Source organism: Caballeronia sp. AZ1_KS37, assembly GCF_023631165.1.
Classification (GTDB): domain Bacteria; phylum Pseudomonadota; class Gammaproteobacteria; order Burkholderiales; family Burkholderiaceae; genus Caballeronia; species Caballeronia zhejiangensis.
Genome location: NZ_JALQDP010000028.1, coordinates 113406 through 169572 on the forward strand (window position 1 = coordinate 113406; position 56167 = coordinate 169572).

General features: G+C 63.3%; 57 protein-coding genes (2 of these 57 only partly in view). 30 read left to right on the plus strand and 27 right to left on the minus strand.

The window, feature by feature from the left end; all coding sequences use genetic code 11:
- The 12 genes from NCS00_RS15120 to NCS00_RS15175 form a co-directional block, all read right to left on the minus strand.
- Window positions 1-125 carry the 5' end (the start) of an acyl CoA:acetate/3-ketoacid CoA transferase gene (locus tag NCS00_RS15120; RefSeq protein WP_250435504.1) on the minus strand. The gene continues 1399 nt to the left of window position 1, outside the view, so only the first 125 of its 1524 coding nucleotides appear in the window; it begins with the start codon at window positions 123-125; its stop codon lies off the left edge, out of view.
- 1 nt (window position 126) lies between these two features.
- Window positions 127-591, minus strand: a complete 465-nt coding sequence (locus tag NCS00_RS15125) for a MaoC family dehydratase (protein ID WP_175982492.1) — start codon at window positions 589-591, stop codon at window positions 127-129.
- 11 nt (window positions 592-602) lie between these two features.
- A complete protein-coding gene (locus tag NCS00_RS15130) occupies window positions 603-1421 on the minus strand; it encodes an aldo/keto reductase (RefSeq protein WP_250440416.1) in 819 nt (272 codons plus the stop codon).
- Between the two features lie 12 nt (window positions 1422-1433).
- On the minus strand, window positions 1434-2192 hold the full coding sequence (locus NCS00_RS15135; protein ID WP_250435508.1) for an enoyl-CoA hydratase/isomerase family protein: 759 nt from the start codon (window positions 2190-2192) through the stop codon (window positions 1434-1436).
- Window positions 2193-2215: 23 nt separating this feature from the next.
- Window positions 2216-3010 carry a 3-ketoacyl-ACP reductase gene (locus NCS00_RS15140; protein ID WP_250440417.1) on the minus strand — a complete coding sequence of 265 codons (795 nt, stop codon included), beginning with the start codon at window positions 3008-3010 and terminating at the stop codon, window positions 2216-2218.
- Window positions 2986-4251, minus strand: a complete 1266-nt coding sequence (locus NCS00_RS15145; protein WP_250440418.1) for a TRAP transporter large permease — start codon at window positions 4249-4251, stop codon at window positions 2986-2988. The genes NCS00_RS15140 and NCS00_RS15145 overlap by 25 nt, the downstream gene beginning before the upstream one ends.
- Window positions 4248-4805 (minus strand): TRAP transporter small permease, encoded by a 558-nt coding sequence (locus NCS00_RS15150; RefSeq protein ID WP_008353934.1) that lies wholly within the window; start codon window positions 4803-4805, stop codon window positions 4248-4250. Before NCS00_RS15150 ends, NCS00_RS15145 begins: the two co-directional genes overlap by 4 nt.
- A gap of 18 nt (window positions 4806-4823) precedes the next feature.
- Window positions 4824-5810: a TRAP transporter substrate-binding protein gene (locus NCS00_RS15155; RefSeq protein WP_008353932.1), complete on the minus strand. Its 987-nt coding sequence runs from the start codon at window positions 5808-5810 to the stop codon at window positions 4824-4826.
- A 185-nt stretch (window positions 5811-5995) separates the two neighbouring features.
- Window positions 5996-7024, minus strand: coding sequence for a LacI family DNA-binding transcriptional regulator (locus NCS00_RS15160; RefSeq protein WP_008353929.1), 1029 nt, complete (start codon window positions 7022-7024; stop codon window positions 5996-5998).
- A 64-nt stretch (window positions 7025-7088) separates the two neighbouring features.
- A complete protein-coding gene (locus NCS00_RS15165) occupies window positions 7089-7904 on the minus strand; it encodes a shikimate dehydrogenase family protein (protein WP_250440419.1) in 816 nt (271 codons plus the stop codon).
- Window positions 7901-8947 (minus strand): Gfo/Idh/MocA family protein, encoded by a 1047-nt coding sequence (locus tag NCS00_RS15170; protein ID WP_175983090.1) that lies wholly within the window; start codon window positions 8945-8947, stop codon window positions 7901-7903. Before NCS00_RS15170 ends, NCS00_RS15165 begins: the two co-directional genes overlap by 4 nt.
- Window positions 8948-9024: 77 nt before the next feature.
- The gene (locus NCS00_RS15175; RefSeq protein ID WP_033536083.1) at window positions 9025-9618 is read right to left on the minus strand and encodes a TetR/AcrR family transcriptional regulator; all 594 of its coding nucleotides are present in this window, start codon (window positions 9616-9618) and stop codon (window positions 9025-9027) included.
- A 345-nt stretch (window positions 9619-9963) separates the two neighbouring features.
- On the opposite strand from NCS00_RS15175, the gene NCS00_RS15180 reads away from it, so the two are divergent.
- From NCS00_RS15180 to tssJ (NCS00_RS15250), 15 genes are all read left to right on the plus strand, one after another.
- Window positions 9964-10722, plus strand: coding sequence for an enoyl-CoA hydratase/isomerase family protein (locus NCS00_RS15180; protein ID WP_008353925.1), 759 nt, complete (start codon window positions 9964-9966; stop codon window positions 10720-10722).
- A 61-nt stretch (window positions 10723-10783) separates the two neighbouring features.
- Window positions 10784-12127: an MFS transporter gene (locus NCS00_RS15185; RefSeq protein ID WP_008353924.1), complete on the plus strand. Its 1344-nt coding sequence runs from the start codon at window positions 10784-10786 to the stop codon at window positions 12125-12127.
- 49 nt (window positions 12128-12176) lie between these two features.
- A complete protein-coding gene (locus NCS00_RS15190) occupies window positions 12177-13781 on the plus strand; it encodes an acyl CoA:acetate/3-ketoacid CoA transferase (protein ID WP_175983089.1) in 1605 nt (534 codons plus the stop codon).
- Window positions 13782-13789: 8 nt separating this feature from the next.
- Window positions 13790-14641 (plus strand): shikimate dehydrogenase family protein, encoded by an 852-nt coding sequence (locus NCS00_RS15195; protein WP_250440420.1) that lies wholly within the window; start codon window positions 13790-13792, stop codon window positions 14639-14641.
- Between the two features lie 5 nt (window positions 14642-14646).
- Complete coding sequence (locus NCS00_RS15200) at window positions 14647-15804, plus strand: dihydrodipicolinate synthase family protein (protein ID WP_175983087.1); 1158 nt, start codon at window positions 14647-14649, stop codon at window positions 15802-15804.
- Window positions 15805-15848: 44 nt separating this feature from the next.
- A complete protein-coding gene (locus NCS00_RS15205) occupies window positions 15849-16343 on the plus strand; it encodes a MaoC/PaaZ C-terminal domain-containing protein (RefSeq protein WP_235366203.1) in 495 nt (164 codons plus the stop codon).
- A gap of 458 nt (window positions 16344-16801) precedes the next feature.
- Window positions 16802-17614, plus strand: a complete 813-nt coding sequence (locus NCS00_RS15210) for a DUF2345 domain-containing protein (protein WP_250440421.1) — start codon at window positions 16802-16804, stop codon at window positions 17612-17614.
- Window positions 17615-17616: 2 nt separating this feature from the next.
- On the plus strand, window positions 17617-17868 hold the full coding sequence (locus NCS00_RS15215; protein ID WP_250440423.1) for a hypothetical protein: 252 nt from the start codon (window positions 17617-17619) through the stop codon (window positions 17866-17868).
- Window positions 17869-17939: 71 nt separating this feature from the next.
- Window positions 17940-18650: a hypothetical protein gene (locus NCS00_RS15220; protein ID WP_502801581.1), complete on the plus strand. Its 711-nt coding sequence runs from the start codon at window positions 17940-17942 to the stop codon at window positions 18648-18650.
- Window positions 18647-22144 carry an ImcF-related family protein gene (locus tag NCS00_RS15225; protein ID WP_250440427.1) on the plus strand — a complete coding sequence of 1166 codons (3498 nt, stop codon included), beginning with the start codon at window positions 18647-18649 and terminating at the stop codon, window positions 22142-22144. Before NCS00_RS15220 ends, NCS00_RS15225 begins: the two co-directional genes overlap by 4 nt.
- Window positions 22141-23724, plus strand: a complete 1584-nt coding sequence (tssA, locus tag NCS00_RS15230; protein WP_250440428.1) for a type VI secretion system protein TssA — start codon at window positions 22141-22143, stop codon at window positions 23722-23724. The genes NCS00_RS15225 and tssA overlap by 4 nt, the downstream gene beginning before the upstream one ends.
- A gap of 7 nt (window positions 23725-23731) precedes the next feature.
- On the plus strand, window positions 23732-25591 hold the full coding sequence (tssF, locus tag NCS00_RS15235) for a type VI secretion system baseplate subunit TssF (RefSeq protein WP_250435518.1): 1860 nt from the start codon (window positions 23732-23734) through the stop codon (window positions 25589-25591).
- Entirely contained in the window at window positions 25555-26685 is a 1131-nt protein-coding gene (gene tssG, locus NCS00_RS15240) for a type VI secretion system baseplate subunit TssG (protein ID WP_175983085.1), read from the plus strand. The genes tssF and tssG overlap by 37 nt, the downstream gene beginning before the upstream one ends.
- Before the next feature lie 8 nt (window positions 26686-26693).
- Entirely contained in the window at window positions 26694-27227 is a 534-nt protein-coding gene (gene tssJ / locus NCS00_RS15245; protein ID WP_250440429.1) for a type VI secretion system lipoprotein TssJ, read from the plus strand.
- 118 nt (window positions 27228-27345) lie between these two features.
- On the plus strand, window positions 27346-28101 hold the full coding sequence (gene tssJ, locus NCS00_RS15250; RefSeq protein ID WP_502801580.1) for a type VI secretion system lipoprotein TssJ: 756 nt from the start codon (window positions 27346-27348) through the stop codon (window positions 28099-28101).
- 44 nt (window positions 28102-28145) lie between these two features.
- Here tssJ (NCS00_RS15250) and NCS00_RS15255 read toward each other — a convergent pair whose 3' ends face one another.
- Window positions 28146-29078 (minus strand): M23 family metallopeptidase, encoded by a 933-nt coding sequence (locus tag NCS00_RS15255; RefSeq protein ID WP_008353907.1) that lies wholly within the window; start codon window positions 29076-29078, stop codon window positions 28146-28148.
- A 221-nt stretch (window positions 29079-29299) separates the two neighbouring features.
- Between NCS00_RS15255 and NCS00_RS15260 the strand changes: the two genes are divergently transcribed.
- Window positions 29300-30751 carry an aldehyde dehydrogenase family protein gene (locus NCS00_RS15260; protein WP_008353906.1) on the plus strand — a complete coding sequence of 484 codons (1452 nt, stop codon included), beginning with the start codon at window positions 29300-29302 and terminating at the stop codon, window positions 30749-30751.
- An 85-nt stretch (window positions 30752-30836) separates the two neighbouring features.
- Here NCS00_RS15260 and NCS00_RS15265 read toward each other — a convergent pair whose 3' ends face one another.
- From NCS00_RS15265 to NCS00_RS15275, 3 genes are all read right to left on the minus strand, one after another.
- Window positions 30837-31175 (minus strand): hypothetical protein, encoded by a 339-nt coding sequence (locus tag NCS00_RS15265; protein WP_250440431.1) that lies wholly within the window; start codon window positions 31173-31175, stop codon window positions 30837-30839.
- A 97-nt stretch (window positions 31176-31272) separates the two neighbouring features.
- Window positions 31273-32217 carry a LysR family transcriptional regulator gene (locus NCS00_RS15270; RefSeq protein WP_033536098.1) on the minus strand — a complete coding sequence of 315 codons (945 nt, stop codon included), beginning with the start codon at window positions 32215-32217 and terminating at the stop codon, window positions 31273-31275.
- 51 nt (window positions 32218-32268) lie between these two features.
- On the minus strand, window positions 32269-32598 hold the full coding sequence (locus tag NCS00_RS15275) for a hypothetical protein (RefSeq protein ID WP_250440432.1): 330 nt from the start codon (window positions 32596-32598) through the stop codon (window positions 32269-32271).
- 96 nt (window positions 32599-32694) lie between these two features.
- Here NCS00_RS15275 and oxlT point away from each other — a divergent pair, with 96 nt between their 5' ends.
- From oxlT to NCS00_RS15300, 5 genes are all read left to right on the plus strand, one after another.
- Entirely contained in the window at window positions 32695-34026 is a 1332-nt protein-coding gene (gene oxlT / locus NCS00_RS15280; protein WP_008353903.1) for an oxalate/formate MFS antiporter, read from the plus strand.
- Window positions 34023-34958 (plus strand): LysR family transcriptional regulator, encoded by a 936-nt coding sequence (locus NCS00_RS15285; protein WP_008353902.1) that lies wholly within the window; start codon window positions 34023-34025, stop codon window positions 34956-34958. Before oxlT ends, NCS00_RS15285 begins: the two co-directional genes overlap by 4 nt.
- 157 nt (window positions 34959-35115) lie before the next feature.
- Complete coding sequence (locus NCS00_RS15290) at window positions 35116-36129, plus strand: 2-dehydropantoate 2-reductase (protein WP_250440433.1); 1014 nt, start codon at window positions 35116-35118, stop codon at window positions 36127-36129.
- Between the two features lie 113 nt (window positions 36130-36242).
- The gene (locus NCS00_RS15295) at window positions 36243-36464 is read left to right on the plus strand and encodes a hypothetical protein (RefSeq protein ID WP_051079075.1); all 222 of its coding nucleotides are present in this window, start codon (window positions 36243-36245) and stop codon (window positions 36462-36464) included.
- A complete protein-coding gene (locus NCS00_RS15300) occupies window positions 36454-37197 on the plus strand; it encodes a GntR family transcriptional regulator (RefSeq protein ID WP_008353900.1) in 744 nt (247 codons plus the stop codon). The genes NCS00_RS15295 and NCS00_RS15300 overlap by 11 nt, the downstream gene beginning before the upstream one ends.
- 342 nt (window positions 37198-37539) lie before the next feature.
- On the opposite strand, the gene sucD is transcribed toward NCS00_RS15300, so the two are convergent.
- Together sucD and sucC are read right to left on the minus strand one after the other, a co-directional pair.
- Window positions 37540-38412 (minus strand): succinate--CoA ligase subunit alpha, encoded by an 873-nt coding sequence (gene sucD, locus NCS00_RS15305; protein ID WP_250440434.1) that lies wholly within the window; start codon window positions 38410-38412, stop codon window positions 37540-37542.
- A complete protein-coding gene (gene sucC, locus NCS00_RS15310; RefSeq protein ID WP_175983078.1) occupies window positions 38409-39611 on the minus strand; it encodes an ADP-forming succinate--CoA ligase subunit beta in 1203 nt (400 codons plus the stop codon). Before sucC ends, sucD begins: the two co-directional genes overlap by 4 nt.
- A 411-nt stretch (window positions 39612-40022) precedes the next feature.
- Here sucC and frc point away from each other — a divergent pair, with 411 nt between their 5' ends.
- The 4 genes from frc (at window position 40023) to NCS00_RS15330 (ending at window position 45086) form a co-directional block, all read left to right on the plus strand.
- A complete protein-coding gene (frc, locus tag NCS00_RS15315) occupies window positions 40023-41285 on the plus strand; it encodes a formyl-CoA transferase (RefSeq protein WP_008353895.1) in 1263 nt (420 codons plus the stop codon).
- Between the two features lie 81 nt (window positions 41286-41366).
- A complete protein-coding gene (locus NCS00_RS15320) occupies window positions 41367-43574 on the plus strand; it encodes an acetate--CoA ligase family protein (protein WP_250440435.1) in 2208 nt (735 codons plus the stop codon).
- 64 nt (window positions 43575-43638) lie between these two features.
- Window positions 43639-44427, plus strand: coding sequence for a fumarylacetoacetate hydrolase family protein (locus NCS00_RS15325; RefSeq protein WP_250435532.1), 789 nt, complete (start codon window positions 43639-43641; stop codon window positions 44425-44427).
- Window positions 44424-45086 (plus strand): hypothetical protein, encoded by a 663-nt coding sequence (locus tag NCS00_RS15330; protein ID WP_250440436.1) that lies wholly within the window; start codon window positions 44424-44426, stop codon window positions 45084-45086. Before NCS00_RS15325 ends, NCS00_RS15330 begins: the two co-directional genes overlap by 4 nt.
- 57 nt (window positions 45087-45143) lie before the next feature.
- Here the strand turns inward: NCS00_RS15330 and NCS00_RS15335 are convergent, their stop codons facing one another.
- The 4 genes from NCS00_RS15335 to NCS00_RS15350 all read right to left on the minus strand — a co-directional run bounded on the left by NCS00_RS15335 (window position 45144) and on the right by NCS00_RS15350 (window position 48027).
- A complete protein-coding gene (locus NCS00_RS15335) occupies window positions 45144-45398 on the minus strand; it encodes a CsbD family protein (RefSeq protein ID WP_008353889.1) in 255 nt (84 codons plus the stop codon).
- An 85-nt stretch (window positions 45399-45483) separates the two neighbouring features.
- The gene (locus NCS00_RS15340; protein WP_008353888.1) at window positions 45484-45840 is read right to left on the minus strand and encodes a response regulator; all 357 of its coding nucleotides are present in this window, start codon (window positions 45838-45840) and stop codon (window positions 45484-45486) included.
- Window positions 45837-47351, minus strand: coding sequence for an ATPase domain-containing protein (locus tag NCS00_RS15345; RefSeq protein WP_008353887.1), 1515 nt, complete (start codon window positions 47349-47351; stop codon window positions 45837-45839). The genes NCS00_RS15340 and NCS00_RS15345 overlap by 4 nt, the downstream gene beginning before the upstream one ends.
- Window positions 47352-47736: 385 nt before the next feature.
- Window positions 47737-48027: a hypothetical protein gene (locus NCS00_RS15350; protein ID WP_250440437.1), complete on the minus strand. Its 291-nt coding sequence runs from the start codon at window positions 48025-48027 to the stop codon at window positions 47737-47739.
- 116 nt (window positions 48028-48143) lie between these two features.
- On the opposite strand from NCS00_RS15350, the gene NCS00_RS15355 reads away from it, so the two are divergent.
- On the plus strand, window positions 48144-48764 hold the full coding sequence (locus tag NCS00_RS15355; RefSeq protein WP_250440438.1) for a DUF2968 domain-containing protein: 621 nt from the start codon (window positions 48144-48146) through the stop codon (window positions 48762-48764).
- A 390-nt stretch (window positions 48765-49154) separates the two neighbouring features.
- Window positions 49155-49670: an OmpA family protein gene (locus NCS00_RS15360; RefSeq protein WP_160297400.1), complete on the plus strand. Its 516-nt coding sequence runs from the start codon at window positions 49155-49157 to the stop codon at window positions 49668-49670.
- 84 nt (window positions 49671-49754) lie between these two features.
- Here NCS00_RS15360 and NCS00_RS15365 read toward each other — a convergent pair whose 3' ends face one another.
- Genes NCS00_RS15365 through NCS00_RS15375 form a run of 3 tightly spaced genes read right to left on the minus strand, consistent with a single transcriptional unit; the run spans window position 49755 to window position 51320 of the window.
- Entirely contained in the window at window positions 49755-50270 is a 516-nt protein-coding gene (locus tag NCS00_RS15365; RefSeq protein WP_008353883.1) for a methylated-DNA--[protein]-cysteine S-methyltransferase, read from the minus strand.
- Window positions 50271-50308: 38 nt separating this feature from the next.
- On the minus strand, window positions 50309-50569 hold the full coding sequence (locus NCS00_RS15370) for a hypothetical protein (RefSeq protein WP_033536088.1): 261 nt from the start codon (window positions 50567-50569) through the stop codon (window positions 50309-50311).
- On the minus strand, window positions 50562-51320 hold the full coding sequence (locus NCS00_RS15375) for a DNA/RNA non-specific endonuclease (protein ID WP_008353873.1): 759 nt from the start codon (window positions 51318-51320) through the stop codon (window positions 50562-50564). The genes NCS00_RS15370 and NCS00_RS15375 overlap by 8 nt, the downstream gene beginning before the upstream one ends.
- 179 nt (window positions 51321-51499) lie before the next feature.
- On the opposite strand from NCS00_RS15375, the gene NCS00_RS15380 reads away from it, so the two are divergent.
- Window positions 51500-52492: an alpha/beta fold hydrolase gene (locus NCS00_RS15380; protein ID WP_250440439.1), complete on the plus strand. Its 993-nt coding sequence runs from the start codon at window positions 51500-51502 to the stop codon at window positions 52490-52492.
- A 215-nt stretch (window positions 52493-52707) separates the two neighbouring features.
- On the opposite strand, the gene NCS00_RS15385 is transcribed toward NCS00_RS15380, so the two are convergent.
- A complete protein-coding gene (locus NCS00_RS15385) occupies window positions 52708-54003 on the minus strand; it encodes an MATE family efflux transporter (RefSeq protein WP_250440450.1) in 1296 nt (431 codons plus the stop codon).
- Between the two features lie 147 nt (window positions 54004-54150).
- On the opposite strand from NCS00_RS15385, the gene NCS00_RS15390 reads away from it, so the two are divergent.
- A complete protein-coding gene (locus NCS00_RS15390) occupies window positions 54151-54471 on the plus strand; it encodes a YnfA family protein (protein WP_008353867.1) in 321 nt (106 codons plus the stop codon).
- A gap of 6 nt (window positions 54472-54477) precedes the next feature.
- Here the strand turns inward: NCS00_RS15390 and NCS00_RS15395 are convergent, their stop codons facing one another.
- Entirely contained in the window at window positions 54478-55500 is a 1023-nt protein-coding gene (locus NCS00_RS15395) for a DUF2891 domain-containing protein (protein ID WP_250440440.1), read from the minus strand.
- Window positions 55501-55880: 380 nt separating this feature from the next.
- On the opposite strand from NCS00_RS15395, the gene NCS00_RS15400 reads away from it, so the two are divergent.
- Window positions 55881-56167 carry the 5' portion of an MFS family transporter gene (locus tag NCS00_RS15400; protein WP_008353864.1) on the plus strand. The gene runs 1009 nt beyond the window's last position, so only the first 287 of its 1296 coding nucleotides appear in the window; its start codon is at window positions 55881-55883; its stop codon lies beyond the right edge, outside the window.

Here is a 56167-nt window from a genome sequence, read left to right on the forward strand (position 1 = left end):
TCGATGGCTTCCGTGATGTGATCGGGTTCGACGAGTCCGCCGCCCGAGCCGCTCAATACGACGACCGCGCCGTCGAAGATCGCCGCCGCCATGAAATCCGCATCGGTCAGGTGTGCACGCTTCATTTCATCGGTTCTCGTTGTCCGTCCGTGCGCCCGCGCGGACCATCAGCACGTTGATTCCGTCCTGGATCAGCACGCCGTCCTGGTTGTGTACTTCGACCTGCAAACGCACGATGCCGCGATCGGAGCGGCGCGTCGGACGCTTGTCCAGCACGCGGATGCGCCCCTGGACGCGGTCGCCGATCAGCACCGGCTTGTGAAAGCGATACGTCCACTCGAGCGTCGCGACGGCGGCGAAGCGCGTCGCCGCGCGGTTCTTGAGGCCGTCGAGCATGGCGAGGCACAGCAGACCGTGCGCGACGCGGCCGGGAAAGCCGACATCGCGGGCGAATTCGTCGTCCATGTGGACATCGAAGAAATCGCCCGAGATGCCCGCGAACTGCACGACATGGCTTTCGGTGACCACGATGCCCGACGTCGTGAAGCCGAGGCCGGGCTCGATCTCGTCGAAGAGCAGGGGATGGCTCATGCGGTTCCTTATCAGTCGAACTCGGGCGCATACGGCACCCGTTCGCGATTGACGATGCGGTAATTGGTGTCGTTCAGCGCGTCGATGCGATGCATGTCGATGCTCGACAGCGTGAAGTCCATCACGTCGAAGTTGGCCTCGATGTTCCTGCGCTGCGTCGACATCGTGTTGATCGGGACGCCTTTCTGGAGAATCCAGCGCAGCGCCACCTGCGCACCCGACTTGCCGTAGCGCGCACCGATTTCGTCGAAAAGCGGATAGTTGAAGATTTCGCCGCGCGCGACCGAGCAGTACGACGAAAGCGGAATGCCGGTCTCGATGGCGGTATCCATCAGCACACGCTGGTTCAAGAGCGGATGGAACTCGACCTGATTGGTGATGAGCGGCAGCGCGGTCGCGGCTTTCGCGGCGCGCATCATCGCGGCGTTGAAGTTGCTGACGCCGATATGACGCGTCAAGCCCGCGCGCGCCGCTTCTTCGAGGCGCCGCACGGAAGGCGCGACGTTGCCGTCCGCGGGCGGCCAGTGCAGCAGCAGGACGTCGGCCTGCTCGATCTTCAGCTTCTCGAGGCTTTCGCGCAGCGACGGCATGAAACGTTCGTCGGAATCGTTGGCGGGCGCGATCTTGGTCGTGATGCACAACTCGTCGCGCGGGATGCCGATCGCCCGCAGCGACGAGCCGACGCCGAGTTCGTTGTCGTAGAGCTGCGCGGTATCGATCGCGCGATAGCCGGTTTCGATCGCGTCCGTCAGCGCGTCGCGCAGTTGCTGTCCGTTGAGCGGCCAGGTGCCGAAAGATCGTTGATGCGTGCGTTGGAAAAGTATGTTCATGGCGTCGTGACATCAGAAGACGGCGGCCGTCTTCGCGAAAAAGGCGCGGATGCCGAGCTCCGCGTCGGGACTGGAGCGGACCGCGAGCGCGGCCGATGTATAGGCTGCGTGCGGATCGTCGTGGTCATCGACGATCAGCGCCTTGGCGAGCGCGGCGGCGCGCGGCGATACGCGGCACAGGCGCGCGGTCCATTCCTGCAACTGCGCTTCGACTTCCTGCGGCGCGCAGACCGCATTGACGATGCCCCACTGCAGCGCGGTCGATGCATCGATCTCCTGCGACAGCAGCACCGCTTCGAGCGCGCGCCCACGGCCCGCGATGCGCTGCAAGCGGTCGCCGCCCTCCCAGCCGGGAATGGCGCCGATGGAAACTTCCGGAAAGCGCAGGCGCGCGCCGGTGCCAGCGAGCCGCAGATCGCAGCACAGCGCGAGTTCCAGGCCGCCGCCGAAGCACAGTCCTTCGATGACGGCCACGGTCGGGCAGCGCAGCCGTTCGAAGCGCCGGAACACCGCGTTGCCTTCGCCGACCCATTGCGTCGCGAATGTCTCCGGACTCAGCGCCGACCATTCGCGGATGTCGGCGCCGGACGAAAACACGCCGCCCGGCGTGCCGCGCAGCACGACGGCGCGAATGCCGTCGTCCCGATTGATTTGCGCGATCTGCTCGTCGAGCGCGGCCAGCATCGCGAAGTCGAGCGCGTTGGCCTTGCCCGAATTGCTGAGTTCCAGCACGAGCACGGCATCTTCGCGACGCGAGAGAATGTGTCCCATCGATGGTTCCTCGGTCGTCGTGGTCACAGGCGCGGAACGGAGAGCGCGCCGTCGACGTTGAGCACGCTGCCCGTCGCGAACGCCATCTGTCCGCAGACGAGCGCCGCGACGGCCGACGCGACGTCCTGCGGCGCGCCCCAGCGCTTCATCGGGACGATGCCGCCGGCGATGCGTTCGTCGTAGCGCGCGGCGACGCCTTCCGTCATCGGCGTGCGGATGATGCCGGGGCGCACTTCGAATACGCCGATTGCGAGCGGCGCGAGGCGCAGCGCGAACAGCTTGGTGAGCATGCCCAGCCCGGCCTTCGACATGCAGTATTCGCCGCGCTCCGTCGACGCGAGTTCGGCGCTGACCGACGACACCGAGACGATGCTGCGCGAATCTTCGCTGCCGATCGCGGCCATGTGGCGCGCCACGGCCTGCGTGAGAAAGAACGTGCCGCGCATGTTGATATCGACGACGCGGTCATAGGACTGCTCGTCTACCTCCAGCAGATCGCCGCGCTGCCCGGCCGAGACGCCCGCGTTGTTGACGAGACAGGTGATCGGCCCGCAGTCCGAAACGATGCGCTCGACGAGCGCGCGATGGGCGGCGCTATCGGCGAGATCGTGCCGGTAAAAGCGTGCGCGCGCGCCGTGCGCTTCGACGGCGGCCATCGTTTCGTTCGCGTTGTCGTCATCGATGTCGATCAGCGCGAGATCGAACCCGCGCGTCGCCAGCTCGATCGCGATGCTCGCGCCGATGCCGCGGCGCGCGCCGGTGACGAGCGCGAGCGGCGCGGCGCCGCGCGGCGTCAGTACAGGAGATGAGGTAGCCATTCGGAGAACGCCGGCACGAAAGCCAGCAGCAGGATGGTCACGAACATGATGGCCATGAATGGCAGCATGGGCCGCACAAGATTCACCATTCGGATGTTGGCGACGCCGGTGACGATGAAGCAGGCCGTGCCGATCGGCGGCGTCACGAGCGAGATGCCGACGATGGCGATGGCGAGAATCGCGAAATGGATGTCGCTGAAGCCGGCGTCCTGCGCGATCGGCAGGAATAGCGGAATCAGCAGGATGAGCGCGGGAATGCCGTCGAGCAACGCGCCCAGCAGCCAGAACACGACCACGATGAACACCGTGAAGACGAACTTGTTGCCGGTCAGTTGCGTAGCGAATTCGGCGACCTGCTCGCCGACCGAGTTGTACGCCAGCATGTATCCGAGAATCTGCGCGACGCCGACGAGCGACAGCACGATTGCGCTGGTGCGGCCCGCCTTGATCAGAATGCCGAGCCATGCGCGGTTCGGAATGGATCGCTGCACGAGCGTGATGATCGTCACGTAGGCCACCGCCGCCGCAGCGGACTCGGTCGCCGTGAAGAAGCCCATGAAGATCCCGCCCAGGATGATGATCGGCGCACCGAGCGCGGGGATCGCGAGCATGAACGCGCGGCCGAGCTCGCGCACGCTGAAGTGGACCGGCGCGACGGGCGGCTCGGAGCGCGCGCGATACATGATGATGAGCATCTTCGTGATGCCGACCAGCAGGGCAGGCAGCGTCGCCGCGAGAAAGAGCTTCGTGACCGACATGTTCGCGACCGTCGCCAGCACGATGATCGTGATCGACGGCGGAATCAAAATGCCCGTGCCGGCCGCCGCCGCGATAATCGCGGACGACCATTCCTTGCGATAGCCGGCTTTTTCCATCGACGGCAGCATCGCCGAACTGATCGCGGCGGCATCCGCGTTGACGGAGCCGCTCAAGCCGGAGAAGACCATCGTCGAGGCGACGGCGGAAACGCCGAGCCCGCCGGGCACGCGGCCCACCAGCAGATTCATGAAGTTGACGAGGCGCCCGGCCGAGCCCGAGTGAAAGAGAATTTCTCCGGCGAGGATGAACAGCGGCACGGCGAGCAGCGTGAACGAATCGACGCCGTGATACATCGCCTGCGCGATGTTGGTCAGCGGCAGGCCTTGCATCAGGCCGTCGATGGTGCCGACCGCGCCCAGCGAAGCGATGATCGGCGCGCCGGCGACGACGAATAGCGCGAGCAGTCCGATGGTCAGAATCATTGCGTCCTCGTCTCGGTATGGCCGTGGCCGTGTTGCGCGCTTTCGAGGTTAGCGTGGGCGGCCAGGTCCCATGCGTGCGCCGCGAGATGCAGCAGACCCAGCGCGCTGCCGGCGGGAATCGCGGCGAACGATATCCATTGCGGGATGCCGCTCGGCGTCATCTGGTTGAGCCCGAGCTGCATGAACTGCCAGCCGCCCCAAGTGAGCGCCACGAGCAGGAAGCCCATCAACAGCATCTGCGCGAATGACGCCAGCGCGAGCCATCGGCCGCTCAGCTTGTCTTCGAAGAGTTCGAAAGCGACGTGCACCTTGTCGCGCACGCCGACCGCGATGCCGATGAAGGTCATCCAGATCATCAACGTGACGCTGACCTCGATGTTCCACGAGAGCGAGACGTGGAAGACGAAGCGGGACAGGATGCCCGCAAGAACGACGCAGAAGATCGCGAAAACCAGGACCGCTATCAGCAGGTCTTCGACGCTCGCGAGCACGCGCAACGCCGCAACCTTGTTGATGCTGTCCCGTGGCTCGCGCGAACGCGGATCGGGTTTCATGTCGGGAACCTCCGGCGGTTATCCGAGGGCGGGCAGGTAGGTGCCCAGTTCGGCGAAGTTGGCGCGGTACTTCGTATAGATCGGCTTGACCGCTGCCTGGAACGCGGGAAGATTCGCGTCGTTGAACGCCACGCCCGCCTTCTTCGCTTCGGCCAGATACTTCGCATCGGAAGCCAGCCACAGATCGCGTTCGTGCTGCTGAGCCTGCGCGGCGGCTTCCTTCACGGCGTCCTGTTTCTTGGGGTCGAGCGAGTCGAACCACTTCTTGCTGGCGAGCATCGGATCGATCGAGAAGAAGTGATTCGTGTACGAGTAGTGCTTCGCCACCTCGCTGTGATGCTGCTGAACGAAGAACGTCACCGAGTTCTCCGCACCATCGACGACGCCCTGCTGCAACGCGGAATAGATCTGCGTCGTGTCGAGCGGCGTCGCCTGTGCGCCGAGCTGGTTGAACGTCGCGATCATGATCTGATTGCCTTGCGTACGGATCTTCAGGCCCTTCAGATCGCCGGGTTCGTTGATCGGACGCGTGCGGTTGTAGACGCTGCGCAAGCCCGAGTCGAACCAGCCCAGCAGCACGAAGCCGAGATTGTCGAGGATGCCCGCATAGGCCTTGCCGAGCGCACCGTCCTGAGCCGCGAAGAGCGACTTCCGGTCGGGAAACGCGAAGGGCATCGCGAAGAGTCCGAGACGCTTGTCGTAGCCTTCCAGGTCCGCCACGTTGGTCACCGTGACCTCGAGCGTGCCGTTGCGCAGTTGCTCGTTCATGCGCGTGTGGGAGCCGAGCACGCCGTCCGGAAATACGCGCGCGTCGAAGCCGGTCGTTTCCTTCAGACGCTTGGCCATCAGATTCTCGGTGATGACCTCGGGATTGTGGCGGTCGACGACATCGCCGATGCGGATCGTCGGGGTGTCGGCGCTCGCCAGGCGCGGCAGGCAACCCGCGGCCGCCGACGCAGCCGTGAGCATCAAAATCTTGCGGCGAGAAAGCAGATAGTCATGCATGTCTCGGACTCCTATGGGTCTGATGTCCATATTGCATTGCGACGAAAAAGGCGCGAAGAGACGCTGCCGATGCGACTGCGAAAATCTGTTAGATCGATCTACTACAGGGTAAAAGCTGCGCGGATACGGTGCAAGGAGATTTTTATAAGGGAAACCCGAACGGAGCACGTCCGGGTATGAAGCGCTTATTTGCGCGCGCCGCAGGTTCCGCGGATGACCAGAACCGGCTCCGAGACGATGCGCGTGGGCGTGCGCGAAGGCTCCGTCATGCGCTTGAGCAGCAGATCGGCGGCGGCGCGGCCGATGTCGTCCTGCAAGACCTGGACCGTGGTCAGCGGCGGCTCCCAGAGTTCGGCTTCCGGCACGTCGTCGAAGCCTACGACGCCGAAGTCTGCGCCAGGCTCGATGCCGTGGGCGCGCAGTCCGAGCATCACGCCGAACGCGACGATGTCGTTGCCGCATACGACGGCCGTCGGCGGATTCTTCAGCGCAAGCAGTTCGGTGATGATGCGCTTTCCGTCGTGACGCGTCAGCGGCGACGGCACGAGCAGCCGTTCGTCGAGTTTGATCTTCGCGTCGCGCAGCGCGTCGCGATAGCCCTCGGCGCGGTCGCTGCCGGTCGACGCGCGCATCACGCCGCCGATCATCGCGATGCGTTTGTGCCCGAGCGAAATCAGATGCGAGGTCGCGAGCGCCATGCCGCGACGATTGTCCACGCCGACGTAATCGGCCTTGAGGCCCGGCACGTAACGCGAAGCGAAGACGCACGGAATGCCCCACGCGAGCACCTGACGCATCTGCGCGGCCGTCGTCGATTCGGTCGGACAGACGATGAGACCGTCGATATTGTGCTGCCGCACGGTATCGAGAAAGCGGCCTTGGCGTTCGAGCGATTCGTCGGTGTTGCCCAGCAGCGTGATGAACCCTTGCGTGCTCAGGCTCGCCTCGATGGAGCGGACGAGCATCGTGAAATACGGATTGGCGAGGTCGTTGACGACGACGCCGACGGTGTTCGTCTGATTGCTGCGCATGCCCGCCGCATGGCGGTTGTAGACGTAGCCTTTGCGCTTGAACGCTTCCAGCACGCGCTCGCGCGTGGCTTCGGAGATGCGCGGGCTGTTGCGCAGCACGAGCGAGACCGTGGCGCGGGACAGGCCGAGATCGTTTGCAATATCCAGCAGCGTGACGGGAGAACCTGGTTTGCCTCGGGTCATTGGAACGGTCGATGAGTCGTATGCCCGGAGTGTATCCGAATCGGCCGCGAGATCCGTCTTCCGGTCAGCCATGCGCGATGCCGAAGAACTCGGCGACGATCTCCGCCTGATTCTCCAGCAGATGACGCCCGAGATGGATGCGGTGGCCGCGTTCTTCGGCCTGACAGAGCAGTTGTGTGCGTTCAGGCTTCATGATGATGTCCGCCACCAGCACGCGGCGGTCGAGCCGCGCGATGTCGAACGGCAACGGATCTCCGGCCGCCATGCCGCACGGCGTCGCGTTGACGACCATATCGACATCCGCGGGACTGGCGCTTCCGGCCGAGACGTTCACATCGGGATAAGCGTGCGCAAGCTCCGCGATCAGCGCGTCCTGCTTCGCGCGATCCACATCGATCAATTGCAGCGCTTTCACGCCCGCGCGGGACAGCGCATGCGCGAGCGCTTTTCCGGCTCCGCCCGCACCCGCCTGAAACACCGACATGCCGCGCGGCTCGTGGCCCTGTTTTCGCAGTCCGCGCGTGAAGCCTTCGCCGTCGTACATCTCGCCGACCCATTCGCCCGATTCGACGCGGCGCATGCAATTGATCGCGCCCACTTTCCGCGCAATCGGCAGGAGCCGGTCGACGAGGCCGGTCATCGATATCTTGTGCGGCACCGTGACGACGATGCCATCGAGATTGCCGATCGTCTTCAGTCCGGCGATGGCGGTCGCGAGCGACGCGGCGGGAATCTGCATCGGCACGAGCACCGCGTTCACGCCCATGCGCTGGAATATCTCGTTGAAGACGAGCGGCGAGCGCGCTTGCGCAATCGGATCGCCGACGATGGCGAAGAGGCGCGTGTCTCCGGAAACTGCGGCGTTCAGTGCGAAAGTCATGATGACGAGTCCGGGTTGACGATCATGAGTCGATGCTCATCCGACGAGGCGATCAGCGCGTCGATCAGCAGATGCGCATTCAAGGCGCTGCGCAATGACGCGACCGGCTCGATTCCGTGCGTGGCGGCGTCGATGAAATTGGCGATCACGGCCTGATGGGCGTGATGAGAGAAGGCCATCGGGTTCGCGCCTGAACCGAGCGAAGCGGTTTCGCCTTCGTCGAGCGTGGTGCCGTCCATGTACTGCACGACGAGCCTGCCGCCGCCGAGCGTCGCGCTGCCGTTGCTGCCGCTCAATTCGATGCGTTCGGGAAAGCCGGGAAAGATGGCCGTGCTGGCGTGCAGCGACGCGACGCAGCCGCTTCGGTATCGCATGACGCCCGCGACGGTGTCCTCGCATTCCATGCGGTGCGCGCGGCTCGTGATCGCGTAGGCGAACACTTCGTCGGGAAGGCCGACCAGCCACAAGAAAAGATCGAGCGTATGGATGGCCTGCGTCATCAGCACGCCGCCGCCGTCGCGCTCGCGCGTGCCGCGTCCGGGTTCGTCGTAATAGGACTGCGGACGCCACCACGGAACGGCGATGCTCGCGCTGTGGATGTCGCCGAGCGCGCCCGCGTCGAGCAATTGACGGAGCTTGCGCGCTGCGTCGCGCGTGCGATGTTGCAGCACCGCAGCCGCGACGATGCCGCGTTGCTCGCATAGCGCGACCAGCTCGCGCGCGCGAGACGTGGTGACGTCGATGGGCTTCTCGACCAGCAGATGTTTGCCCGCCGCCGCGATCATCGCGCCGAGTTCGAGATGCGTGTTCGGCGGCGTCAGCAGCAGCACGCCGTCGACGTTGTCATCGGCGAGCGCGGTGTCGAGATCGAGCGTGACGCGCGCATGCGGCAATTGTCGGGCGAAAGCGCTTGCGCGTTCCCGCGACCTCGCAACGACATACCGAACGGTCGCGCGGTCCTGCAAGGCCAGCAGACTCGCCAGATGCGGCGCGGATGCCATGCCCGCGCCGACGACTGCGAGCTTGAAACCGGTCTCGTTCATGTCTATTGTCTCCGTTGAAAGACAATAAGGTAGATCGATCTAATTGTCCAGCCGCCGATGACATCGACGGGAAAGATTCACTTGGTGTATTTCGCGAGCACCACGACGGAGAAAGAGTTCATGAACTGTTCGACGCGCTCGAAGCCGCCCGCGTCCTGTGCGAATACCGACAGGCTGTCGACGAGGTGCGTGAGCAGGAAGATCAGGTCTTCCTTCGGCGTGTCGCGCTTCAGCTCGCCGGTGCGGCTCGCATGCTCGACGGCGACTTCGACGGCCGCGTGGATCTCGGTCGTGAAGCCCGCGAGCGCCGCGCGCGCCTCGTCGGTCAGGACGTCGCTTTCCAGGCGCAGCCGGCCAATCAGACTCCACGGCCTGCGCGTCTTGCCGCCGGGATTGTATTTGCGGAACAGATTGCGGTTGTAGGCGACTTCCGCCTGCAGCTTCTCTCGCAGCGACAGCGTTTCGTCGAGCCAGATTTTCTTCTGTCCCGCGGTGGCGCCGGCCACGTATTCCTTCACCACTTCCTCGACGAGACTGTTCTTGTTGCCGAAGTGATAGTGGATGTTGGTGGTCGTGATGCCGAGCTCCTTCGCGATCACGCCAAACGTTGTCTTGTGATAGCCGTGCGCGATCAGGAGCTTCTTCGCCAGATCCTTGATGCTGTCGTACATCGGAGATTTTTTGGGCGCGGCGCTTGTTTTGTCGGTCTTGTCGTTCTGACTCAACGGTTCATCTCGGTGGGGATCGGACTGCCGGCTCGGCCTCGAACGAGGCGAAGCAACGGACGGGGATGCTGCGGAAATTGCGGTTGATTTTACACGACCCCCATTTGTCGATCTCTTCGCCGCCTTCTCCGCAAACGACTGCGCGCGTTCCATTTTTCGCCTCCCGAAAATCTCGTTGCGTAGTGCCCGGAAATGATGTTAATGTCCTCTCAACGTACTTACTAGTAAGTAAGTATAAGGGAATACTCGAATGGGACATCACTGCTTCGGCAGTGAAAAAAAGGAGGCGCGATGCAGGAACACATGGTGGTGCGCAAACACGGCGCGGTCGCGGAGATCGTCATCAATCGACCGGAGAAGATGAACGCGATCACGCCCGAGATGACGCAGACGCTCGCCGGCATCCGGCAGGACATCGAGCGTGACGAAGCGATCCGCGCGGTGCTGCTGCGCGGCGAAGGCGAGCGCGCATTCAGCGCGGGAAGCGATCTCCATTCGCTCAAGACGTATCGCACGACGTGGGAGTTTCGCGCCCGCACCGATTACGCGATGGTCGTGCGCGAATTCACCAAGCCCGTCGTCGCGGCATTGAAAGGCTGGGTGTTGGGCGGCGGCCTGGAAATGATGCTTGGCGCCGATGTCCGCGTCGCGGGACAAAGCGCGAAGTTCGGCGCGCCTGAAGTGGTGCGCGGTTGGGTCGGCGGCGGCGGTGCGTCGCAAATGCTGCCGCGCCTCATCGGCTACGGGCAGGCCATGCGCCTTCTGCTGACCGGCGACACCATCGATGCGAACGAGGCGCTCCGCATCGGCCTTGTCGAGATGGTGGTCGAGGATGCGGCCGTCGTCGAAACCGCGATGGCGCTGTGCCGCAAGATGGCCGAGTTCAGTCCGATCGCGACGCAGTCGGTCAAGGCGGCCGTGCGCGCATCGCTTTCGATGAGCGTCGAACAGGGCATTCGCTACGAGAACGAGCTGACGTCGCTGTGCTTCGCCTCGGGCAACTACGAGGAGGGCGCCAACGCATTCGGCAATCGCGCAAGCCGGAACTGATTCGCGGACAAGTACGTCACGTCGAACATAACCAGACCAAAGAGAAGCAGGAGACAGCGCCATGCAAGTCGCACATGCGCAGAACGCAGACCGCAGGAACATCCGACGCGCCGTGTTCGCGTCGACGCTCGGCACCATCATCGAATGGTACGACTATGGGCTCTATGCAGCGGCATCGGGCCTCATCATCAACAAGCTGTTCTTTCCGCAGTTGTCGTCGCTTGCGGGCACGCTCGCGGCGTTCGCGACCTTCGCGGTCGGCTTCATCATCCGGCCGGTTGGCGGCATCGTCATTTCGCATATCGGCGACAAATACGGCCGCAAACCCGCGCTCGTGTTCTGCGTGACGATCATGGGCGCGGCGACCGTCGGCCTCGGCATATTGCCGACGTGGCAGCAGGCAGGCGTGATCGCGCCGATCCTGCTCGTGCTGCTGCGCATGATGCAGGGCTTCGGCGCCGGCGCGGAACTCGCCGGCGCAATCACGCTGATCGCCGAATACACGCCGCCGAGCCGGCGCGCGTTCTTTACGTCGATTCCGAACGCGGCCACCAACTTCGGCGTGATGATCGCGATCGCGACGTTCCTGATGATCTCGTACGTGCCGGAAGACATCCTGTTCACGTGGGCGTGGCGCGTGCCGTTCATCCTGTCGCTCGGGCTGTTCGGCGTCGCGATCTACATCCGCTCGAAGCTCGATGAAACGCCCGAATACGTCGCCGCGATGGAGAAGGCGAGCGCGAAGGCCAAGGCCGAGAAAGTGCCCGTCGCGGACCTGTTTCGCAACAGCCGTCGCGAGTTGCTGTGCGGCTTCTTCGCGATGGGCGGCCATCAGGCGCTCAGCTATGTGCTCAATACCTTTGCGCTGAGCTACATGACCAACACGGTCGGCATGGCGAAGGCTGACAGCCTCGTCGTACTGATCATCGCGCTGGGCTTCTCGCTTTTCTGCGCGCCCGTCGGCGGCATGCTCGCGGACAAATACGGCAGCGGCAACGTGTTCGCCGCCGGCGCGATGATCGCGCTCGCGCTCGTGTGGCCGCTCTTCCGCGCCATCGATTCGAAGGACATCGTGCTCGCCACGATCGCGATGAGCGCGGTCTATGGAATCAGCTGGGGCTGCACCTGCGGCGCACAGGGCGCGTTCCTGTCGAATCTGTTTCCGACGCAGTACCGCTTCTCCGGCATCGCGATGTGCCGCGAGTTTTCCGGCGCGCTGATAGGCGGGCCGACGCCGTTCATCGCGACCGCGCTCGTCGCATACGCGGGCGGCAAGCCGACTTACGTGATGGTGTTCCTCGCCGTCTTCTGCCTGCTCACGCTGATCGCGGCGCTGTTCGGCAAACGCCTCTCGCGTCATCGGGACGATCAGCCCGTGTTCCAGGAATCGCATTCGGCAATCTGACGCCGATGCGGGCATCGACGCAAACACAGACAATACCGGAGTAGATGACATGCAAATTTTGACCGCCGACCAGGCTGCATCCCTGCTGAAGGATGGCGATACCTTGATGATCGGCGGATCGGGAAGCGGGCACGCCGTGCCGGAAGCGCTGATCGAGGCGCTCGAGCGGCGCTTTCTCGCGCAGGGCGAGCCGCGCCGGATCACGTCGTTTCATCCGGTCGGCCTCGGCGATCGCGGCGAACGCGGCGCATCGCGGCTCGCGCATACGGGGCTGCTCAAGCGTGTCGTATGCGGCACGCTGGTCGATTCGCCGGCGCTCGCGCAGATGGCGCTGAACAAGGAAGTCGAAGCGTGGACACTGCCGCAGGGCGCGCTCTCGCAGCTCACGCGCGAGATGGCGGCGGGGCGGCCGGGGCTCGTCAGTCATGTCGGGCTGCATACCTTCGTCGATCCGCGCAATGGCGGTGGGCTTCAGGGCGCGCCGAGCGATGACGAACTCGTCAGCCTGATCGAGCTCGACGGCCGCGAGTGGCTGTTCTACAAGCCGTTCGAAGTCGATGTCGCTTTTCTGCGCGGCACGACGGCGGACGAAGACGGCAACATATCGATGGAGCATGAAGCCGTTTTCGCGGACATGCTCTCGATGGCGCAGGCGACGAAGCGCAACGGCGGTGTCGTGATCGTGCAGGTGAAGCGGCTTGCGAAGCGCGGCACCTTGCCCGCGAAGACGGTGAAGATTCCGGGCATGCTCGTCGACGCGGTCGTCGTTCAGGAGGATCAGCCGGTGACGTATCAGACGGCTTACGATCCGTCGTTTACCGGCGAAATGCGTATTCCGCTCGGCGGTTTTCCGCGCCTTCCGCTCGACGAACGCAAGATCATCGCGCGGCGTCTCGCGATGGAACTGAGCATGGGCGCGGTGTGCAACGTCGGCTCGGGCGTGTGCACGGGCATCGGGCTCGTCGCGGCGGAAGAGGACGTGCTGCATCACATCGTGCTGACGAACGAGCAAGGGCTGATCGGCGGCGCGCCCGCGGCGGGACTCGATGCCGGCGCCGCGCGCAACTACAGCGCGATCGTCGACATGCCGTATCAATTCGATTTCTACGATGGCGGCGGCATCGATATCGCGTTTCTCTCGGCGGTCGAGATCGACGCGCAGGGCAGCGTCAATATCAGCCGCTTCGCGAACAAGCTGATCGGCGTGGGCGGGTTCATCAACATCAGCCAGAACGCGCGCAAGATGGTCTTCGGCGGCACGTTCACGGCGGGCAACCTGCAAGTGTCCTGCGAAGGCGGCAAGCTGCAGATCCTGAAGGAAGGCGCGCATCGCAAGTTCGTGTCGAAGCTGCAGCAGGTGTCGTACAGCGGACCTTTCGCGCAGGAGCGCAAGCAGACGACACTCTTCGTCACCGAGCGCGCGGTGTTCCGCGCCATCGACGGCGCGCTCGAACTGATCGAGATCGCGCCGGGCATCGATCTCGAGCGCGACGTGCTCGCGCACATGGCGTTTCGCCCCGTCATCTCGCCCGATCTCAAGCTGATGGACGAGCGACTCTTCCGTCCCGAACCGATGGGCCTCGATGCCGTGATGGCGTCGCAAGGCTGGCCGTGTCATCCGCGGCTTGCTGCGTTAGCGGGGGGCGAGCGGTGAAGCGCGAGTTGCAAGCTCTTCGAATCGATGGATCGACGCGCCTCTTCGGCATCGTCGGCAGTCCGGTGACGCAGGTGAAGACACCGCAACTGATGAACGCGCTCTTCGACGCAAGCGGCATCAATGCGACATGCCTGCCGTTCGATGTGCCCGTGAACGTGTTCGAGCCGGCCGTAGCCGGACTTCAGGCGCTCGGCAATCTCGATGGCCTGGTCGTCACCGTGCCACACAAGGTGCGCGCGATGGCGATGGTCGACGACATGTCGGACACGGCGCGGCGCGTCGGCGCGATCAACGTGATGCGGCAACAGCCGGATGGCACCTGGTACGGCGATATGTTCGACGGCACAGGCCTCGTGCAGGGACTGACGCGTCTCGGCTTCGAGGTTCGCGGCCAGCGCGTGAAGCAGCTCGGCGCGGGCGGTGCGGGCGCCGCGGTCGCGCACGCGCTGGCCGAGGCGGGCGCGGCGAGCATCGCGCTGAGCGATCCGCAGCGCGAGCTGTCCGAGCAGTTGTCGGCGCGACTGAACCGCTTCTATCCGGATTGCGAGGCTCGCGTCGATGTCGATCCGGCGAATGTCGCGGGCATGGATCTGCTCATCAACTGTTCGCCGGTCGGCATGAAGCCGGGCGATGGCATGCCGGCTTCCTTTGGCGCCTTTTCCGAAGCGATGCAGGTCGTCGACATCATCATGACGCCCGCCGAAACGCCGCTGCTGAAACATGCGCGGCAGTGCGGCTGTCGCGCGACCAACGGACGGCCGATGATCGAAGGGCAGCTCGCGGCGTTCGCGACGTTTTTCGGCATCGACATGCCCGCAGCGTTCCCTATCCTTTTCGACGCGCCTATCCGGACCTGACTACCATGCATATCGTTCTTCCGACCGCTTCCGGCGAGTTCGAAAACTACACGCTCAAAGGCGATCCGATCGGCGGCGCGCCGGCGGGATCGACATTCAACCGCATCGCCTATTCCGCCGCGCACGTCGTGGCCGATCCGCTTCGCAGCGGCGAACTGAATCAGCCCGCCGCACTCGACTGGGCGCGCACGATCGAATATCGGCGATATCTGATCGGCCAGGGTCTCGGCATCGCGGAGGCGATGGACACCGCGCAGCGCGGCATGGGCCTCACATGGGACACGGCGCTCGAGCTCATCGAGCGGACGATGCAGGAAACGCGCGACATGGCCGGTGCGCGGATCGCGTCGGGATGCGGCACGGATCATCTTCCCGCGCAGTCGGCCACGTCGTGCGATGACGTCATCCGCGCCTATGCGACGCAGCTCGAAGCGATTCAGCGCACGGGCAGCCGGGTGATCCTGATGGCAAGCCGCGCGCTCACCCGCGTGGCGCGAAGTCGCGATGACTATCTGCGTGTGTATGGCGAAGTGCTCGCGATGTGCGACAAGCCCGTGATCCTTCACTGGCTCGGCGACATGTTCGATCCGGAGTTGAAGGGATACTGGGGCAGCGACAATCTCGACGAAGCAGCCGACGCGTGCCTGACGGTCATCGCGGAGAACGCTGGCAAGATCGACGGCATCAAGATTTCCCTGCTCGACGATGCCCGCGAGATTGCCTTCCGGCGACGCCTGCCCGAAGGCGTCAGGATGTATACGGGCGACGATTTCAACTATCCGTCGCTCATCAAGGGCGATGAAGAAGGTTACTCGCACGCGTTGCTCGGCATCTTCGATGCGATCGCGCCGGCTGCATCGCAGGCGCTCGCGGCGCTCGCTGCAGGCGATCTCGCGCAATACGAGCGGGTTTTCGCGCCGACGGTGGCGCTCTCGCGCCACATCTTTCGCATGCCGACGCAGTACTACAAAACGGGCGTCGTCTTTCTCGCCTACCTGAACGGATTTCAGCCGCATTTCTTCATGCTCGGCGGTCACCACGGCGCACGTCCGCCGGTTTATCTCGCGGACGTGTTCCGTCTCGCCGATAAGGCCGGCCTGCTGCGCAATCCCGATCTCGCGGTTCAGCGAATGCGGCTCGTCATGCAGACGCTCGGACTTTGAACGCCGACTTTCTTGAAGGCACATTACAAGGACAGATGGAAGACATGACCCAATTACAGAACGAAGAAGCCGCCGTACAGCGCGGGCGTTTGCTCGCGCCGGGCATGTATGACCTGAACGACCTCGAGATAGGCGATCATTTCGTCACGTCGGGCATGACGTTGACGGAAGCGCATATCGTCAATTACGCGGGTGTATCGGGCGATATGTACGACATCCATCTCGACGATGTGGCCGCGCAGCAGGCGGGATTTTCCGGCCGGATCGCGCACGGACTGCTCGGCCTCGCGCTCACCGATGGTCTGAAGACGCGCTCACCGGTGCGCATGAGCGCGCTGGCGACGTTGGGATGGAACTGGTCGTTTCGGGCGCCGCTTCATATCGGCGATCGCATTCAGGTCGAAATCGAAGTCGTCGGTAAGCGGGTGACGAAGCGCATCGACCGAGGAATCGCGACGCTGAAGCTGCGCGTGCTGAATCAACTGGGGAACGTCGTGCAGGACGGGGAGACGCTGCTGTTGATGCAGAATCGGGCTTAGTTTTCTCAAATATTCGATACGCGCGACGATTGCCCATCAGCGGACGTTAACGATCATAGTTTGACCGAAGCTCGGGCGGTCGAGCCCGATGCGCGCAACCAGTTGTGTCATGACCTCCCACTCCGCACCGCCTCTGCGAGCACGAGCAACGTGCAGAATTGCAGTTTGGGTGCGCGTCACTGCGATCGCTGCGATCGCTGCTTTAACCTGGACATGCTAAAGGCTGGGTGCAGTTTCCATGTCGAGCGGCCCCACCTCCGATCAGTGCCGCTAGCGTCTTCGGACCATTCCTAAATGACAATGACGTCGCTCCGAGCGACGGAATATTAGGTCACAATCCCCTGCTAAATTGTCCCGATTCGGAATGCCAAGCGATTGCGCGATGCAATCCTCGGGTCGTTAAAACGTCTACCTAAGTTGTCGTCGAAGGTGGCGCTTATCAGGGAGAGTGCTTTCGCATGTCAATGGTATTGCCAAGTCAGGCCTACGGCCTCCAGTTGAAGCCCCACCCCGCGCCCATCTCAGTATTGAGCTTCAATGGCGAGGCGCAAATTAGCGCGCTCTACAAGTTCAATATCGAATTTACGAGCCCTGTCGCCGATATTCCGATGGATCAGGTCGTTGGGCGGTCTGCGGTGTTGACCATCGCCCCCATCGATCCTCAAGAAGCTTATCTGCGGCAGATGTTCGGTGAACGATGGAAGGACTTCAGCAAGGCGCCGGAGCCTAAGAACTTCGACGTCAGTGCCCTGAAGCGTTTCAGCGTAGCTGTTGGCGAAGCTGTATCGCTGTTTGCTCAGAAGATGGGCATCAAGTTGTTCGCAGGACGTGGTTCGATCGATATCGAAGCGCAAACCGATGCGATGTCCCTTCTTTCAGCCAAAGACTTGACCGTCTCGAGTGCTGATGGCTCGGTCCGGGTTAAAGGGAAGCGCGAGATCGTCCTTGAGTCGGGAGGCGCGTTTATTCGAATCGCTGATGGCAACGTCACGATCGGCGGACCGGGCGATCTCATTCTGAAGGTCATCACGATGCAAAAGCAGGGCGCGGCGACACTTCACGAGGCAACAGCCGTACTGCCCAAGCCGGCTGGACTCTTCGACGAGCAATTCACGCTGCGCGATGAGCACTCGGGCGAGATTCTTTCGTACCACCCCTACCGGATAGAAACTGCAGATGGGGAAATTCACGAAGGCATCACGGACGTCGAGGGGCGTACCGTGCGCGTATACACCGGAAAAGGGCAGGGATTAAATATTTTCAAAGGTTGATCATGAGCGACATACTTGCAACCCCGACAAAGCCTATTGGAACCGGCGCCACCAACAGCAGCAAGCCCGGCAGTAGTAACGTCGATGTGAAGGTACCTGCTGAGCCACTGTGCTTTTTGCGACCTGAAATGGGCGAGGTGATCGTTGTTCCTGCGGAAGACGCAAATGCAGTGCGAAGCCAATACAACAAGCTGAGCGACATGATGGCGGAGCTTCACTCTGCAAACAGCGCCGTACAGTTGTGTGAAACCTAGGGCGGTCTTGCGGGCTCGAGTGGTTGCCTGTGTCACAAGGTAAGCAGCGACCTAGCTCGATTTTCGAGCTAGTGAGTGATCGCCTGTCCACTCACTTGGCGTCCGTACGGGAGCTGGACATTGTGCTGCTGCTCGACGAACAATCTCTCAATGAGAGTGATACGTGGAAGTTGGCCGCTCAACTAGCGTTGGCAAGCGAACGGCGTCGAGTAACCGTGCAGGTGATGCCTGCGTCTGCCAGTATGTCGAACCTACAGGATAGGATTGACTCGGAGATCGCGCCGGCGACGTTGTTTGTCGCTTTTCAGCTCTGGCACGACGCTAAGGGCAAGCCGTTCAGTGAGGGAGGGGCGGCGATTCTATTGCGGGCGAAGGCTCGTCCGGATCCATTGCGACCAGCAAGCGTTGGTTTGAAAGGCGTGCATATCTTTAGGCCCATGCATTCCTTGTCGGAACACTTCAAGGAAGACCTGTTTCAATTGCTGGACATACAACTCGTTTCGAAGAAGGCTGCAAACTTTTGGTTGAGTGCGATTGGAGATGATGCACGCGGCGCCGTTCAAGTGGAGGCGGGAAATCATCCGGCTACGGGCGAAGCCTCGGTGCGAGACCTGGATGCGGTGCTCGGAACTGTTGGACCGGCCAGTGCTTGGGTAGCGTTGGCCATTGCGCTGGAGATAGGCTTGAAATCTGAGGCGCCTCAGTTATTGGCGGTCAACGATGACGGAAAGCACACTTTGATGTTCGCAGTAATGCAGTCGACGAAGGAAGTAATGAATTGAAGAATAAGTACACCTGGGGAAGATGGCTGATCCTTGCCGGAATCTCTCTGGCGGCAGTCTTTTTTATCTATCTGACTGTCGACGGCCCAGCGTTGAGCGCATGGCTTTCTAAGTACCGCGGGTATCTGCTGGCTACGATGGCCTCGCTCTTGCTCGTGCTAGGGTTTGTGCTGCCCAAGCGGACGCAGGTTCGGCGGAGCCTTCAGTCAGCGTCCAAGTCGCTGGAATTTGAACCGCCGCAAGCGAAGACGGACGCCACCGATGCGACGTCGAGTGTTTATGAGGCGCGTATCAATGCATTGCGTCATCGCCTGATCGAGCGACACGGGAGGCGTTGGCGCTATCGCGAGCGATGGTTGCTTGCGGTGGGCGGTGAGGATCATGTCAAGCATTTGGCGCCGGAGTTGGTCGAGGTCGGTTTCGCATTAGTTGGTGGTGTGGTACTACTCTATTCGCGGCAGACTGCCAATGATCTTGATACGGAGTGGCTGTCTCGCATAAGAAAGCTGCGTCCTCGCCGACCAATTGATGCGATCGTTGCAGTAACGGCGCCCGAGGGCAGAACAGGCGATGCTTTCGACGCGGACTCCATCGGACAATACCTCGCACACCATGCACGGGTTTTACACTGGTCCGCGCCGACCTACCTGTTGAACGTGAAAGAGTGCGGTGGCGCTGTTGCTAAGCATAGCGAGACGATTGGCATCCTCTGGTCAGAGGCGCGGGCAGACAAGAGCTATCTCGACAACTCGCTTGTTCGTCTTGGGGGCGAACTCTCAACTATGGGCGTTGCCCGTCTGAGTCTCGACCCCTATGATCGATTGGCGGCTGAATTCGCTCAGCATATGGAAACGTGGCGTACTGCCCTTTCCGACGTGGTGATGCGCGTTGGAAGCTCCCGCGTCTGGCGTGTTGCAATTCACGGTTTGCTGTTCGCTCCGATTACCTCAGAGCGGTCGGCAGAAGACGATCGGAGAGTTCTAGAGGACCGTTCTGATTCGCAGAACTTCGCGACCTCGCGTCACGGGGTTTGGCAAACGATTGCGGCGCATAGCCGTAAGATCCATGGTCGCCGTGTGGGTTTTTGCTGGTCGACGTCGACGGCGTGGGTGAGCGTCGCTGCCGTCGCGCTGTGGGTCGTGGGCACCCTCATTTCGGGAGTATCGAACCGTGCATCGATTCAAAACGCCGCTGCGACGCTGGATAAGCTTGGGTCCGCACAAGGCACTACGCAAACGCTAACCGTCCTCGACAGGCTGGACAAGCAACTCGACACACTGGAGGTCCATCGCACAGAAGGTGCGCCATGGCACGCCCGTTTCGGGCTGAACCATGACGCCGCGCTGCTGGATGCTCTTCAGCCGGGCTACCAGAGCGCAGCCTCGCGCATACTCATCGCACCGATCCAGGCGAAGCTCGAGGAGCGGCTGCGACAACTCGCTTCGCTCTCCGACGCCGAGATCGCCAGCGGCGGCAACGCGCAGGTGCAAGCCGCGTACGACACGCTCAAGACGTATCTGATGCTCGCTCACCCGGAGCACGCCGACGCGTCGTTTCTGAGCGCCCATATGCTCGCCACCAACGCACCGGCGCGCCCGTCGAACGCATCGGTGACGCCGGGTACGTGGGAAGACACGCGCCAGCACGCAATCGCTTTCTATGCCAGCCACCTGAAGCGCGACTCAGCGGCTGCAATCACCCCGGACGTTGCGCTCGTGGCCGCCGCCCGCCAGACGATCATCGGCGTGCGCGGCATCCAGAACTCGACCGACGCCATCTACCAGCAAATCATCGAGGAGACGAAGCCGAAGTACCCACCGGTGACGCTCGCCACGCTTTTGGGCGATCACCCAAGCCGCGGCCTCTTCAACACAACGGCGACCGTGCCCGGTGTTTTCACCCGCGCGGCGTGGGACGAACGCATCCCGAAGGCGATCGACGAAGCGAGCGAACAGCGCACGGTCACGGGCGATTGGGTGCTCTCCGACGCCAAGCTCGACAACACTGCTCCTTCGACGCTGAAAGCCGAACTGCGCCAGCGCTACTTCAACGACTACACGCGCGCGTGGGCGCTGTTTCTGAATAGCATCCGCTGGCAGAGCGCATCGTCGCTCTCGGGTACGGTCGATCAGTTGACGCTCCTTGGCGATCCACAGCGCTCGCCGCTGGTCGCGCTGATGAACGCGATCGTCTATCAGGCGAGTGCGGGCGCGTCGACGCAATCGCTCTCGGACAATCTGATTGCAAAGGCGCAGCAGTGGGCGGGCAAGGACGAGAAGGATCCGTCGAAACAAGCGCAGCCGCAGTTGGCTCCGCTGGCGGTCGCCTTCGGCCCGATTCTGCGTCTGACGGGCGCCGATCTCACCGCGCCCGCACCGGCCAACGCGAAGTCGCCGACACAGAGCGCCGCGCTCGGCGAACTGAGCCTGCCGCGCTACCTGGAGCGCGTGACGGCCATGCGCCTTAAGACGCAGCAGATGATGGCCAGCGCCGATCCGGACGCGATGTCGCGCGCGGCCGCGCAAGCCGTGCTGCAAGGCAAGACATCCGATATCGCCGACAGTCGCGACTACGCGAGCCGGCTGGCCGCGAGTCTCGGCGAGCAATGGTCGGGTTTCGGCCGGCTCTTCGAAGCGCCGCTCGAGCAGACCTGGCAGGTGGTCGTGCAGCCCGCGTCATCGAGCCTGAACGAGATCTGGCGCACGTCGATTCTGGCGGACTGGAACCGCGCGTTTGGCGGACGCTATCCGTTCGCGGATTCCGACAACGACGCGTCGCTGCCCGACATGGCGCGCTTCATGCGAATGGATAACGGTGTCATCGCTCAGTTTGTGGCGACGGAACTGGCGGGCGTGGTCAAGCGTCAAGGTGATCAGTGGGTCGCGGCGCAGGGATCCGACCAGGGCACGCTGACGCTCGATCCCGCGTTCCTCGCTGCGCTGAACAAGCTGACGCGTGTATCGACCGCGCTGTTCCCCTCGGGCGACGCCCGCGTGCGCTTCGAGCTACGCGGCGCGCCCACACCGGGCATCACGGACATGAAGCTGGTGTCATCGGGACAGCAGCTTCATTACTTCAATCAGATGGAACAGTGGGTGCCGTTCGAATGGCCAGGCCAGGCGCTGGACAACGACGCGCAGCTTCAATGGGAAACGGAGGAAGGCGGCCTGCGCTCGACGATGTACGCGCAAGGCCGCTTTGCGCTCATCCGTCTGATGGAGCGCGCCAAGGTCTCGCAGCAGGACAACGCGCGCTACGTGTTGTCGTGGACGCCCGACCAGGGCGTGGGTCCGGCGCTTTCGGTGCAACTGCGCGCTGAAAGCGGCGCGGGGCCGCTCGATGTGCTGGCGCTGCGCCACTTCACGCTGCCGACGCACATCTTCATGACGAAGTCCGTTGCTGAGAGAGGTTCGGGCCCGAACCCGCCGCCTTTACCGCCAGGCGCGTTCTCAGCGGCGCAGAAAGTTGGCGTGCCGCTGCCGGGAGGTCGATGATGCTGGCCGGATTGCTCAAGAAACTTCTCCCGTCTCAGGACGCCGATCAGCTCACTAGAGCGCGTCTCGATGCATGGAACGCGTGGCTCACGCCGTTGTCTGGCGAGAACGGCGTCGGCCGCGATCCCGGCTATGAAGATGCCTTCTTCGAAGTGAAGGACGAAGCGGGCAAGCTCTCGAATATCGACGACGCGTCGATCGTTCGCGCATGCGAGCAGTTGACCAAGGAAGTCGGCAAGGATCTGCGCGTGGCGGGCTTCTATGCCTTCGCGCGTCTGCGCCAGGATGGGCCAGCAGGCTTTGCCGATGGGCTCGAACTGACGGCCGCGCTGGTAGACCGGTTCGGCGAGTCGGTGCATCCATCCCGTGCCGAAGCCAGGAAGGGCGCGCTCGAGATGCTGGCGACCGCGCGCATCCTCGATCTGCTCGACGCCCGTGGCGCGTTCGCCCCCGCCGATCTTGAACGCGCGATCGCCGCGCTCGATGTGATCGTCGGGCGCACCAACGCATGGGCGCAAGGCGCGCGTCCGAACCTGCAGGCGCTCGTCGCGCGCTTTGAGCGCCACGACGACGCCATACAAAGCGCCGAACCGAGCGCGAGCGCGCCGATTCCCGCAAGCTCGTCGCTGCCGTCATCCGGTCCGATAGTCTCCGCACGCGATCTGCTCGACCAGGCACGCACGATGGCCGCATGGCTGCGCGATCAGGAAAACGGCTATCTGCCGGCGGCGCGTCTGGTGCGCAGCATCCGCTGGGACACGCTGCACGAAGTGCCGCCGGGGGATGCGAGCGGGCGCACGCGGATCGAGCCGCCACGCAGCGAAATCCGCCAGCATTTCAAGCGGCTCGTGCTGCAGAAACAGTGGAACGAACTGCTCGAACGCGTCGAAGGCGCGTTCATGGAGGGCGTCAACCATCTGTGGTTCGACCTGCAGTATTTCCAGCACGTCGCGCTAGATAACGTGGGCGCGCCCTACAACGCATGGCGCGATCTGCTGCGCGCCGACTTCGCGCTCTTCCTCGAACGGCTGCCGGGCATCGAGCGGCTCGCGTTCAACGACGGCACTCCGTTCGCCGACGACGCCACGCTCGAATGGATCGCCCGCCACGCCGTGGTGCGCGATCTGGAAGCGGGCGAGAGCGTGGCGTCGCTGCCGGTATCCGCGGATGCCGATGAGCACGCGGCAGGCGACTGGCCCGAAATCGAAGCGCAAGCGCGCGATCTGTCGTCACGCGAAGGCATCGAAGCGGCGTTTGCGTGGCTCGATGCGTTACCGGGCATGAAGACCGAACGCCATCGATATCTGCAACGCCTGGTGATGGCGCGCGTCGCCGACTCGGCGGGCCGTGCGGATACCGCGCTCGCGCTGCTCGCCGAATTGGACGCCGCGTCGCACTCGCTGCCGCTCACGCGCTGGGAACCGGCGCTGGTCTTCGAAGTAAAGCAGCAATTGATGCGCGCGCTCAAAACGCAAACCACGCGCAAAGACGCCGACAAAATCGCTCTGGGCTCGCGCATCAACGAATTGCGCAACGAACTGACCGTGCTCGATCCCGCCCGCGCGCTGACGCTTTCATAACAAGGCAATGAAGAACCCCTACGTAATCGACGGCGATCTGAACGCCGATGTCGACAGCCGTTACGACGATCCGGTGCTCGGCTACTACGAAGCCGAGATGCGCTATCTGCGCGAGTCCGGGCGCGAATTCGCCCGCGCGCATCCGGACCGTGCGCGCATGCTCAATCTGGACCGCGTCGGCGACCGCGATCCGTATGTCGAGCGGCTCTACGAAGGCTTCGCGTTCCTGACCGGCCGTCTGCAGCAGAAGCTCGACGACGAACTGCCCGAGTTGACCGAAGGCCTCGTCAGCCTCTTGTGGCCGCACTATCTGCGGATGATTCCGTCGTTGTCGGTCGTGGAGCTGATTCCGCTCGGCGAGAAGATGCAGAGCACGATTCTCGTCCCCGCGGGCGTGGCTGTACGGTCCGCGCCGATTCCGGTCCCGAAGGACGGCGGTGAAGGCATCACGCCCGAGACGGTGCAGTGCCTCTATCGCACGACGCAGGCCGTGACGCTTCAGCCGATCCAGATCGCGCGCGCCGGCCCCGCCGTGCGGCACGACGGCAAATCGGTCATTCGCATCGCGTTCGAGCTGGATCGTTCGACGCGTCGGGCGGAAACGGATCTGTCCCGCATCCGCCTTCACTTGAGCGCGGAACTTCCGACGGCTTTCGCGATGCATCTGGCGCTTACCCGCCATGTCGAATCGGTCGAATGGCGCGTGCCGGAAATACGCGATGGCGAGGCGCGCGCGCTCTCGGGCGTCACGCTCGAAGCAGCGGGTTTCTCGCCGGAAGAACGCCTGTGGCCGAAGGCGGACGCCGCGTTTTCCGGCTATCAACTGCTGCTCGAATACTTCACGTTCCGCGAGAAGTTCCTCTTCGTCGATATCTGCGGATTCGATCTCAATCAGCTTCCCGAAGCATCGACGCAATTCGAACTGGAGTTCGTGCTCAAGAAGGCGTATCCGGCAGACCAGCGTTTCACGAAGGACAACGTGCGCCTGTTCTGTTCGCCGGTCATCAATCTGTTTCAACTCGACGCGGAAACCGTCACGATCGATCATCACGAGACCGAGTATCGCGTGGTGCCGGCAGGCTATCAGGGCGGGCACGTCGAAACGTATTCCGTCGACGCGGTAGAGTCGTTCGATCACCTTACCTCGGAGCGCTACGAGTACGTGCCGTTCGCGACCTTTCGGCATCGCGGCGGGATGCTGCGGCACGAGTCGCCCGAGCGGTATTTCCATACGCGGGTGCGCGCGGGGCTGGATGGTCTGCATGAAACGTGGCTGATCTTGGGCGGCAACGCATGGGAGTCGATGGCGGATCTGCCCGAGGAAAGCCTGTCGCTGCGCGTGACCGGCACCAACGGGCTGCTGCCGCGCAAGGGCCTGCGCGAAGCACGTCTGGACGAACTCGCCGAGAGTACGCCGAACGTCGGTGGCGTGCGCAATCTCGTGGCGCCCACGTTACCGCTCTATCCGCCCACGGGCGACCGCTTTCAATGGCGCGTGCTTTCGCATCTCGCGCCGAACTTCCTGTCGATGATGAACGCAGAAGTGCTGCGTGGCGCCCTCGCGCTCTACGACTGGACCAACGACGAGCTGAATCGAAGGCGGCTGGCGGGCATCCTGCATGTGTCGGAGGAATTGCTCGAAGAGATCACGGGCGGCGCGGTCGAGCGCGGCGTGCTGGTCGAAGTCACGCTGGATTCGCAAGCGTTCTCGGGCGAAGGCGATGTGATGTTGTTCGGGGAGCTGCTGCATCGCTTCTTCGAGCTGTATGCAGAGGTGAACCTCTTCACGAAGCTCGCGCTGGTGACGCTGCCATCGAAGGCGCGCATCGAATGGCCGCGCAGCAAGACGCATCGGGCGCCGCTATGAAGCCGCGCGATTTTCCGAATGTCGAGCCGCTGGTCGCGGCGTTGCTCGCACGCGCCCCGCGCATGAACTTCATGCAGTTGTGCCGGCTGTTCGAAGCGAGCGCGCCGGATCGTCCCGGTTTCGGTGAACGCGATACGCCCGCGCACGAGCCGGTGCGTTTCCGGTCGCGCGCGCGCATGGGTTTTCCCGCTGGCGAAATCGCTGCCGTCGAGTTCGATGACCTCGATGACGGCGGATACGGCGAACCGCTGCCGCCGACGATCCGCACGACCTTCATGGGCCTGTACGGCGTAGACGCGGTGATGCCGACGCACTACCTCGACGACATCGCCATGCGCGAGGAAGGGCACGAAGCCGTCGAAGCGTTTCTGGACCAGTTCAATCACCGGTTCGTGACGCTGCTGTATCGCGCGTGGAAGAAGTACCGCTACCCGGAGACCTTCCGGCACGGCGGCGCCGATCCGTACTCAAGGAACCTGCTGTGTCTCGCCGGCTTCGGCTGGGGCAATAAACCCGCGCGTGCGGGCTTGCCCGACTCCCGCATGCTCGCGCTTCTTGGTCTGCTCATTCAGCGCACGCGCACGCCGGAAGGGCTGGCGGGCGTGATCGCTTTGGGTGCGCCGGGCGTGGATGTGCGCGTCGACGAATTCTGGCCCGTGGCGAGGCGCGCGGGACAAGGCCAGCCGCTAAGCGCGAAAGCGATGATGGAAGGCAAGCCACGCGGGTTGGGCGGCGGCTACGTGCTCGGCAAGCGCGTGCATTACCGCAGTCGCGCGGTGCGCGTGACGCTGCGTCCGACGAACGCGCAACAGGCGCACGACTTGTTGCCTGGTGCGTGGCTCCATCGCGATTTGATGGCCCTGGCGCGGCTCTATATCGGCACGAAGGCGGACGTGCATCTGCGCATGCAGATGTCCTCGCGATTCACGCCCGAGCCAATGGTGGGCAAAGCGCGTGCGCCCGTATCGCCGCGTCTGGGCTGGACGGTGGTGCTGCCCGTTCGGCAGGAACGCGAGATCACGGTCGAGTTGGGCGTCTGCGAAGCGTTTCCGGCACCGCAACCGAACCCGTACCTCGAACCGCGTGCCGCATGAGAGGCCGAATGATGTCGAAACCGAATCAAATGGCCTGCGCGGTGTTGCTCATTCTCGGGCTGTCAGGCTGCGGCCTCTGGCAGGCGACCTCCGACGGAGCCACGAGCGCTTATCAAGCGATGACCGACTGGCGCGTGAAAGCGGTCGACGTCGACATGCGCGCCCGTGCCGACCTGAATCCGGACGCTTCGGGCCATCCGCATCCGGTGGCGGTGCGCGTCTATCAGTTGAAGGATCGCGCGCGCTTCGACAGCGCGTCGTTCAACGAGCTTCTCCACCACGACCGCACCGTGCTTGGGCGCGATCTGCAAGCGAGCGTGTCTGCCGTGGTCAATCCCGGCGCATCGGCGAGCGTGTCGCAGCCGATGCAAAAGGAGACCGCGTTCATCGCAATTGCCGCGTTCTATCGGAACGCCGATCAGGCGGGCGGCTGGAAGCAGGTCATCGCGGCCAGGAAGCTCCCTGACGACGCGCCGGTAAAGCTGACGCTGGCGGACAGCAAGCTCGATATGGAAAGCAAGGCGAAGGCGGGCAAGAAATGACGTGCGGCAGCGTCTGTCGTCGCCATCGTAGCTAAAGGGCGGTCGCGACAAAAGACCGATGGCTTCAAACATCAAACCGAATCGAAATCGACAATAACCAGCAATGCGGCACAACAGATTGAACGAATTACGCGGCGATGGCCTCGTCGCCCGCGCGACCCGAAGCGTGAACTCGGCGCTCTTTTTCATCGGCGCGCTTACGCTCGCCGGCTGCGGCGCATGGCAGGCCACCAAGGACAGCACGGTAAGCGCAGCCGAATGGCTCTTCACCACGCAAGTCAAGTCGATGAACGTCGAACTGAACGGTCGCGCCGCGTTGAACGAGAACGCGACCGGCCAGCCGCTTTCGACGGTGGTGCGGTTCTATCAACTCAAGGATTCGAAGACCTTCGCGCAACTCGAATACGTCCAGTTGCAGAACGCCGATCTCGAACTGCTCAAGACGGATCTCGTCGCCACCAAGGACGTCGTGCTGCGCCCGGGCGCGAGCGCGAGCGTTGCCGAACCGATGCAGAAGGACGCCGAGTACGTTGGCGTAGTGGCGTTCTTCCGCTCGCCGAGCAGCAACGGCGTGTGGAAGCTGTTGATTCCGAAGAAGCAGTGGAAGGACACCGATCCGGTGAGAATCAGTGTGCAGAGCAATCTGCTCGTGCTCGAAGGTGCGGATCCGAAAGCCGTGAAACGCGATGCGCCGCAGCAGTCCGTATCGAACGCCGGGGCGGCTGCCGCGTCGGCGACATCGAGTGTCTCGGGAGCCGCCGCCGCGAGCAAAGCGGCGGCGCAGAGCGTCAACACGGCGACCGACGCGCTCACAAGCGCCAAGGCGAGCGCGAGTTCGCTCTCGAAGAGCGCCGGCGGGTTGCTTTCGAATTGAACGTGTCGGAATGGTCCACCCGGCGGACCAATTCTTACCTCGTCTCACGCATGCGAGTCGCCCGCAAACAGCGCGAGATATCCTTCCGGGTCGACCGGCTTCCCGCCCACACGCACCTCGAAATGCAGATGCGGTCCCGTCGATCGACCCGTCGAGCCCACCTCGGCGATAGTCTCGCGCGGCTCGACCTGCTGTCCGACGCGCACTTCGATCTTCGAAGCGTGAGCGTATCGCGTGATAAAGCCGTTGCCGTGATCGATCTCGACCGTATTGCCATAGCCCGGCATCGGTCCGGCGTGGATTACGCGGCCGCCGGCGGCCGCGAGAATCGGCGTACCTGTCGGGGCGACCAGATCCACGCCCGGGTGGAAACTCAGGTGACGATTGAACGGATCCAGACGGTTCCCGAACGATGAACTCGTTCGTCCGAACGCGAGCGGACGACGCCCCGGAAAGGCTTCCCACGCCGCCTCGTGCTGCGCCGCGTCTTGTTCGAGCGCGCCAAGCGTCGTCGCCAGGCAGTCGAGTTCGTTGCTTCGGTTTCGCGGCTCCGGTCGCGCGTCGGCGGCCTGGCAAGGGCGGGGCGGAAGCTCTGGGCCGCCCGCTGCGTCGCTGGAGGCCGCGCGCACCGAGGCCACTGCGCTGGTCGCCGTGGCGCGCGGCGGTTTTGCGCGCAAGCGTTGATCGAACCCACTGAGCGTGTCCAACTGCGCAGCGAGCCGCTCCACGCGCGCATCGAGCGCGGCGTTCGACGCCTTCAGACGCGCGAGCTCATCGGCGTTGTAAGGGGCTTGGGCGTATCGGACGGCGGCGGGCTCCTGCGCACGCCGCATCTGAACGTCATACTGGCCCAGCGCGAGACCGCCTGCCAGCGCCAGCACCGCCACCGAGCAGGCAGTACCAACGATGGCGCGCAGCGCGCCTCGCCGCATCACGATGTAAAGATCGTTTTTCGAGCGCGAGATGACTGACACCACCCTTATCTCCCTGCAATCAGTGCGAGTTTTGAGATGGTAGGAGCGCGCCGGATCTCGGCCTATCGGACGAATCAGAGAAATTTGGGACAAGAGTCGATTCCGCGGCCTGCGCTATATCCGCTCATACATTCCGCCCTATATAAACAATAAAAATGTTTTGCTTTCATAGATGGTTCTTCTCCCTCAACATGAAGTGATCCGAAAAAGCACTGGAGCGAGACATGGAAAGCACCGCGGATTTGAAGCGCTATGAATTGCTGATCAATGGCGAGTTCGTCCCGCCGAGCGGAGGCGACTACTCGACGAACCTCGATCCTTCGAACGAGAATCCGATCGCCCACGTCGCGCAAGGCACGTCCGCCGATGTCGACCGCGCGGTGCAGGCGGCGCGCGCCGCGCTCAAGCCGTGGAATGCGATCCGCGCCGCCGAACGCGGCCGAATCCTGATGAAGCTTGCCGATCTCCTGCGCGAAAATCAGGAAGAACTCGCGGCGCTCGAAAGTCTCGATGCCGGCAAGCCGATCTCCGGTGTACAACGCCAGGACGTGCCCGCCGCCATCGATACGCTCGCCTACTATGCCGGCTGGTGCGACAAGATCAACGGCCAGGTCGTGCCCGCACGCCCCGACGCGCTGACCTACACCGTGCGCGAGCCGATCGGCGTCGTCGCGGCGATCGTGCCGTGGAATTTCCCGCTGATGATCGGCATGTGGAAGATCGCGCCCGCGCTCGCGTGCGGCTGCACGCTGATCGTCAAGCCGGCCGAAATCACGCCGCTTTCGGCGCTGATGGTCGGGCGGCTCGCGCTGGAAGCCGGCGTGCCGCCGGGCGTGCTCAACATCGTGACCGGCAAGGGCTCGGTCGTCGGCGATTCCCTCGTCGCGCATCCGGGCGTCGACAAGGTGACGTTCACCGGCTCGCCGTCCGTCGGGCGCGGCATTCTGCAGGGCGCGGCGGGCAACTTCAAGCGCGTCACGCTCGAACTAGGCGGCAAGTCCGCCAACGTGATCTTCGCGGATGCGAACATCGACGGCGCCGTGCGCGCGGCCGCATCGGGCATCTTCTTCAACGCGGGGCAAGTCTGCTCGGCGGGCTCGCGCATTCTCGCGCAGCGCGCCGTCTACGACGAAGTCGTCGAGCGCCTCGCCCAGCGCGCGCAGACGATCAAGCTCGGCGATCCGTCCAAACGCGAAACCAACATGGGCCCGCTCATTTCCGCCAAGCAGATGAAGAGCGTGCTCGACTACGTGGACATCGGCACGGGCGAGGGCGCCTCGCTCGTGACAGGCGGCAAGCGCGCGGGCGAACGCGGCTATTTCGTGGAGCCGACGGTGTTCGCCAACGTCGAGCACGAGATGCGCATCTCGCAGGAAGAGATTTTCGGGCCGGTCGCGAGCGTGATTCCCTTCGACGACGAAGCCGACGCGCTGCGCATCGCCAACGGCACCGCGTACAGTCTCGCAGCGGGCGTCTGGAGCGCGGATATCGGCCGCGTGCATCGCATGGCCGCGGAATTGAAAGCGGGCACGGTCTGGGTCAATACCTACGGTTTCACGGACGTGCGCCTGCCGTGGGGCGGCGGCGGCGACTCGGGCTTCGGCCGCGAACATGGCGACGTCGCCATCGAGAATTTCACCGAGCCGAAGGCGGTCTGGGTGGCGCTGACGCCTTGACGGAATGAACGCCGCGGCCAACCGCGGCGAAAGGGAAACGGGCGGTCCGACTCATCGAACCGCCCGTTTGGATCGGAAAGACCCGTCAGACGCGCGCCGTTTCCTCGTTGCGCGCCCGCCAGAGCCGCGCCCGCTGCGTGCTGTCTTCATATTGGACCGTGTTTTGCCGGCAGGCTTCGATTGTCGAATTCTTGCGCTCGACGATCGCCTGGCAAAGAAACTCGGCGCTGTAGGCCGTCAGCAAATGCGGGGAATGGGTTGCGATGTACTGTGCGATCTTCCCGTAATCGCTATCCGCCGATGCCAGCGCGCGATACGTCTGCACATCCCAGCGGAACATCAGGTCGAGTTCTTCGAAAGTCGTGTTGAACGCGCAGACTTGCGCCTGAAGTTCGCGGTCATCGTCGTGCGTTGCATGGATCATGATCGTCTCCTGTATGGCCGTGGGGCTTGAATGCAGGATAGAAAAGTCGATCCATATACGATAGTTAAAGTTTTTTCGCTTATCTATTCAGAAAGAATTATGCGTTCGGTTTGCCCGTCTTCGCGACGATTTGCGTGATCGCTTCGATCTGCGCTGCGCCTTCTTCGATCAGAAACTGCTTGAACGCAAGCGCCACCGGCGGTAGCCGCTTGTTGTTCCGATGCACGACGAACCAGTTGAGCATCACGGGAAAGCCCTCGATATCGAGCACCGCCAGCTTTCCGACCTGCAATTCCATGCTGATCGTGTGCGCGGACAAGAAGCTCAGGCCCATGCCGGCGATCACCGCCTGCTTGATCGTCTCCGTGCTGGTGATTTCCATCGCGACGTTAAGGTTCGGCAGCCGTCCGCCGAATCCTTCTTCCATCGAATTCCAGGTGTCGGAGCCACGCTCGCGCACGATGAACGGTTCGTCGGCGAGCGCTTCGAGCGGCAAGTTCCTCCGTCCGACGAGCGGATGATCGGGCGGCGCGACGATCACGTACGGATGGGGCGCGAATGAGACGTTCACCGTGTCCATATCGCGCGGGGGGCGGACCATCACGGCGAGATCGGTGAGATTGTCGGACAGTTGATGCAGCAGTTCCTCGCGATTGTGTACCGCGAGATTGAGCCGGACATCGGTATTGCGCTGCGTGAACGCGGCGAGCAAGCGGGGGAAAAAGTAATCGCCCGCGCTGATCACCGCGACGTTGAGCGTACCGCCCGCGATGCCTTTGAGTCGGGCCATCGCATCGTCGGCTTCGCGGAATTGCTCCAGAATCGCGCGGCTGTAGTGAAGCATTTCATTTCCGGCCGGCGTCAGATAGATTTTCTTGCCGAGCTGCTCGAACAGCGGCAGCCCGGCGTGCTCCTCCAGTTGCTTCACCTGCGTCGAAACAGCCGGCTGCGTAAGGTAGAGCTCTTCAGCGGCGCGCGAGAAACTCAGTCGACGGGCGACGGTCTCGAAGATCTTGAGTTGACGCAGGGTGGCGTTGCGCAGCACAGCAATCCCTCATCCATTAACGATCACTAATTTATACAATAATTTTTTCTAACTTTCCTTAATCGTTTTTCTCCCCCACGATGCTTTCACGTCCGCGAAAGTTGTAAGGCGGACGGGTGCGCCAAGAACGAAGGGCCACGCCAGACCCCAGGCATCGGCCAGTTTGCCGCAAAGCAACATGAGCACACCCGCAGCATGGAAGCCCGCAAACGCTGCATAACCCATCCGGACTTTATTGGGAATCGCTTTGAAATGATTCTTCGATCGCCTGAAGCGGATGTTTGCCGGATGTGCGAATCGATCGCCCACCTCAAAACGCGCGACATGCGCAATACCCGTGACCGGCGGCCTCACGCCCATGCCGCCTGGACCGAGCATTTCCCCTGACCGACCGCTCGCCGCCGACGCACCGCGCCGGCTTCTCGCAGCACATCAAGCGCCGTACGAGCGCTAAGACAGATAACGGAGACAGACATGGCAAGCGCAGACACGGTTGTGTCCGGGCAATCGCACGGGCGTCACCACAACAGATGGATCCAGCTCGCAGTCGGCATCGTATGCATGGGGCTGGTCGCCAACCTCCAGTACGCATGGACTCTTTTCGTCGTTCCGATGGATGCGAAGCACCATTGGGGGCAAGCGGCGATTCAAACCGCCTTCACCATCTTCATCGTCACTGAAACGTGGCTCGTGCCCGTCGAGGGATGGCTCGTCGATAAATTCGGACCGCGTCCGGTCGTGATGGGCGGCGCGCTTTGCGCCGCCATCGGCTGGATGATCGACGCCCACGCCACCACGCTCACGCATCTGTACATCGCCGCCGTGGTCGCAGGTATCGGCGCCGGTTGCGTGTATGGCACCTGCGTCGGCACGGCGCTCAAGTGGTTCCCGGACAAGCGCGGTCTCGCGGCGGGCCTGACCGCTGCTGGCTTCGGCGCGGGCGCGGCTGTCACGGTGATTCCGATCTCGAACATGATCCAGAGCTCAGGCTACGAGCACGCGTTCATGTTCTTCGGCATCCTGCAGGGCGCGTGCATCTTCGTGCTCGCGCTGATGCTCGTGCGGCCGAATCCGCCGAAAGGCATCGTGCCGGCCAAGCGCATCGTGTCGACGAAGATCGACTACACGACAGGACAGATGGTGCGCTCGCCGCTCTTCTGGGTGCTGTATCTGATGTTCGTGTTCGTCGCGGCGGGCGGCGTGATCGCGACCGCGCAGTTCGGGCCGATCGCGAAGGAATACGGCTTCGCCAAGATGCCGGTGAATCTGCTCGGCGTAACGCTGCCGCTGCTCGCGATGACGCTGTCCATCGACAATCTGTGCAACGGCTTCACGCGTCCGCTGTGCGGCTTCATCTCGGACAAGATCGGCCGCGAAAACACGATGTTCATCATCTTTCTCGGTGAAGGCGTCGCGCTGCTCGGGCTGATGGAGTTCGGCCACAATCCGTATCTCTTCATGCTGTTCGCGGCGATGACGTTCCTCTGCTGGGGCGAAATCTTCTCGATCTTCCCGGCGACCTGCGCGGACACCTTCGGCAGCAAGTACGCCGCCGCCAACGCGGGCACGCTCTACACCGCGAAAGGCACGGCGTCGATGCTGGTGCCGCTCGCTTCGGTGCTCGCGTCGATCGGGTCGTGGAACGCGGTGTTCATCACGGCGGCGGTGACGTCGATCGCGGCGGGACTGTGCGCGAAATTCGTTCTCGCGCCGATGCGAAAGCGCTGGATCGAAAACACGCTCACGGAAGAGTCGTCGGCCGAATCGTCGATCAACGCGTCGTTACGGACCGGCTCGATTCAATGAAACAGGGCACGCCGACGTTGAGCGTATCGCTGCATCAACTGAGGCTTTTCGTCACCCTCGCGCGGCATCGCAGCTTCACGCGCGCGGGCGACGATCTCGGCATCACCCAATCGGCGGTGAGCCGCAGCATTCGCGAACTCGAAGATGAAATCGCGCTGCGGCTCTTCGATCGCACGACGCGTCAGGTCGCACTCACCGAAACCGGACGCAAGCTGCTCGCCCGCATTGCGCCGCTCGTCGAGGAACTGGAAGCGACTCTGCGGCCGCGCGCGCAAGAGGGCGGCGAGCCGGGCGTCGTCAATCTCGCGAGCAGTTGCGCTCTCACGGCGAGCGTTTTGCCCGCGATGCTCGCATCGTGTCGCGAACGTCTGCCTGAAGTCACGATCATCGTGATGGATCGGCCGCAAAACGCCGTGCTGCAACTCGTGCGTTCGGGCGAGGCGGAACTGGGCGTCGCGATCGCGCCCGACAATCTCGACGAACTCGCCGCCGAGCCTCTTTTCGCCGATGGACTTGCTGCCGTCGTCAGCGCGTCGCATCGACTGAGCGCGGCGGCGGGCATCGATTGGCAGCAGTTGCGCGGCACGCCGCTTCTCCTGCTCGACGATGACACCGGCAGCCTGGGCGCCATCGAGGCTGCGCTCGCGCTGCACGGCGTCGCGGGCGCGGTGCGCCAGAAATTCACGCAAGCTGCCGCGGTTGCGCGCATGGCGGAAGCCGGCCTCGGCGTCGGTATCCTGCCGATGCACGCGCGCGCTGCCATCGACTGCGCGCAGACGCGCATCATCCCGCTCGTGCCGGACACGTCGCGCACGATCATGCTCGTACGGCGCAAGAGCCGCGCGCTGCGCTCGAGCGCGGCGAACGTCTGGTCACACATCGTCGCATCCTCGTCGCATACTTTCATCTCGGGTCAGGCCGTCGAGGTCTGACCGACTTCTTGCCGCTGAAGGAAGCCCGCCGCGCATCTCGCGCATGCGGGTTTTCGCTCGTCTGCGAGCGCACGATTCGCCTTGTCCTGTCTGCACTCGGAATGTAGTATCTTGTATATCAGAGAGATATAAAGCTACAACCCTCAGGAGACGAACCATGAAGATCTGCGTGTACGGCGCCGGAGCGATCGGCGGCTATATGGGCGCGCAACTGGCGCGAGCGGGTGCGGACGTCAGTTTCGTCGCGCGCGGGCCGCATCTCGCGGCGATGCAGGCGAACGGCGTCAAGCTCCGGATCGATGGCGAGGAGCACACCGTCAGGGTGCGCTGCACGAACAATGCCGCCGAACTCGGCCCGCAGGATTACGTGATCGTCGCGCTGAAGGCGCATTCGATTCCGGGCGTCGTCGATCTGATTCCGCCGCTGCTCGGCCCGGAAACCGCGATCGTCACGGCCGTCAACGGTCTGCCTTACTGGTATTTCTACAAACACGGCGGCGAGCTCGAAGGCACGAAACTGCAGAGCGTCGATCCTGGCGGCCGCCAGTGGGACGTGTTCGGTCCGGAACGCGCGATCGGCTGCGTGCTGCTGCCGGCGGCGGAAATCGCGGAGCCGGGCGTCATCGAACATCACTACGGCAAGAAATTTCCCATCGGCGAGCCGAGCGGCGAAATCACGCCGCGTCTGCAGGCGCTGCACGACATGATGGCGAAGGCGGATATGGAAGCGCCGATGCGCGACAACATCCGCGATGAAATCTGGCTGAAGCTCTGGGGCAATCTGTGCTTTAACCCGATCAGCGCGTTGACCGGCGCGACGCTCGACGTGCTCACGAGCGATCCCGGCACGCGCGCGCTCTCGAAGGCGATGATGCTGGAGGCGAAGGCGATCGGCGACAGGATCGGCGTGAATTTCCGCGTCGACGTTGAGCGGCGCATCAACGGCGCGGGCGCGGTCGGCGCGCACAAGACGTCGATGCTGATGGACTGCGAGGCCGGACGCCCGATGGAAATCGATCCGCTGATGACCGTCGTGCAGGAAATCGGCCGCCTCGTGCACGTCGAAACGCCGATGCTCGATGCCGTTCTCGCATTGATCAAGCTGCGCGAAGGCGTGAATCAGGGCACGGCGAAGCCGCTGCCGCTCCCGCAATCTCAAAAAGCCGCCTAAACTGCAGACGAAGGGACCAGCGTTGTTTCTGATATACAAGATGCAAAATACTTGCGTGCTGTTGCGATGCAGCATATACTGAGGGCTCTTGAGTGATTCAACTGGAGCCTGAAATGAGCATCGCCCTGCTGGTTGTTGTCGGATTCGCGCTGGTTGCCGTTGGTGTAGGTGTTACGTTTATGATTGCGTCGGCCGTGCCGCAAAGCATGCTGCAGCGCGCACAGGATCACGGTCGCTTCGCCGGTCTCGCGGCGGATGACCAGAACGGCGGTTCGGGCAAGCGTGTCGACGCTCGCCGTCCGCACTTGGGAAATCAAGCCATCAATGCCATCTGATACTCAATCCGTAGATAGTCCGGAAGTTCGCCCCGATGTACGTCCGCCCGGGCTGACGCTTTCGCTGGAGCCGATCAATGCCACGGTTTCGCTGCGCGATCAGGCGTACGCGAAGCTGCGGCAGGCGATCGCCGAGGCGGACATCTATCGTTCGCGGGAAGAAATCCGTCTCGACGAGAAAGAACTGACCGAAGCGCTCGGCGTGTCCCGCACGCCGATTCGCGAGGCCATGACGCTGCTCGAGCAGGAAGGTTTTCTGCGCACGGTGCCGCGCCGCGGCGTCTATATCTTGCGCAAGACCAAGCGCGAGATCGTCGAGATGATTCACATGTGGGCGGCGCTGGAAAGCATGGCGGCGCGCCTCGCGACGCAGCGCGCGACGGACGAGGAAATCGCCCATCTGCGCCACATGTTCGACAATTTCCGCGACTCGACGCCCGCCGAGCATATCGACGAGTATTCGGAAGCGAATATCGCGTTCCATTCGGCGATCGTGCGGCTGTCGAAGTCGGAAATCATCTTCGACACGATCAAGAACATCTTCGTGCACGTCCGCGCGATCCGTAAGATGACGATCTCGCAGAGCGACCGGGCGTCGCGCTCGATCGTCGATCACATGCGGATCATCGAGGCGCTGGAGAAGCGCGACACGGAGCTGGTCGAGCGGCTCGTGAAGCAGCATTCGCTCGATCTGGCGGCGTTCGTCGAGGCGAATTGCGACTTTCTGGACTGATGACGGATTGAGTTGGAAAGAAAAAAACCGCATGGCGTTCGCCGTGCGGTTTTTTTATTTCGTCGTTGATCGAAACGGTGATGCGCGAAGCGGATAGTCGTCGCTCGGCAGCGCGCCGCGCGTCTCGACGGGCACGAAGCCGGGCGCATGACTCGGAGACGGCGCGACGGCTTGCGATGTCGCGAACGACAGGGCAGTGACCTGGCCGATGCGCAAGGCCACCGCCATCGCAGAGTCGAGGTAGACGAACATGGCGCGGAAAAAAGGCGCAAGTCTATCGATGCTGCCCTTTCTCAGCAATAGCGCGCGCCCTTGCTCGGCCCGCGCCGGTTGCCCGCGTGACTAACGCATCGCCTGCAGCATCGTTTCGCCGAGCGCGGCCGGCGAATCGGCGACGTGAATGCCCGCCGATTTCATCGCGTCGATCTTCGCGCTGGCCGTGCCCGATCCGCCCGAGATGATCGCGCCCGCGTGACCCATGCGGCGTCCCGGCGGCGCGGTCGTTCCGGCGATGAAACCGACCACTGGCTTCGTCGTCTTCGCGTCCTTGAGAAACTGCGCGGCTTCTTCCTCCGCCGATCCGCCGATCTCGCCGATCATGATGATGCCCTCGGTCGCATCGTCCTCCAGAAAGAGCGACAGGCAATCGATGAAGTTCGTCCCGTTCACCGGATCGCCGCCGATACCGATGCACGTCGTCTGCCCGAGGCCGGCCGCGGTCGTCTGCGCGACGGCCTCATAGGTCAGCGTGCCCGAACGCGATACGACGCCGATCTTCCCCGGCCGGTGAATATGCCCCGGCATGATGCCGATCTTGCACTGCCCCGGCGTGATGACGCCCGGACAGTTCGGCCCGACGAGCCGGCTCGACGAACCGCTCAACGCGCGCTTCACGCGCAGCATGTCGAGCACCGGAATGCCTTCCGTGATGCAGACGATGAACGGCACCTGCGCGTCGATGGCTTCGAGAATCGCATCGGCGGCGAAGGGCGGCGGCACATAGATGACGGAGGCGTCGGCGCCCGTTTTCGCGACGGCATCGGCGACGGTGTCGAACACGGGCAAGTCCAGATGCGTCGTGCCGCCTTTGCCCGGCGTCACGCCGCCGACCATGCGCGTGCCGTACGCGATCGCCTGTTCGGAATGAAACGTGCCTTGCGCGCCGGTGAAGCCCTGGCAGATGACCTTCGTATCTTTATTGATGAGAACGCTCATTGGGCCACTCCTTGAGCGACGGCGCTGACGATCTTGTCGGCGGCATCGGCGAGATTTTCGGCGGGGATGATGGTGAGACCGGACGTGCGCAGAATCTCGCGGCCCGCATCGACATTCGTGCCTGCGAGGCGCACGACGAGCGGCACGCTCAGATCGATCTCGCGCGCGGCCGCGACGACGCCTTGCGCGATCACGTCGCAGCGCATGATGCCGCCGAAGATGTTGACGAGAATGCCCTGCACCTTCGGGTCGCGCAGGATCAGCTTGAACGCGGTCGCGACGCGCTCCTGGGTCGCGCCGCCGCCGACGTCGAGAAAGTTCGCCGGCTCGCCGCCGTAGAGCTTGATGATGTCCATCGTGGCCATCGCGAGGCCCGCGCCGTTCACCATGCAGCCGATATTGCCGTCGAGCTTGACGTAGTTCAGACCGTGCTTCGCCGCTTCGATTTCGGCGGGATCTTCCTCGTCCTCGTCGCGCAGTTTCTCGATGTCGGGATGGCGATACAGCGCGTTGTCGTCGAAATTGAGCTTCGCGTCGAGCGCCATCACGTCGCCGGAGCCGGTCACGACGAGCGGATTCACTTCCACGATCGACGCATCCAGATCGACGAACGCCTGATACAGCGCCGTGATGAACTTCGACGCAGCCTTGATCTGATTGCCGGTGAGCCCGAGTCCGAACGCGATCTGGCGCGTGTGAAAGGGCTGAAGCCCGGTCGCCGGATCGATCGCGACCTTGAGAATTTTCTCCGGCGTGCGATGCGCGACTTCCTCGATCTCCATGCCGCCTTCCGTCGACGCCATGATCGTGATGCGCGAGTTGGCGCGATCGACCAGCATGCCGAGATACAGCTCGCGCGCGATATCGCAGCCTTCTTCGACGTAGAGCCGCTTCACTTCCTTGCCCGCCGGCCCCGTCTGCTTGGTCACGAGCACGGACGCGAGCATCTTCTGCGCGTTCTCGCGCACTTCGTCGACCGACTTCACCACGCGCACGCCGCCTTTTCCGTCCGGATCGTTGGCGAAGCGCCCGGCGCCGCGGCCGCCCGCGTGAATCTGCGACTTCACGACCCAGACGGGTCCGGGCAGCGCGCGCGCCGCATCGGCGGCCTCCGTCGCGGAAAAGGCGACGCGGCCCTCCGGAACCGCGACGCCGTACTTTCGCAGCAGCGCCTTCGCCTGATATTCGTGGATGTTCATCTCGTCTCCTGATGTCCTCTGATGGGAATGAGCGAGCCGAGCAACAGCATCGTCGGCGCGCTGAAATACTGTATATCAGATTTCACGGCGCGCAAAAACTTTCGTTTGCGGGCTTTTGCAGCGTTAAACGAGTGCTTAACGGGCCGAGGCGGACGACGGTGATTGATGCACTGCAGAATTAAAAATCGGTCGAGCGTTGCTCACAGCGGCGTTCAAGGGATCGTGCGCTGCATCACAGGGTTTTCATCGACCGACGGACGGTTGACTAATACTGTGTGTGGAATATTGTATATCACAGGAGGCGGGTCGCTTTGCGGTCCGACGGTCTACGCGCTCCGGGCACGACGGCGCGGGACGATGTACAAATAATTGTGAATCTATAAACGTCGAAAGAGAGTGGGAGACAAAGCCATGACGGTGAACACATCTGGCAAGGCGCTGGACGGCGTGCGAATCCTGGACTTCACGCACGTTCAGTCGGGACCGACCTGCACGCAGTTGCTCGCGTGGTTCGGCGCCGACGTCATCAAGGTCGAGCGCGCGGGTTCGGGCGACATCACGCGGGAGCAGTTGCGCGATATCCCCGACGCCGACAGCCTCTACTTCACGATGCTCAACCACAACAAGCGCTCGATCACCATCGACACGAAGAATCCGGAAGGCAAGAAGGTGCTCGAGACGCTCGTGAAGAAGTGCGACGTGCTCGTCGAGAACTTCGCCCCGGGCGCGCTCGATCGCATGGGCTTTACGTGGGAGCGCATCCAGGAACTGAATCCACGGATGATCGTCGCGTCGGTGAAGGGCTTCGGCCCGGGACCGTACGAAGATTGCAAGGTGTATGAGAACGTCGCGCAGTGCGCGGGCGGCGCGGCGTCGACGACCGGTTTCGAAGACGGTCCGCCGACCGTCACCGGCGCGCAGATCGGCGATTCGGGCACGGGCCTGCATCTGGCGCTCGGCATCGTCACGGCGCTGTATCAGCGCAACACGAGCGGACGTGGTCAGAAAGTGCTCGCCGCGATGCAGGATGGCGTGCTCAATCTCTGCCGCGTGAAATTGCGCGACCAGCAGCGCCTCGAACGCACTGGCGTGATGAAGGAGTACCCGCAATATCCGAACGGCACGTTCGGCGAAGCCGTGCCGCGCGCGGGCAACGCATCGGGCGGCGGCCAGCCGGGCTGGATTCTCAAGTGCAAGGGCTGGGAGACCGATCCGAACGCGTACATCTACTTCATCACGCAGGCGCCGGTCTGGGGCGAAATCTGCAAGGTGATCGGCAAGGAGGAATGGATCGATCATCCGGATTACAAGACGCCGAACGCGCGCCTGCCGCATCTGAAGCAGATTTTCGAGGAAATCGAGCGCTGGACGATGTCGAAGACCAAGTTCCAGGCGATGGAAATCCTCAACAAGCACGACATACCGTGCGGCCCGATCCTGTCGATGAAGGAAATCGCCGAAGAGCCGTCGCTGCGCAAGACGGGAACGGTCGTCGAAGTCGATCATCCGGTGCGCGGGAAGTATCTGACGGTCGGCAATCCGATCAAATTGTCCGACAGTCCGACCGAAGTCGTGCGCTCGCCGCTGCTCGGCGAACACACCGACGAAGTCATGGCCGAACTCGGCTACACGCCGGATCAGATCGCCACGCTGAAGAGCCTCGGCGCGATCTGAGCACATTGCCTTGCACTGACGTCCGCCTTCGAAAGAGGGCGGCGCAGGCCCCTGCACGCCCCTATAACGGAGACGCACCAAATGAACAGCACGGTTGCCCAGGACCGCGGCGAAGCAGCCAATTCATCCACGCACGCGGCGGCGGTCGTTCCGCTCCACGCGCCCGACGCGAAACGCCGCGTCGCGGAAGTGTTCGCCCGAGTGAAAGCGGAAGGCCGCACGTCGCTGACCGCGCCGGAAGGCAAACTCGTCTGCGATGCATACGGCATCGCGGTGCCGCAGGAAGGCGTCGCGAAATCGGCGGACGATGCCGCGAAGCTCGCGTCGTTCATCGGCTTTCCGGTGGTGCTGAAGATCGTTTCGCCGGAAATCCTGCACAAGACCGAAGCGGGCGGCGTGCTCGTCAACCTGAAGAATGAAGCCGATGTGCGTGCCGGTTTCGACACGATCATCTCGAACGCGAAGAAGTACGACCCGAAGGCGACGCTTGTCGGCGTGCAGATTCAGCAGATGGTCGGCGCGGGGCAGGAAGTCATCATCGGCGCGGTGACGGACCCGTCGTTCGGCAAGCTGATCGCGTTCGGTCTCGGCGGCGTGCTTGTCGAAGTGCTGAAGGACGTGACGTTCCGGCTCGCGCCCGTCACGCGCGAAGAAGCCGCATCGATGCTCGACGGCATTCAGGCCGCAGAAGTGCTGCGCGGCGTGCGCGGCGCCGAACCGGTACATCGCGAGGCGCTGATTACCCTGATCGAGCGCGTGTCGCGTCTCGTCGACGATTTCCCGCAAATCTCCGAGATGGACCTGAATCCGGTGTTCGCGAGCCGGAACGGCGCGGTCGCGGCGGACGTGCGCATCGTGATGGATTTCGCGCCCGCCGAACCGCGCTATCGGCCGACGCAAGAGCAGATCGTCGCGCAGATGAACCGCATCATGAAGCCGGATGCGGTCGCGGTGATCGGCGCGTCGAACGAGGACGGCAAGATCGGCAATTCGGTGATGAAGAACCTCATCAACGGCGGCTATCAGGGCACGATCTATCCGATTCACCCGAAAGCCGACGAGATCATGGGCCGCAAGGCGTACAAGAGCGTGAAGGACGTGCCCGGCGTGATCGATGTCGCCGTGTTCGCGATTCCCGCGAAGTTCGTGGCTCAGGCGCTCGTCGAAGTCGGCGAGAAGAAGATTCCGGGCGCGGTGCTGATTCCGTCGGGCTTCGCGGAAACGGGCAATCACGAAGGTCAGGAAGAGATCGTCAAAATCGCGCGGCAATACGACATCCGCATGATGGGCCCGAACATCTACGGCTTCTACTACACGCCGAAGAATCTTTGCGCGACGTTCTGCACGCCGTACGACGTGAAAGGCAAGGCGGCGCTGTCGTCGCAGTCGGGCGGCATCGGCATGGCCATCATCGGGTTCTCGCGTTCGGCGAAGATGGGCGTTTCCGCGATCGTCGGTCTCGGCAACAAGAGCGATATCGACGAAGACGATCTGCTCACGTTCTTCGAGCAGGACGACAACACCGAAATCATCGCGCAGCATTGCGAGGATCTGAAGGACGGCCGTGCGTTCGCCGAAGCCGCAAAGCGCGTGTCGAAGAAGAAGCCGGTCGTCGTGCTGAAAGCGGGGCGCACGAGCCTCGGCGCGCGCGCGGCCAGCTCGCATACGGGCGCGCTCGCGGGCAACGACAAGATCTACGAAGACGTCTTCGAGCAATGCGGCGTGATCCGCGCGCGGTCGCTGCGCGATCTGCTCGAGTTCGCGCGCGGCATTCCGAAGCTGCCGACGCCCAAAGGCGAGAACACGGTCATCATCACCGGCGCGGGCGGCTCGGGCGTGCTCTTGTCGGACGCATGCGTCGACAACGGCCTCTCGCTGATGGCGATGCCCGACGATCTCGATGCCGCGTTCCGCAAGTTCATCCCGCCGTTCGGCGCGGCCGGAAATCCCGTCGACATCACCGGGGGCGAGCCGCCGTCGACGTACAAGAACACGATCCGCCTCGGGCTCGAGGACGATCGCATCCATTCGATCATCCTCGGCTACTGGCACACGATCATCACGCCGCCTATGGTCTTCGCGAAACTCGTCATCGAAGTGAAGGAGGAGATGAAGGCGCTCGGCATCGAGAAGCCGATCGTGGCGTCGCTCGCGGGCGACGTGCAAGTGGAAGAAGCCGCGGAATACCTGTACGAGCATGGCGTGCCGGCCTACGCTTATTCGACGGAACTGCCCGTTGCCGTGCTCGGCGCGAAGTACAAGTGGGCGCGCGGCGCAGGTTTGATCTGAGGTTTGGAGGAGGGGACAGGGGCGCGGACCACGTATGTCCGCGCCCTTTATAAGGGAGACACACTTGACACACTGGATTCGTTTTCGCGATGCCGGCGGCAGCATCGGTTTCGGTACGCTCGATCAGCATTCTGGCCGCGTCGTGCAGCACGACGGCGCGATGTTCGACAATCCGCGCCCGACCGACATGTCGTTCGCCGTCGACGACCTGACGCTGCTCGCGCCCTGTCAGCCGAGCAAGGTCATCGCGCTGTGGAACAACTATTACGCGCTGTCGCAGAAGCTCGACAAGGCGCCGCCGCAGCATCCGCTCTTTCTCATCAAGCCGCCGATGTCGGTGATCGGGCCGGGCGAGTCGATCCGCCGGCCGAAGAGCTATCACGGCAAGATCGCGTACGAGGGCGAACTCGGCATCGTGATCGGCAAGACGGTGAGCGGGGCGTCCGTGGAGGAAGCCGAAAGCGCGATCTTCGGCTACACGTGCGTGAACGACGTCACCGCGATCGAGCTGCTGCAGGAAGATCCCAACTTCGCGCAATGGTGCCGCTCGAAGGGCTTCGACACGTTCACCTGCCTCGGGCCGGCGATCGTCACGACGGGCAACGGCTTCGACTGGCGCACGGCGAGCGTCGTCACGACACTCGAAGGCGTCGAGCGCCAGAACTATCCGCTCGACGACATGATTTTCTCGCCCGCCGAGCAAGTGAGCATGCTGTCGCAAGACATGACGCTCGTTCCCGGCGACGTGATCGCGTGCGGCACCTCTATCGGCGTCGGCTCGATCAAGGACGGCGCGCGCGTGGATGTGTCGATCGCCGGAATCGGCACGCTGTCGAACGTGCTCGAAGCATGATCGCGGATGGACTCGCGGGCGCGCTCTGCGTGCTCGCGGCGCTGTCGGCGGGTTCGTCGATGCGTGCGTCGCGCGGAAGGCGGGAAACGAGCGCGCTCCTTGCCGCCGCGTGCTTCGCGAGCGGCGCATCGGGCGGAACCGCGCTCGTGCTTGCGCTGGTCGCGGGATTCATCGGGTATCGATCCGCGCGTGCGACGCCGGGTGTATCGGCGCAATCGCTCTTCGCGACGATGGCGTTCGTCGCGTGGGCGCTGCCGGGCCCGGACAGCGCGTATGCGGTGCTGGCGGGCGGCGCGCTGGCGGCATTGGCTTGCGTCGTCGTTCGCCGGCACACGAACGGAGCAAGCGCGAACCTTCAATCGATGCATCTCGCCTGCGCAGGCGCATGCGCGGCGTTCGCCTATGTGCTCGGCGTTCAGTCGGACGTGATTTCCGTTATCGCGATGCTCGCGCTCATCGGCGCGCACTTGTCGCTCGCGATGGGCGGCAACGCGGCCGCGCCGGTCGCATACGCGATGAGCGCGGCGGCGGCTGGCGGACTTGCGCTCGCGGCAGCGATCGGCGGTTCGCATGGCGCGCTCGTCGTGGCGGCAGTCGCGATCGCCGTCGGCTGCACGCGGTCGGCGACGCTCGTCGGCATCGTGCGCGAGACGCCATGAAACGACAAAGCCGGCGCAACCTTCGCGCCGGCTTTGCATCGCGATGCCCGAGACACATCAGCGATCGCGATTCCACAACGCGCCGAGCACGAAGCCGACGGCCGCCGCGATCAGCACGCCCTGAATCGGCTGGCTCGCGACCGCGAGACGCACGTTGTCGACGGTCTGACCATAACTTTGCTGCAAGTTGCCGTAAGCCTGCCGCACCTTGCCTTCGGCTTGCGTGCCTTCATCGCCCGTCAGTGCGCCGACTGCGTCCTGCACTTTGCCGACGACCTTCTGTGCCGCGCCTTCCACTTGATCCTGCACCATGGTGCCTCCCTTCGGTTGAGCGGTTTCTCGTAAATCCGGATTCGCCGGAACGCTCATCAGCAGCACGCAGCGTGCCCGGGCCAATTCAGGCCGAACCGATCAGTCCCTTCACGGCGTCGATCAAATCGTCGATAGAAAGCGGCTTGCGGCGAAACTGCGCATGCGGATGCTCGAGCGCCGGCGCATGCGCCGCCGCGCTCATGAGGATCACCGGCACGCGTGCGAGGGCGTCGCTCGCGGCCAGTTGACGGATCAGTTCGACGCCGTCCATGTGCGGCATCATCCAGTCGGTGATGACGAGGGCGGGCGGATTCGAGCGCGCCGCGTCGAGCGCGGTCCGTCCGTTGGACGCGGTCGAAACTTCGTAGCCCTCCATTTCGAGCACGAGGCGCCACGTGGTCAGAATGTCGAATTCATCGTCGACGACGAGGATCTTCTTCATGCGCGCGCGCCGGGGTCCGACACAGACAGCGCGGGCGCGGCGATCGACGGGTGTCCGGACAAGATACCCGTCGAGCCAATGAAGCCTTCGCTGATATGCAGGCCGCGCGAGTCGATCGTGAGACGGCGGATCGCCGAATCGTGCGGGCCTTCGCGCTGCTTGACGATCGACACCATGCGATACAGCGAGGAATTCGCCTCGACATAACGCATGAGCACGATGTTCTCGGTCATCGCGGACGCGCGCAACGTCGTGGGCTGCACCGAATCGCCGTAGAGCGGCATTTCCTCGGTGAGCAGGGTCGTCACGCCCGCGTCGCGCAGACGGTGCGTGAGCGCGTTGAGGAAGAGGCCGAAACGCTCCGTGCGGTTCGCGGACTGAAAAAAGCCGTCGATGCCGTCGACCACGAGCCGCGACGCATTCGTGTTCCGCACCGCGGTCATCAGTTCGACGGCGAGCTCGTCGATCGCGAGTTCGACAGCCGGATGCCAGCGGATCGCGAGACGTCCGTCCTGCACGGCCGGCGCGAGATCGATGCCGACCGACAACGCTTTGGCGAGAAGCCGCTCGGGCGATTCGTAGAGGCCGAAGTAGACGCAGCGCTCGCCGCGTTCGACGCCCGCCTGCAGGAACTTGAGCGACAGCAGCGTCTTGCCGATGCCCGATGGCCCGACGAGCGTCGTCGTCGAGCCGCGCACGATGCCGCCGCCGAGCATCTGGTCGAAATCGGGAAAGCCGAAGCTCAACTTGTTCTTGAAGTCCGGCGCGCCGTCATCGTTCGCGGGCGACGCCTCGATGCGCGGAAAGGTCACGAGACCGTTCTCCGTGATCTTGAAGAAGTGCTTGCCGAGCAGATGATCGCGGGCGCGCAGCTTGTGGACTTCGATTTCGCGGGCACGCCGCATGCCGGTGTTGTAGCGGTTCAGTTCGATGAGCCCGTCGACGAGCGTGTGCTCCGGATGCGGCTCGTTGCCCGAAAGCGGCGCGAGGATCAGCGTCGTGCAGCGCGCGGCGCTCACGAACGCCGAAAGCTCGTGGATGAACTGCGAGAGTTCGAGTTCCGTCGAGCTGAATTCGCGCGCGCTGCGAAAGCCGTCGATGACCATGAAACGCGGCCGGCTCGTCTTGATCGTCGCCGCGATCAGCGCGAGAAAGCCGGACAGGCCGTCGCGCATCAGTTCGTGATAACCGGAGACGAAGAGCATCCGGTCGGAGATGGCGTCGGCGTTGTAGAACGACAGTCCGCGAAGATGAGACAAAAGCTTGGTGTGCGATTCGGCGATCAGCGTGATGTACAGGACCATGTCGCCCTGCGCGACGCGATGAAAGCCGATCTGCGATGAAAGAATCGTCTTGCCCGCGCCCGCCATGCCTTCGATCAGATACAGGCCGCCCTCGACGAACCCGCCGCCCAGGATGTCATCCAGGCCCGCGACGCCCGTCGTCACGTTGCCGTCGTTGGCAGCGTGTTGCCGGGGTTGAGCGGTGGAGTGCTTGTCGTCTTGGTTCATGGGATTTTCTTTTTTACTCGGCGTACCGGCTTTTTTGAGAAGGCGAATTATGGCTGACTATTGGCAAGCCGTGCTGGAAGCCATACCGCTCATGCCCGCCGTCGCGCCTTTGCGTGCGCGGTTTTGGGCGGCCACGCGCCTTTGCGTCGTCGCTGCGGCCTTTTGAAGCGAGCCCGCCGGGGCCGCGCGCGGGCGAATGCATCATGCACGCATTTTCTGCGCCCGAGCGTTTTGCGGATGGGAGCGATTGCCCGCCAACAGGAATTCTTTGAGAACTGTCTCATGGGCACTCGGAGCAGCGGGTGATGAAATGACGAACGTCTTACAGGGGCGCCGGTGTTTTCTCCCGCCGCTTCACTCCGGCGCTCGCGCGCCTTCATTGCCTTCATCTCGCCATGCACCGTTCGCACTCGATTCCGGGCGCTCTTGCGCTCGCCGCCAGCTTTTTTGTTCTTTTTGCCGCGACAGCTTCGGCCGCCGCGCCGCACGCCACCGAAAGCCTGCCCGACGCGCGCATTCTCTCGGCCGCGCCTTTCGTTTTCCACGGCGACCGCCATATTTTTTCGCGCATGTCCGTGGAGCCGTCCGATTCGCGCATCTTCATGCCGGTCGAAACGATCCGCAACCTGAGCGAGCCGCGTTTGTCGCAAGTAAGTTTCAAGCGCACATCGACCATTTAAAGACGCACGGATTAACGGCGTTCGAATGAAGTATTGAGTCGTCTGGAATCGATTGCCTTGCCGCGCCATAATTCTTTCCGGGCGACGCGCGTTGCCATTACGGAAAATCGCAATGAAGCGCTGGGTAATTGCGGAAATCGTGCTGATTGCCGCCGGTTTGTCCGGTCCGTTGGCGCGGGCCGCTGATTCATCGCCGATGAGGCCCGAAGCGGCTATTGCGAGCAATGGCGATGTCGCGGAACTCGAGAATCTGCTTGCCGCCGGGAAAATCACGGCGTTACGCAGGACGTTGAATGGCAGTTATGGCGCGAGTCTCTCGTATTATCCCGACGAGATGATCTATTACGCCGCGCTGTTTCAGCAAAGCAATATCTGGCGCGTGTTCAAAACGCAAAATGACGCGCGGGCCGAAACGGTCTATGCGGATTTCGCCAAGACGTCGAACACGCTCGCCGATGCGGAAATAAAGCGCATCAAGCTCGAAGCGGAGAAGGCATATGCGGACCGGCAGATCGCCGCCCAGCAGGCGCGCGCGAACCGGCTGCAAGCCGATCTCGATATTGCACGCGCGCAGCAAAATCAGGTGACGAGTTATCAAGTGGAGCAGCAGAATGCGATCCGCGAACTTCGCACGGAGCAGGCAGCGGCGCAGGCGCAACTTCGCGCGCTGCAGATCCGCGTGCAGGAGCTTCAGAAGCAATCCGACGGCGACCTTCCGGTCCCGTCCAAATAGGGCTTTCGATACGAGTGCCGCCGGCCTTGTATTTGGGAGTTGTCCGCTTAAATCGCACGAATTGTCACGCTACAATCGCGCAGCTTTCGGATTGCTTATCGAACGTTTGGCGCACCCGAAATCGATCCATCATTTTTCACGTCACCTTTGGGTTGTTCCCCGGCCCGGAATCGAGGTGCGCGCTCAGCGGCTCGCACTTTGAAATTGACTTGCATGACCACCAAGATGCTCACGAAAACCCTTGCTGTTAGTCTTATCGCCGCTGCCGTACTTGCGGGCTGTTCGTCCACGTCGGGACCGGCCTTCAATATCAGCGAAATTCAAACGTCGGATGGCCAGAAGGCTTTTCGCGCCGAATGCTACGGTCTGTTCGAAAACGGCAGCGCCTGCATGACCGCGGCTCAAAAGATGTGCGGCGATCAAAAGGTGAACGTGCTTCAGACGCTCGCCGGAACGAAGACGCCGAGCGATCCGCGCAACGTAATCTTCAACTGCGTGACGCCGCCCCAGCCGGTCGTTGCAACGCCGGAACCGGCGCCAGCGAAGGCCCCGGCTGTCGTGCCGCGCAAGATTTCGCTCGACGAAAAGACGAACTTCGCCTTCGACAGCGCCGCGTTGACGCCGAAGGCCAGGAGCATTCTGGATAAGCTCGTCGCCGACTCGAAGGGTGCGAATTTCGCGTCCGTCACGGTCGAGGGCTACACGGATTCGATGGGCCCGGATGCCTACAACCTCGGTCTGTCCCAGCGTCGCGCGCAGGCCGTGCTCGACTACCTGAAGGGACATGGCCTGAGCGCCGAGAACTTCGCGATGAAGGGTTTCGGCAAGGCCAATCCGATTGCGTCGAACGCAACGAGCGTCGGGCGTGCGGAAAATCGTCGTGTGGAAGTGATGCTTACGCCGTAATTCATCATCGGACGATGTCGAAAAAAACCCCCGCGAACCGATGGTTCGCGGGGGTTTTTGTTTTGTCGCCGACTGTGCGCTGCTTCAGAAGAGCGCGAGTTGTTCGCGCCCCGGACCGCCCTCCAGCGTGAGCAAATGGCGTTTGCGTTCGACGCCGCCCGCATAGCCGGTCAATTCCCCGTCGACGCCGATCACGCGATGACACGGCACGATGATCGCGACCGGATTGCGTCCGTTCGCGCCGCCGACGGCCCGCGATGCGCCCGCGGGCAAGCCGAGCCGGCGCGCGAGATCGCTGTACGTCCACGCGTCGCCGAAAGGGATCTGGCAAAGCGCGTCCCAGACTTGTCGCTGAAAGGGTGTTCCGCGAAACTGCACCGCAATCGAAAACTTCCGACGCGTACCCGCGAAGTATTCGCCGACCTGCTCGCGCGCATCGGCAATCACGCGGGATCTCGGCGCTGTCTCCGACAGCGTCGGCGCGTGCAGACCATCGGGAAAATACTTCTGTCCGATGAAGAAGAGACCCGTCAGACATTCGTCTTCGGCGCGATACAAAATGTGCCCGAGCGGGCTCGGGCCGACATGGCATTCGATCACTTCGATTCTCCGCGCGGCTGTCTTCGGCGACGGCCGCTTCAGATGAACGGATTATCGGCGGTGCCTGACGGCGCATCCGGCTCGTCGGGCAGCTTCGCGGGCAGCGACGCATCGCTTTGCAACGCTTCGACGATCGCACCGATCGCCTTCTGAAGCGCCAGCGCGTTCGCGAGTCCGGCCTTGTCGCGGGCGATCGTCAAATTGCCGCTGATCGTGAGGCGCTTCACGCCGTTCTCGATGTTGATCGCGTCGCCCGCGATGTTCATCACATCCGTATCGTTTGCAAATGGCTTAAACACCGCGCAATCCTCCAATTCGCTTGTCCTTCAGTCCGTCCGGGATGCCGGGAAACGCGAGTCCGCTCATCGCTTCCAGTTCGTGCACGGTTTTCATCGTGTACGTGTTCGTCGGCGTATTTTCGATCACGACCGCGAACGCGATCTGACGCTGCGGCAAATAGACTACTTTATACAGTTGCGTGGGCACGAACACGCGCGATTCGCCGATCGTCTGCAACTGACGTCCCGAGAAGAGCGGCCCGGTGACGACATACGCTTCGCCCGATTCCTCCGTGAGCCTGCGCACCGCTTGCTCGATGCGCGACCAGATGCGCCGGTTGTTCGACGGATCCTGCGGGACGATGTTCGCGAGCGAGAACGATTCGGCCATGCCTTTCTTGCTTGCGCGATCGCCCGCGGGACTCATGTGGCCGCGGTCGTAACCGCTCCTCTTGTAGTCGGACAGTTGCGCGGCCTCGTCGGGCGGCAGACGTTTGTCGACGAAGAAGCGATTCGTGCGCGTGTTGTTCTTCGCCTGGTCGACACTGCTCGCGGTCAGATGTTCCGCCGACCACAGCGGCCCTTTCGTGATGCCGGAGTGCAGCAGCGCGAAGTCGGAATAGCAGACTTCCTGCGTCGACGCGCGCATCTTCGAATTGACGACGACCGGCGCGCGGCCGTTCGGGCTGAACTGCGGACAGTCGCTCGCGGATGCGCTGATGCACGCGAATGCGAGGAGCGCGGCGGCGAATGCCTTGATGCGGCGTTGCATGCTTGGAATGATCCTGACGACGATCGGGGTCGCAAAGTATAAGCGCTGAATACAGCATGCGGGCGCGTGCGAAATTCAGCCGCGCTAGAATGCGTCGGCCGACGTCATCTTCAGATCAAAAAATGAAACCAGCGCGCAGCAAGCCGTCCGTCGTTCGATCCTTGATGTTGTGTCTCGCGATGTCCTTCGCTTTACAAGCACATGCCGACGAAGCCACGCAAGCGGCCGGCAATGACGGCCCCGCATACGGCCCCGAGTTGCAGGGCTTCGACTATCCGTATCCGGTCGCGCGCTTCGCGCTTACGTCGCAGCGCCAGGTCGTGCGCATGGCGTATATGGATGGGCATCCGGCGCATCCGAATGGACGCACCGCGGTACTTCTGCACGGCAAGAATTTTTGTTCGGCGACGTGGAAGCAGACGATCCAGACCTTGAGCGATGCGGGCTATCGCGTGATCGCGCCGGATCAGATCGGCTTCTGCAAATCGACGAAGCCCGCGCGCTATCAATACAGTTTCCAGCAACTTGCCCGCAACACGCATGCGCTGCTGACCGCGCTCGGCGTGTCGAAGGCGACGCTCATCGCGCATTCGACGGGCGGCATGCTCGCGGTGCGCTACGCGCTCATGTATCCGCGCGAGACGGAGCAGCTCGTGCTGGTGAATCCGATCGGGCTCGAAGACTGGAAGGCGAAGGGCGTGCCGTCGATTTCCATCGACGACTGGTATGCGCGCGAGCTCAAGACGAGCGCCGACGGCATCCGCCGCTATGAGACGAGCACGTACTACTCGGGCCAGTGGCGCGACGACTACGAACCGTGGGTGCAGATGCTGGCGGGCATGTATCGCGGACCGGGCAAGGACATCGTCGCGTGGAACTCGGCGTTGCTGTACGACATGATTTACACGCAGCCCGTCGTCTACGAATTCGATCAGTTGAAGACGCCGACGCTATTGCTTATCGGCGACAAGGATACGACCGCGATCGGCAAGGACTTCGCGCCGCCCGAGATTCGGCCGATGCTCGGGCGATATCCGGATCTCGCGAAGCTGGCGAAGGAGCGTATCGAAGGCGCGAAGCTGGTCGAGTTTCCGGAGCTTGGGCACGCGCCGCAGATGCAGGATCCGGCCGCGTTTCATAAGGCGCTGCTGGAGGGGCTGGCGGGGCAATAGCTTCGATTCGCTCGCAAAGTTTCGTTGGCTGTTCTGCATTGCGATTTCGCTCAACGTGACCATGATCGTGCCACGCCGACGCAGGGCGGCCATTATCTGGCGCACGTTATTGCAGGTCTTCTCTTGTCGATGCTGACTGTGCCGACCTCCAAGAAAATCGTTGGACGAAGCGAGGGCAGACTTGCCATCCGCGCAGAAACCCGACGCACCATACCTCACCTTCTCAAAGTCGCACACGAAGCCCGCTCGATCGCCGGCACCTGAATCGCCAACGTAATACCTCTCGCCACCATGAAAACAGTGAGCGCCAGCCACAGCCCGTGATTCCCGAGCGATCCCGCGAGCGGCCACGCAGCAAGCAGAAAGGCAGCAAGCGAGACGGCCATCGCCTTCATCAACTCGCGCGTGCGCGTCGCGCCGATGAACACGCCGTCGAGCTGAAAGCCCGCGACCGACGCGAGCGGCAGAACCGACGCCCACGGCAGATAGCGCACCGCCGCCGCCTTCACGACCGCCTGATCCGTGAGCTTGCCGATGATCCATTCGCCGCTAAACCAGAAGACGATGGAAAAGCCCGCCGCGCCGATTGCCGACCAGAACATCGTCACCTTCACGGCCTGACGGAACGCGTACCGGTCGCGCGCGCCCGCCGCCGCGCCGACGAGCGCTTCGGCCGCGTGCGCGAAGCCGTCGAGACCGAAGGACATGAAGGTCTGGAAGTTCAGCAGGACGGCGTTCGCGGCGAGGATCGCATCCCCCTGACGCGCGCCGAGATGCGCGAACCAGCCATACGAACCGAGCAGGCAGATCGTGCGGATGAAGATGTCGCGGTTGATCGCGACGACCCGCCTCAACGCGTGCGCGTCGAAGAGCGAGCGCGGGACGAGCGGCGCGAGACCGCGCGGACGCAGATGCCAAAGAATCGCGAGTCCGAGCGCAAAGCCGCAGAAATCCGCGAACGCCGTTGCCGCGCCGATGCCCGCGATGCCCCAATCGAAGCGATACACGAAAAGCAGCACCGCGATGATGTTCACCAGATTGATGAAGATCTGCGTGACGAGCGCGAGCCTCACGCGCTGGCAGCCGAGCAGATAACCCAACACGACGTAATTGCCGAGCGCGAACGGCGCGGCCCAGATGCGCGCGTGACAGTACGCGCTCGCGGTGTCCTGCACGGCGGCGCTGCCGCCCAGCGCGACGAGCGCGTAACGAATGATCGGCACTTGCAGCACCAGCACCGCCGCGCCGATCGCGAGTCCGAGCAGCAACGCGCGCAGCACGCTCTTGCGCAAGGCGTCGTCGTCACGCGCGCCGAACGCCTGCGCCACGAGTCCCGTCGTACCCATGCGCAGAAAGCCGAAGCCCCAGAACACGAAGCTGAAGACGAGCCCGCCGAGCGCGACGCCGCCGAGATACTGCGGCCCGTCGAGATGCCCGGCGACAGCCGTGTCGACGGCGCCGAGAATCGGCTGCGTGAGATTCGCGAGAACGATGGGAAAGGCCAGCATCATCACGCGCCTGTGCCAGTGCACGGGCAGCGCGGCGGCATCGGTTGAATCGGTCTGCAAGGTCGGCGGCCTGAAGTTTCGAGCAAGGGCGTCATTGTCCGCAGCGGACGCGGACCACGCAACGTCTCGCGAACGCCGATAATGCGCCTCATGAAAACGTTCGCGCTCTATGTCGTCACCGCCATCGCCGAGATCGCCGGCTGCTATTTCCCTCATCGATGGCTCAAGGAGGGCGGCTCGCCGTGGCTCGTCGTGCCCGGCGCGCTGTCGCTCGCGCTGTTCGCGTGGCTGCTCACGCTGCACGCCGCGGCGGCGGGGCGCGTCTACGCGGCGTATGGCGGCGTGTATATCGGCGTGGCGATCGCGTGGCTATGGGCCGTCGAGCGCATCCGGCCGACGGCGTGGGATGTCGCGGGCGCGGCCATCGCGCTCATCGGCATGGGCGTGATCGCGTTCCAGCCGCGCGTCTAGAACCGCTCAGGCTTCCAGCGCCAGCAGCGCGAACGTCGCGAGCCAGTGCTCGCCCATGTAATCGCCCGCGACATGCGCAATGCCCGACGCCAGATGTTCGTGCGCCGCCGTCTCGAGCACGGCGATACGCGCATCGCCCGCCGGCAGCGCGCGTGCGATCGTGCGCTGACACCACGCGCGCGAGAGGTTCAGGCCGTCGAGATGCGCGAGCTTGCCGTCGCTGCGATCGGTGACGGTGGCCGGCGCGAAGAGCGTCGCGGGTTCTCGCTCGGCGATGCGCGGCAGAAACCGGTCGAACCAGCGGACGAAGCGCTCGCCCGGCAGCACATGACGCATCAGCACGGCTTCCATCAGCGACGGCGACAGGAACTCGTCGCCCGCCGGTTCCCACGCCTGACAGCCTTCGTCCTTCTCGAACCAGCGCAGGGCGGTTTCCTTCAGCAGATGCTCAAAATCGGCGTTCTGCGCGACGCGCGCGTAACCGATCGAAAGCGTCAAGGCGAACGCCATGTTGAAGTGCGTGCCGACGCGAAGCGGATACGTCGATTTCGGCAGGAATTCCTCGAAGCGTGCGACGAATGCGTCCGCGAGCGGCTGGAGCGTGCGGGCCCAGCGCGCGCCGTCATCGGAACGCATCGAGCGCAGATGGCCTGCGAGCGCGAGCAGCCACGCCCAGCCATAAGGCCGCTCGAAGCCGCGCGCGGCGGGACGCTGCAGATAAGCGACTTCAGCGGCGACGTTAGCCTCGGTGACATGCTCGTCGATCACGGCGCGAATGCGCGGCGCGTCCGGCAGATCCGGAAAGCGGTCGATCAGCCGAGCGATCAGCCAGTAACCGTGCACGCACGAATGCCAGTCGAAGCTGCCGTAGAAAATCGGATGCAGCGCGCGCGGGCTTTGCACGTCGGCAACGCTTGCCATGACGTGATCGAGCTTGTTGGGATATTCGCGCGTCAGGTGGCCGAGCGCGACTTGCGCGAATGTCGACGCGAGCGCGGCGTCGAGAATGATCGGTTGATGCTGACTCATGCAGTCCTCGTCGATGTGAATCGTGATCCCGAGACTTTATCGATAAATAATCGTCAAAATCTTTAATCAGGGTAACCACCTAGTACGAACGATCGAGGCAAAGACGATTTATGTCGAAAGCGTTGAACGATGCCGTCGCAAGGGCGGCAAATGCTTTTGCGGCAAGCCTGAGCGGGTGGGGCGGTCATCGGTGAACGCGATGCGGGCGCGTCCTTGCGCGAATTTTCCTACTCCGTTCGGCCGTGTTTCGCGCGCCACGATCGCGCGCCGGTTGCGAAACCGCGTATAAACTTGCGCCCGAACGCCGCCAAGAGCGCCCGGATCGGGGATGAAACCCCGACATACGCCATCCAGACAGTGACCAAGAGATCAGAAACAACATGACCGACCTTCCCGCTTACACCGCAGAGGACACCCGGCGCCGCGTTTTCGCCATCGTCGGCGCCTCGTCGGGCAACCTCGTCGAATGGTTCGACTTCTATATCTACTCGTTCCTCGCGCTGTACTTTTCGGCGGCGTTCTTTCCCGGCGGCAATCCGACGGTTCAGTTGCTGAACACGGCGGGCGTGTTCGCGGCGGGCTTCCTGATGCGCCCGATCGGCGGGTGGCTCTTCGGCCGCATCGCCGACAAGCACGGCCGCCGCAACGCGATGATGATCTCCGTCCT

What these genes read in the sequence shown, in the direction of transcription:
- NCS00_RS15125 (WP_175982492.1), bottom strand. Translation starts at nt 591, where the DNA reads ATGAGCCATCCCCTGCTCTTCGACGAGATCGAGCCCGGCCTCGGCTTC.
- NCS00_RS15375 (WP_008353873.1), bottom strand. Translation starts at nt 51,320, where the DNA reads ATGCAACGCCGCATCAAGGCATTCGCCGCCGCGCTCCTCGCATTCGCG.
- oxlT (WP_008353903.1), top strand. Translation starts at nt 32,695, where the DNA reads ATGGCAAGCGCAGACACGGTTGTGTCCGGGCAATCGCACGGGCGTCAC.
- NCS00_RS15380 (WP_250440439.1), top strand. Translation starts at nt 51,500, where the DNA reads ATGTCCTTCGCTTTACAAGCACATGCCGACGAAGCCACGCAAGCGGCC.
- tssF (WP_250435518.1), top strand. Translation starts at nt 23,732, where the DNA reads ATGAAGAACCCCTACGTAATCGACGGCGATCTGAACGCCGATGTCGAC.
- NCS00_RS15300 (WP_008353900.1), top strand. Translation starts at nt 36,454, where the DNA reads ATGCCATCTGATACTCAATCCGTAGATAGTCCGGAAGTTCGCCCCGAT.
- NCS00_RS15355 (WP_250440438.1), top strand. Translation starts at nt 48,144, where the DNA reads ATGAAGCGCTGGGTAATTGCGGAAATCGTGCTGATTGCCGCCGGTTTG.
- NCS00_RS15390 (WP_008353867.1), top strand. Translation starts at nt 54,151, where the DNA reads ATGAAAACGTTCGCGCTCTATGTCGTCACCGCCATCGCCGAGATCGCC.
- tssJ (WP_250440429.1), top strand. Translation starts at nt 26,694, where the DNA reads ATGATGTCGAAACCGAATCAAATGGCCTGCGCGGTGTTGCTCATTCTC.
- NCS00_RS15275 (WP_250440432.1), bottom strand. Translation starts at nt 32,598, where the DNA reads ATGCTCGGTCCAGGCGGCATGGGCGTGAGGCCGCCGGTCACGGGTATT.
- NCS00_RS15345 (WP_008353887.1), bottom strand. Translation starts at nt 47,351, where the DNA reads ATGAACCAAGACGACAAGCACTCCACCGCTCAACCCCGGCAACACGCT.
- NCS00_RS15140 (WP_250440417.1), bottom strand. Translation starts at nt 3,010, where the DNA reads ATGGCTACCTCATCTCCTGTACTGACGCCGCGCGGCGCCGCGCCGCTC.
- NCS00_RS15210 (WP_250440421.1), top strand. Translation starts at nt 16,802, where the DNA reads ATGTCAATGGTATTGCCAAGTCAGGCCTACGGCCTCCAGTTGAAGCCC.
- frc (WP_008353895.1), top strand. Translation starts at nt 40,023, where the DNA reads ATGACGGTGAACACATCTGGCAAGGCGCTGGACGGCGTGCGAATCCTG.
- NCS00_RS15190 (WP_175983089.1), top strand. Translation starts at nt 12,177, where the DNA reads ATGCAAATTTTGACCGCCGACCAGGCTGCATCCCTGCTGAAGGATGGC.
- NCS00_RS15155 (WP_008353932.1), bottom strand. Translation starts at nt 5,810, where the DNA reads ATGCATGACTATCTGCTTTCTCGCCGCAAGATTTTGATGCTCACGGCT.
- NCS00_RS15145 (WP_250440418.1), bottom strand. Translation starts at nt 4,251, where the DNA reads ATGATTCTGACCATCGGACTGCTCGCGCTATTCGTCGTCGCCGGCGCG.
- NCS00_RS15200 (WP_175983087.1), top strand. Translation starts at nt 14,647, where the DNA reads ATGCATATCGTTCTTCCGACCGCTTCCGGCGAGTTCGAAAACTACACG.
- NCS00_RS15395 (WP_250440440.1), bottom strand. Translation starts at nt 55,500, where the DNA reads ATGAGTCAGCATCAACCGATCATTCTCGACGCCGCGCTCGCGTCGACA.
- NCS00_RS15185 (WP_008353924.1), top strand. Translation starts at nt 10,784, where the DNA reads ATGCAAGTCGCACATGCGCAGAACGCAGACCGCAGGAACATCCGACGC.
- NCS00_RS15165 (WP_250440419.1), bottom strand. Translation starts at nt 7,904, where the DNA reads ATGACTTTCGCACTGAACGCCGCAGTTTCCGGAGACACGCGCCTCTTC.
- NCS00_RS15385 (WP_250440450.1), bottom strand. Translation starts at nt 54,003, where the DNA reads ATGATGCTGGCCTTTCCCATCGTTCTCGCGAATCTCACGCAGCCGATT.
- NCS00_RS15295 (WP_051079075.1), top strand. Translation starts at nt 36,243, where the DNA reads ATGAGCATCGCCCTGCTGGTTGTTGTCGGATTCGCGCTGGTTGCCGTT.
- tssA (WP_250440428.1), top strand. Translation starts at nt 22,141, where the DNA reads ATGATGCTGGCCGGATTGCTCAAGAAACTTCTCCCGTCTCAGGACGCC.
- NCS00_RS15180 (WP_008353925.1), top strand. Translation starts at nt 9,964, where the DNA reads ATGCAGGAACACATGGTGGTGCGCAAACACGGCGCGGTCGCGGAGATC.
- NCS00_RS15330 (WP_250440436.1), top strand. Translation starts at nt 44,424, where the DNA reads ATGATCGCGGATGGACTCGCGGGCGCGCTCTGCGTGCTCGCGGCGCTG.
- NCS00_RS15290 (WP_250440433.1), top strand. Translation starts at nt 35,116, where the DNA reads ATGAAGATCTGCGTGTACGGCGCCGGAGCGATCGGCGGCTATATGGGC.
- NCS00_RS15360 (WP_160297400.1), top strand. Translation starts at nt 49,155, where the DNA reads ATGACCGCGGCTCAAAAGATGTGCGGCGATCAAAAGGTGAACGTGCTT.
- NCS00_RS15150 (WP_008353934.1), bottom strand. Translation starts at nt 4,805, where the DNA reads ATGAAACCCGATCCGCGTTCGCGCGAGCCACGGGACAGCATCAACAAG.
- NCS00_RS15175 (WP_033536083.1), bottom strand. Translation starts at nt 9,618, where the DNA reads ATGTACGACAGCATCAAGGATCTGGCGAAGAAGCTCCTGATCGCGCAC.
- NCS00_RS15215 (WP_250440423.1), top strand. Translation starts at nt 17,617, where the DNA reads ATGAGCGACATACTTGCAACCCCGACAAAGCCTATTGGAACCGGCGCC.
- NCS00_RS15130 (WP_250440416.1), bottom strand. Translation starts at nt 1,421, where the DNA reads ATGAACATACTTTTCCAACGCACGCATCAACGATCTTTCGGCACCTGG.
- sucD (WP_250440434.1), bottom strand. Translation starts at nt 38,412, where the DNA reads ATGAGCGTTCTCATCAATAAAGATACGAAGGTCATCTGCCAGGGCTTC.
- NCS00_RS15285 (WP_008353902.1), top strand. Translation starts at nt 34,023, where the DNA reads ATGAAACAGGGCACGCCGACGTTGAGCGTATCGCTGCATCAACTGAGG.
- NCS00_RS15205 (WP_235366203.1), top strand. Translation starts at nt 15,849, where the DNA reads ATGACCCAATTACAGAACGAAGAAGCCGCCGTACAGCGCGGGCGTTTG.
- sucC (WP_175983078.1), bottom strand. Translation starts at nt 39,611, where the DNA reads ATGAACATCCACGAATATCAGGCGAAGGCGCTGCTGCGAAAGTACGGC.
- NCS00_RS15260 (WP_008353906.1), top strand. Translation starts at nt 29,300, where the DNA reads ATGGAAAGCACCGCGGATTTGAAGCGCTATGAATTGCTGATCAATGGC.
- NCS00_RS15335 (WP_008353889.1), bottom strand. Translation starts at nt 45,398, where the DNA reads ATGGTGCAGGATCAAGTGGAAGGCGCGGCACAGAAGGTCGTCGGCAAA.
- NCS00_RS15320 (WP_250440435.1), top strand. Translation starts at nt 41,367, where the DNA reads ATGAACAGCACGGTTGCCCAGGACCGCGGCGAAGCAGCCAATTCATCC.
- NCS00_RS15265 (WP_250440431.1), bottom strand. Translation starts at nt 31,175, where the DNA reads ATGATCCATGCAACGCACGACGATGACCGCGAACTTCAGGCGCAAGTC.
- NCS00_RS15170 (WP_175983090.1), bottom strand. Translation starts at nt 8,947, where the DNA reads ATGAACGAGACCGGTTTCAAGCTCGCAGTCGTCGGCGCGGGCATGGCA.
- NCS00_RS15340 (WP_008353888.1), bottom strand. Translation starts at nt 45,840, where the DNA reads ATGAAGAAGATCCTCGTCGTCGACGATGAATTCGACATTCTGACCACG.
- NCS00_RS15350 (WP_250440437.1), bottom strand. Translation starts at nt 48,027, where the DNA reads ATGGTCGATGTGCGCTTGAAACTTACTTGCGACAAACGCGGCTCGCTC.
- NCS00_RS15160 (WP_008353929.1), bottom strand. Translation starts at nt 7,024, where the DNA reads ATGACCCGAGGCAAACCAGGTTCTCCCGTCACGCTGCTGGATATTGCA.
- NCS00_RS15135 (WP_250435508.1), bottom strand. Translation starts at nt 2,192, where the DNA reads ATGGGACACATTCTCTCGCGTCGCGAAGATGCCGTGCTCGTGCTGGAA.
- tssG (WP_175983085.1), top strand. Translation starts at nt 25,555, where the DNA reads ATGGCCGCGCAGCAAGACGCATCGGGCGCCGCTATGAAGCCGCGCGAT.